Here is a 57084-nt window from a genome sequence, read left to right as displayed (position 1 = left end):
TTCGATATCCATCGGACGGCCGTAGTGCTTCTCGATGATCAGCGACTGGCGTGCGAGTTCCTGCACGTCATCGTCGCTGATGCAAAACCTGGTGCGCATCTCGGCCGGGGTGTCTTCGGTCTTGACCCGTTCGCCCGGGGCATCGGAATAAACCATGCGCAACTGCTTGGCACCGATATTGCGACGCAGGACAGCCGGCTTGCCGGCATTCAACGTGGGCTTGAACACATAGAACTCGTCCGGGTTGACCGCACCTTGCACGACCATCTCGCCGAGGCCGTACGAACCGGTGACGAACACCACGTCGCGGAAGCCAGACTCGGTGTCCAGCGTGAACAGCACGCCGGCGGCGCCGATATCCGAGCGCACCATCAGCTGCACGCCGGCGGACAGGAACACGTCCTCGTGCTTGAAGCCCTGGTGCACGCGGTAGGCGATGGCGCGGTCGTTGTACAGCGAGGCGAAGACTTCCTTCACCTTGTGCAGCACGTCGTCGATGCCGACCACGTTGAGGAAGGTTTCCTGCTGGCCGGCGAACGAGGCATCGGGCAGGTCTTCGGCGGTGGCCGAGGAGCGAACCGCCACGGCGATGTTGTCGGCGCCGGCGTCCTTGCACAGCTTGATGTAGGCCTCACGAATCGCCTGGTCCAGCTCGGCGGGCAGCGGGGTTTCGGTGACCCATTCGCGGATTTCCTTGCCGGCGCGGGTAAGTTCATCGACGTCGTCCACGTCGAGGCCGGAAAGGCGTTCCTGGATGCGCTTGGCCACGCCGCTCTTTTCCAAGTATTGCTGGAAGGCATCGGCGGTGGTGGCAAAACCACCCGGCACGGAGACGCCGAGCTTGGCGAGGTTGCCGATCATTTCGCCGAGCGACGCGTTCTTGCCGCCGACCTTGCCAAGGTCGGTCATGCGCAGTTGGTCCAGCCAGAGCACCAGGTTGTTCAAGGGAGTCTCCTTAAAGAGCTCGATAGTGGTAAAGACGTCGGGCGGCGCTGGAATCAGGCCGCGCAAAGACTGGTATTGTCCGCTGTCGATGGTGCGTGGCACAAGAAGACCATTGCAAACCATCGCCGCTCCAACTGCATACCAGTCAGCTCGAGTCCAGAAAAGACAGGCGACGACGCATGCGCTAATGTTCGCCGAGGATATTTCAAAGGCTCTCGGGCAACCCATGCAGCGCACGGTATTTTTCATCTCCGATTCCACTGGTATTACGGCCGAGACGATCGGCAACAGCATTCTTGCCCAGTTCGAGGGGGTGAGCTTCATCAAGCACCGCTTGCCGTTCATCGACAACGTGCACAAGGCGGAGAATGCCGCGTTGCGCATCAAGACGCATTACGCGAAGAGCGGCGAGCGGCCGATCGTGGTCAACACGATGGCCGATCGCGCGCTGTGCGAGATCGTGGCCGGTACCGGTGCGTTGATGCTGGATGTGTTCGCGCCGTTCATCGGTCCGCTGGAGGACGAGCTGGGCGCCAAGCGTTCCGGTGCGGTGAACCGTTCGCACGGACTGGTCGATTTCGACAAGTACGAAGCGCGCATCAACGCAACCAACTATGCGCTGTCGCATGATGATGGCATCGACGTGAATTACGCCGAGTCGGATCTGATCCTGGTGGGTGTATCGCGCTCGGGCAAGACGCCAACCTGCCTCTACATGGCCTTGCATTACGGGGTCAGTGCCGCCAACTATCCGTTGACCGACGAGGATCTCGAAAAACTGGAACTGCCCGCGCGGCTGCGGCCCTGGAAGGATCGCCTGTATGGCCTGACCATCGACCCGGTACGGCTCGCACAGATCCGCGAACAGCGTCGACCGGGAAGCCGTTATGCCACGCTCAAGCAGTGCCGCTGGGAGCTGGAGCAGGCTGATCGGCTGATGCGCCAGGCAGGCATTCCGTCGCTCAACACCACGCACGTCTCGATCGAGGAGATCGCCAGCAAGATCTTCGATCGTTTCGGTATCGAACGAACCATGTTCTGACCTTTTCCGGAGTCTCCATTTCCGCATGAGTGCCGTACTCGACAATCGCCACAGCCTGCTGCCGGGACGCTTCGAGTTCCTGATGGGGTTGTATGCCGAAAATTATCATCGGCTCGTGCGACTGTTCGCACCGCAGACACTGGAAGCGGGCGATTACGTGTCGGATGTTTCCGATGGCTTGCCGGTGCACCTGGTGGTGCAGGAATGCCATCCGTACACGCTGGAACTGGAACTCACCTACGGCTTTGTCGATGCGCAGACGGGGCATCGGTCGCCCTCGGCACAGTTGCGCATGTATACCGACGCGCATGTGGCCGAAGCGATGCACTGCCATCCCGGACGCCACCTGTGGCAAGTGCTCGGCCCGTTTCCGCCGGCGCACACGGTGTTCCAGCACCGGCTGCAGATGAACGGGTTTCTCTCGCGCTGGCTGGAATACCTGGCGGGGCAGGGACATTCCGTCGCCACGCTGGCACCGATGCCCGGACGTGAGGGTCAGAAGACATCGTAGGGACGCCTGGCAGGCGCCCGCGAGCGGGCGCCAGCCCGATGGGTATCCATGCAAGCAACAAAAAACCCGCACAAGGCGGGTTTCCTGCTTACAGTGGCGGAGCGGACGGGACTCGAACCCGCGACCTCCGGCGTGACAGGCCAGCATTCTAACCAGCTGAACTACCGCTCCACATTGTATAACCAGCGTTGCGAGCCAACTTGGCGTCCCCACGGGGATTCGAACCCCGGTCGCCACCGTGAAAGGGTGGTGTCCTAGGCCTCTAGACGATGGGGACAATTCAAGTTGGTGGAGCCAGGCGGGATCGAACCGCCGACCTCCTGCATGCCATGCAGGCGCTCTCCCAGCTGAGCTATGGCCCCGCCGCTGGAAGCCCGAAAGAATAGGTGTGGTTCGCGATTCCGTCAAGCATTTTTTCCAGAAATTTTTCACCGAAGTGAAAATGGCGATGCGTTCGTTGCGAGCGCGCAGTGTGCCTGCGCAATGGTCGGGTACCGAAGCTCCGGGTCCTCGCTTCATCCGGCCGTTTGGTGGGCGACAAGATTCAGTCGATATCTCATCGTTCGCCCTGAGCGTCGGCCCGCAGGGCCGGAGTCGAAGGATGATCGCCGATGGGCGCTTCGACTCTGCTCGCTGGCAGCAAACTGCGCTCAGCACGAACGCACTTTCGCTGAGCTTCGTCGCTGATCAAGTTCAGCCGTGACGGGCGCGTCACGCAGTGCATGCACAGATGCAACACGCGCTAGGCGAAGACGCGTCGCAGGGCCTAAGCTGGTGAACCCGTCAGCGCGCCCAAGAGGAAGGCATGCACGATATCGGATTCATTCGCGACCTGGCCATCGTGATGCTGGTGGCGGGCACCACGACGGTCCTGTTGCACCGGCTGCGCCTGCCGGTACTGCCGGGCTACATCCTTGCGGGTGTACTGATCGGCCCGCATACGCCGGGCGTGCTGATCACGGATCCACGCACCATTGGCGACATCTCGAATCTCGGCGTGGTGCTGCTGATGTTCACGCTGGGCCTGGAGTTCAGCGTGCGCAAGTTGCGCGAGGTAGGTGCGGGCGTGCTGCTGGTGACGGTGGCCGAGGTCGGCTTCATGCTGTGGGTCGGCTACACGCTGGGCACGGCCTTTGGCTGGAGCACCCGCGATGCGCTGTTCCTGGGCGCGATCATGTCGTTGTCCTCGACGATGGTGGCCACGCGCACCCTGAGTGAGGGCGGGATGCGGCAATGGCCGTTCGCGCGGGTGGTGATCGGCATGCTGGTCGCGGAAGACATGCTGACCATCGTCATCCTGACTCTGCTGACCGCGGTGGCCATTGGCGGGGTGGTGGAAACCGGCGTGGCGTTCAGCCTGATCGGTCACCTGGGCCTGTTCGTGGTGGCCGGCATGCTGGTTGGCTTGCTGCTGCTGCCACGCTTGGTGGATTACGTGGCCGGGTTTGGCAATGACGAAATGCTGCTGGTCAGCGTGCTGGGCATCTGCTTCGGTGCCAGCCTGCTGGCGGCCTTGCTGGGTTTCAGCGTGGCGCTGGGGGCTTTCCTTGCCGGTGCGGTGGTGGCCGAGGCGCGCAACGCGACACGCGTGGTGCATATGGTGGAACCGTTGCGTGACATGTTTGCCGCGCTGTTCTTTGTGTCCATCGGGCTGAAGATCGACCCCGCCTTGCTGATGCAGTACGCGTTGCCGGCGTTGCTGGTGGCGGTGGTCGTCATGCTGGGCAAGACGCTGGCGTGCAGCGTGGGCTGTTTCTTCGTGGGCCATGACGCCCGCACCGCCTTGCGCGCAGGCCTGAGCATGGCGCAGATCGGCGAGTTCTCGTTCGTGATCGCCACGTTGGGTCTGTCGCTGAATGCGGTAAGCAAGTTCATCTACCCGATCGCGGTCGCCTCGTCGCTGATCTGCATGGTGGCGTCACCGTACCTGATGCGCTCGACGGATGCCCTGGCGAACGGAGGCCGCAAGGTGTTGCCGCAGTCGTTGCGCCTGCTGGTCACCAGCTATAGCGGCTGGCTGGAGAATTTGCGGCCGGTGGCGGAAAACGCGGCGATTGCGGCGATGTTCCGTCGCTTGCTGTGGCATATCGTGGTCAATGTGATCCTGGTGGTCACGCTGTTCACGATCGGCGCCTATGTCAATGCGCACGGCTGGGGCTGGTTTTCGAAGGTGGGGATCGATCGGGAAATGCGCCATTCGCTGATCTGGGCGGTGGCGCTGGTGCTGTCGCTGCCGTTCCTGATTGCCATTTACCGCAAAGCCGAGGCGCTGGGCATGCTGCTGGCTGAATTGGGTATTCGCGAGCGCTTTGCCGGAGGCTATACCCAGGCCATCCGCCAGGTGTTGGCGCGACTGATCCCGGTGGCGGCGCTGGTACTGCTGGCCCTGCTGGTGGGGGCGTTGGGCTCGACGATCCTGCCGCCACGCGGGGTGGCGCTGTCGGTGGGGGGCGTGGTGCTGGTGCTGGCGGTGATGCTGTGGCGTTCGCTGGTGAAGATGCATGCGCGCCTGCAGGCTGCACTGCGCGACACGCTGAACAAGCCGGAAGCCGATTCGCGTGACTGAAGTCTCATCCCGCAAGCGTCATGATTGAACCTTTCATGTGGCGGATTGTCGGACACAAAACGTCGTTGCCAAGACCGAACGGGACCCGCACAATGCGGGTTCTGCCCTCCAACGGGGAGGGGCGGCCGGCACGCCGGTATATCCATGACGAGGGAGTTCCGAATGAAGCATCTTTTGCGTCCCACGCTGACAATGGCCACGTTGGCCGTTGCGCTGGGCATGACGGCCAGCGTGCAAGCAGCCCAGACCACCAAGAGCAGCACGGTCGACAAGACCAAGGCCAGCTACGTGGTCGGCTGGGATCTGGCCAGCTCGTTGCCGCCGATCGTGCGCCAAGAGATCGATCCGGCCACTGTCGCTCGTGCGGTCCAGTCGGAGCTGTCCGGCCAGAAGCCGACCATGTCCGAGGCCGAGTACAAGTCGGTCAAGGAAGCGTTTGTCACCCAGCTGCGCGCCAAGGCCAAGGCCGAGTTCGACAAGGAAGCGGCCAAGAACAAGGCGGCCGGTGAGGCCTTCCTGGCCAAGAACCGCCACGCCGCTGGCGTGAAGGTCACGGCCTCGGGCCTGCAGTACAAGGTGCTGTCGCAGGGTTCCGGCGCTCGCCCGGGTCCGAACGACACGGTCAAGGTCAACTATGTCGGCAAGCTGGTCGACGGCACCGTGTTCGACGATTCGTCGAAGCATGGCAGCAGCGGCCCGGCGTCGATTCCGCTGGCCAACGTGATCCCGGGCTTCCGCGAAGGCCTGGAGCTGATGCAGACCGGTGGCCATTACCAGTTCTTCATCCCGTCGAACCTCGCCTACGGCTCCGAGCCGCGTAGCGAGATGCCGCCGAATGAAACGCTGATCTTCGACGTGACCCTGGTTAGCACCGGTCCCACCAAGGGTGGCGCTGCACCGGACGCCGGACAGAAGTAAGCGCGCGGCAGCCATGCTGCCAGCGTTGTGAACCGAAGGGGCGCGAAGCGATTCGCGCCCCTTCGCTTTGGTCGCGGGCCACGGGCTGCTGGCTCGGTTTTTTGCGCGATCCAGCACGCCGCGCCTGTTAGAATGTGCGGCTTCACACGAATACCTGGGCAACCGATGAACGTCACCATCTTCGGAACCGGTTATGTAGGCCTCGTCACCGGTGCCTGCCTGGCGGAAATGGGCAATCACGTGGTCTGCGTCGATATCGACGCGGGCAAGGTGGCGCGCCTGGAACAGGGCGACATCCCGATCTACGAGCCGGGCCTGGAGCCGATCGTCGCGCGCAACCACGCGAATGGCCAGTTGGCCTTCACCACTGATCCGGCGCCAGCCATCGCGCACGGGCAGGTGGTGTTCATCGCGGTCGGCACGCCGCCGGACGAAGATGGCAGCGCCGACCTGCAATATGTGTTGAGCGTGGCGAAGACCATCGGCCAGCACATGGATCGCTATACCGTGGTGGTGAACAAGTCGACCGTGCCGGTGGGCACCGCCGATCGCGTGCGCGAGGCGATTGCCGCCGAGCTGGCCGCGCGCGGCGCGACGATCGCATTCGACGTGGTCTCCAACCCCGAGTTCCTCAAGGAAGGCGACGCGGTGGCCGATTGCCTGCGCCCGGACCGCATCGTGGTGGGCAGTTCCAGCGCGCGCGCCGTCGACGTGCTGCGCAAGCTGTACGCACCGTTCAACCGCAACCACGATCGCATGGTGGTGATGGACGAGCGTTCGGCCGAGCTGACCAAGTACGCCGCCAACGCCATGTTGGCGACCAAGATCAGCTTCATGAACGAGATTGCCAACATCGCCGAACGCGTGGGCGCGGATGTGGAACTGGTGCGCCACGGTATCGGTGCGGATCCGCGCATCGGCTACCACTTCATCTACCCGGGCGCCGGCTACGGTGGCTCGTGCTTCCCCAAGGACGTGCAGGCGCTGGAGCGCACCGCGCGCGGCGTGGGTTACCAGGCGCGCCTGCTGGGGGCGGTGGAAGCGGTCAACCACGACCAGAAGACCAAGTTGTTCGAGCTGATCTCGCGCCACTTCGACGGCCAGCTCAAGGGCAAGACCATCGCGTTGTGGGGCCTGGCCTTCAAGCCGAATACCGACGACATGCGCGAAGCGCCCAGCCGGCGCCTGATCGAGGCGTTGTGGCAAGCCGGTGCAACGGTGCGTGCCTTTGATCCGGAAGCGCGCGAGGAAGCGCAGCGTATCTACGGTGAACGCGACGACCTGGTCTTGTGCGGGCAGCCCCATGACGCGCTGAAGGGCGCCGACGTGCTGGCCATCGTCACCGAGTGGAAGCTGTTCCGCAGCCCGGATTTCGCGGCGATTCGCGCCGCACTGAAAGAACCGGCGATCTTCGACGGACGCAATCTGTACGAGCCGTCGACCGTGGAAGAGGCCGGGCTGGCCTATTACGGCATCGGGCGCGGACGTTCGCTGGGCGTGAAACGCTGATGGACAATCTCGAACAGCGACTGACCGAGCTGGAAGTCCGACTCACTTTCATCGACGATACCGTGCTTGGGCTGGCCAACGCCGATGGCGAGCAGTCCATGCGCATCGCCACGCTGGAGCGGCTGGTGCACGACTTGCGCAGCGAGCTGGCCTCGTTGCGGCTGGGGCAGGGCCACGACCCGCACAGCGAACCACCGCCGCCGCATTATTGAACCGACTCTGGCATTACGCTCACACCGGATTCCGACCATGGCCGATTCCCTGCGCGATCAGCTGCTGAAAAGCGGCATCGTCAAACAGGTTCGCGAAGAAAAGCGCCCGAGCGCGCCCAACAGCGGGCGCACGCCTGCGTTCAAGAAGGGCTCGAAAGGGACGAAGGCGCGCGCTGCCTCCAGCGACGAGGTCGATCTGGCCAAGGCCTATGCGATCCGTGCCCGTACCGAAGCCAATGAACGCAAGCAGGCCGAACGCGAGGCCGCCGAACAGGCGCGCCTGAAGCGCGAGCGCAAGCAGAAGATCCAGCAGCTTTTGCAGGGCAAGGCCCTGAACAAGGCTGACGCCGAGCATGTCCGGCATTTCGAATACGGCGGCAAGATCCGTCGTGTCCACGTGGACCCCGCGCAGCTGGCCGCGCTCAATGCCGGCGAGCTGGGCATCGTGCAGCAGGCGGGACGCTATGTGCTGGTCGAGCGTGCGATTGCCGAGCAGGTACGCGACATCGATGCACACCTGCTCGCGTTGCTGGTGGAGCCAGGCGCCGGCGGCATCGGCGACGACGGCGTGCCTGACGACTTGATGTGGTAGCGCCTTGCACCCTCTCCCCGTTAAGGGAGAGGGTTGGGGTCAGGGACCCATCTGGCAGTGAGACTCGATAAAGCCGCAGCGGTTCCTCAGTCCGGCAATTCAAAACCGCTTTGCGCCAGTACCGGGTTGTCCCAGCCCGGCTTCGGCGTGAAGCGTTCGCCGTATTGCGCCGCCAGCGTTTCCAGGCGTGCCTTGAGCTTGGCCGCGCCTTCGCTGCGGATGTACTGGATCGGGCCACCGCGGAAGGGCGCGAAGCCGGTACCGAAGATCACCCCGGCATCGAGCAGGTCGGCATCGTCGACCACGCCGTTGGCCAGGCAGGCCACGGCTTCGTTGACCATCGACAGCACCATGCGGTCCTGCAGATCGGGCGAGGCGGCGTAGTCCGGATCGACCTCGGGTTTCTGCGGCTTGCCTTCGTGCCAGACGTACAGGCCCTGGCCATCCTTCTTGCCGCGCTTGCCGGCTTCCATTTTGTCTTCGAGGCCGGGTGGCAACTCCAGCCCAAGGAAGGGCGCCAGTTCCTTGCCGACCGAGGCGCACACGTCCAGCCCGACCGTGTCGGCCAGCTCGATCGGTCCCATCGGCATGCCGAATTTCGTGGCGACTTTGTCCAGCACCGGCCCGGGCACGCCTTCGTTGTACAGGCGCATGGCTTCGAGCAGGTAAGGCATCAGGATGCGATTGACCAGGAAGCCGGGCGTGCCCTTGACCGCCACCGGCAGTTTGCCGATGGCCTTGCAGAACGCCAGTGCGCGTTTCTCGATGGCCGGATCGAGCCGCTCGTGGCGCACCACCTCGACCAGCGGCATCTGCGCCACCGGGTTGAAAAAGTGCAGGCCGAGGAAACGTTGCGGCGCCGCCAGCTTGCCGCGCAGTTCATCCAGCGGAATGCTGGAGGTGTTGGTAGCGAGGATCTCGTCGGCCTGGAACTGAGGTTCGATGGTGGCGTAAAGCGCTTCCTTGGCTTCGGCGTTCTCGTAGATCGCCTCGATCGCCAGGTCGGCATCGGCCACGCCCTTGCCCTCGACATCGGCGCGCAGGCGGCGCGTGGCGGCCTCGATCTTTTCCGGCGTTTTCAGTTTTTTCTCGTAGAGCTTGCGGGCGCGGTCCAGCGCGGGCTGGACGTACTTCATCTCGCGATCCTGCAGGGTCACGTCGAAACCCTTCAGCGCCGCCCAGGCCGCGATATCGCCGCCCATGACGCCGGCACCGACCACATGCACGTGCTTGATGGCGGGGTCGATGCCGCCGCCGGCGCCTTTCAGACGCTCCTGCAGGAAGAAGATGCGGATCAGGTTCTGCGCGGTCGGCGTCTGCGCCAGCTTGGACACCGACAGCGCTTCCAGTTTCAGCCGTTGCCGGATGTCGCCGCCGCCGCGCTTCCACACGTCGATCAGCGCGAATGGGGCCGGGTAGTGTTCCTTGCGCACCTTGGCGGCCGTCTGCTTGAGCACCATCGGGGCGAGGATCTGCCGCGCCAGCCAGGTGTTCGTGGCCCAGGCCTTGGTCCGCCGCACGAACGGGCGCGTGATGGGGCGGCGCAACAGATGCTTCGCTTCGGTCAGCAGCTCGTCGAGCCGGGCGGTGCGATCGACCACGCCGAGCGTCAGTGCCCGCTTTGCCGACAATGGCTTGCCGGTGAGCATCACCGGCAGCGCGTCGGGGGCGCCGATCAGGCGTGGCAGGCGCGCGCTGCCGCCCCAGCCGGGATGGATGCCGAGCATGACTTCGGGCAGGCCGATTCGGGTTTTCTCGTCATCCGCGGCGATGCGTTGGCGACAGGCCAGGATCAGTTCGGTGCCGCCGCCCATGCAGGCGCCGTGCACGGCGGCCACGGTCGGGCAGGGCAGGCGTGCCAGCGATTCGTAGACGCGCTGGCCGTTCTGGATGTTCTCCAGCACGGTGCCGTGCTTCGCGTAACCCACGAACTCCTTGATGTCGGCCCCCACGGCGAAGCCGGAGGCCTTGGCGGAGTGGATGATCACCCCGGCCGGCCGCTCGATCGCCAGCCGCTCGACGATCTGGCCCAGCTCGTCCAGCACCTCGCGCGAAATGGCGTTGACGCTGCTGTTGGCGCGGTCGAGGGTCAGCGTGACGATGCCGCTGTCATCCAGGTTCGTTTTCCAATGGTTGAAGCGCAGTCCTTCGAACATGGGCTCAAGTTGGGTGGTGGATGGAAATTGCACCATACCGTCCCGTAGCGTGGATTGCGAGACGCTTCCGGGTTCATTGACAAAGGGCTTGCCGCCACTTGCCGATGCCTGCGTCACGAAGCGATCAACGTCCTATTGCGCTTCCTCCGCGAACGCGTAACTTAGACCGGGATGACTACCTTGATGGCCCCCGGTCCGGTCGCCGGCAGCGAGATATTCGAGCGCATCCTGGCCGTGCCAGGAGGTCTGGTTCTGCTCGACTGCGACGACAGTGCGGCTCTTGTCGAGCAGTTCCGCGCCATCGCCAGGCACAGCGGGCAGTCGATCTACCTGTGGGACCCGGAGGCGGGCATGGGCAACCTGCGCGAGGTGCATGCACGGGTGCCGGGCCTGCAGCGGCTGGGCAATGCCTTGCGCTACATGCAGCAGAGCAACCATTTCGGCATATATCTGCTGGCGAAATTCCCGCTGCCGATCTCCACCATGGATAACAACCTGCTGCGGCAACTGGCGCGTTCGCCGGCCGGGCACGTGCGACGGGTGGTGCTGCTGGATGCGGAGCCGGCCCTGGTAGCCGGCCTGGATGACGTGGCCGTGCGACTGGATGGTTCGTCACGCCCCGCCCAGCGCCCGCGCCTGCGCGACGGCCGCTGGCTGCCGTGAGCGACGAACTGTCCCGCGAGACTGGCGTGCTGGTGGTGGCGCCACAGCGCGATCTTCGCCGCGCCCTGTTCGATGCGCTCGATCATGAGGGGCATCCGCTGATCCATTCGGCCCGCGACCCCGCACATGCGGCGATCCTGCTGGAGGGGCGCGCGCCGCTGACCTTGATGGTGGTGGCGCTGGAAGGCGACGGACGCGCGGCACTGGCCAGTTGCGAGCAGTTGCGACGCATTCCTGCCTGCGCCGATGCGCTGCTGATCGTCGTGCTGGCCGATGGCGCCACGATTCGCCCCACGCAACTGCCGGCCGGCGTGGGCGACTGGCTGCATGCCGGCCAGATCGCCAGTGAACTGGGGCCGCGTTGGCAACGCCTGCGGCGTACCGCCTGGGCCGGGCCGGGGCGTGCGCCGGCCCCGGCCAGCGATGGCGATTACCGCTTCGTCTTCGATGAAGATGACAGCGAGTGGGTGATTGTCGATCCGTCCACCGAGCGTGTGCTGGAGGCGAGCCCGGCATGGGGGCGCCACAGCGGACTGGGCGATGGCGCGGTGCTCGATCGTACATTGACCGAACTGCTGGTGTTCGAAAGTGTGAGTGCGGAACAGCTGCTGCGCGAAAGCAACCGCCAGTGGTATCCCTGCGGGCGCCGTTCCGTCCAGGGGGCCGACAGCGGCGAGGTGAGCTCGCGACGCGTGCGGCATGCCGGGCGCGACGTGGCAGCACTCGCGTTCCGCAGCGACCGCGCCGGGGTCCGCCCGGGCGTGGCGCTGACCTTGCTGGCGCGACTGTTTGCCAGTGGCGGCAACGACGGCGACATGAGCGTGGCGGTGCAGTTGCTGGTCGATGACATGGGGCTGGATTACCTCGCCGTATGGTCGGGTCGGCCGGAAGACAGCGGGGCACCGGTGCAACTGGCGCAGCGCTGGCGCGGCGGCGAGCGTTCCTGGCCGGCGGCGCAGCTGCAGAGCTCGTTGCGCCTGGTCTTGGGTGGCAAGACCCTGGTGCACGCGGCGGATGCCCAGCGGCTGGCCACGGCCGATCCGCTGGTGGCCGACCTGGGCCTGTGCGGTTTCGTCGGCCTGCCGCTGCTCGATGAACGGCGCAACGTGCTCGGCGCCCTGCTGGCCGGCAGTCGGCAGCCGTTTGCGGAGCCGGAAATCGCCGAGCCAGTGCTGCGTTGCGCGGCGGCCCATTTCGCCCATGCGCTGGAATTGCGTCGCACGCGCGAGCAGGGCCGGGCCGAAGGCCTGCTCGATGCGCTCACCGGCTTGCCCAACCGCCTGCTGTTCAACGATCGGCTGGATACCATCATTCGCGAAGCCAACCGCACCGGCGAATGCTTCGCAGTACTGTTCGTCGACCTGGACCGTTTCAAGTCGATCAACGACAACCTGGGCCATGCCGTGGGCGACCAGGTACTGGTGGCCGTGACCCAGCGCCTGCGCAGCAGCGTGCGCGCGTCCGATACGGTGGCACGTTACGCCGGCGACGAATTCATCCTTGTCCTGCGCCACATCGTGAAGAACGACGACGTGCTGCGCGTGGCCGAAAAGATCGTCCAGCTGATGGAAAAGCCATTGCGGCTGGAGGACGAAACCGAACTGCAGGTCACCGCGTCCATCGGCATCAGCTTCTTCCCCGAGGATGCACCGGATGCAGAAACCCTGCTCAAGCATGCCGACGAGGCGATGTATGCCGCCAAGGGACAAGGCCGCAACAACTACCAGATCTACGACGTCAGCCCCGAGCAGGAGCAGCAGAACGCGGCATTGAAGCGCAGCCTGCGCCACGCCGAGGGCAACGGCGAGCTGCGGGTGTTCTACCAGCCACAGGTGAACGCGGACAGCGAAGACATCGTCGGGATGGAGGCGCTAGTGCGCTGGGAACATCCCGAACTGGGGGCGATCGGTCCCGGCTTCTTCATTCCGTTGGCCGAAGAAACCGGGCTGATCGTTTCCATCGGCGAATGGGTCTTGCGTACCGCCTGTCAGCAGGCGCGGGTCTGGGAGGACCGGCATGGTCTGCGCCTTCGCCTGGGCGTGAACCTGTCCGTGGTCCAGCTGACGCAGCCAGACCTGGTGGGCGTGGTGGAGCGGGTGCTGCAGGAAACCGGGCTCGATCCGACATTGCTTGAACTGGAAGTGACCGAAAGCATCAGCATCAAGGCCGTCCCCCACTTGATGGAAAACCTGCATGGCCTGCATCGGCTGGGGTGCCGCATTGCCATCGACGATTTCGGTACCGGCGCCGCTTCGCTGGATTACCTGCGCAAGCTGCCGGCCGATCGGATCAAGATCGACCAGAGCTTCGTGCGCAACATCGGCGTGGATCCGGACGACGAGGCCATCGTGCGCGCCACCATCGACATGGCGCACCGGCTCAACCGCGAGGTGGTGGCCGAAGGCGTGGAGATCGAGCAGCATCTGCAGTTCCTGCGCCAGAACGGCTGTGACGAGTTGCAGGGTTATCTGTTCTGCCGCCCGTTGCCCCAGGCCAGTTTCGATCGCCTGCTGGCCGAGCGCGAGAGCCTGCTGGCTGGCGTGGCCGGCCAGTCGGCCGCTTGAGTGGCCGCGGCACGCCCCCATCTCACGGAGTGGATCGGGCCTTGACGGCCGAAGCGGGGATCGCCGGGCGATGATGATCGGGCGCGAGCGCCGGAGAGTTGGCCGAGGATCGTATTCGTGCTGAACTTGCAGGCGTAATGTCTGTCTGAAGCACCTCAATCCATCCGGCAACATCCCCGGGGGCGGCGGCAGCAACGAAGGAGATGGCCCGGATGGGCGAAAACGAACTCGATAGTGCGCTGGTCGAGCGGGTACAGGGGGGCGACAAGCGCGCTTTCGACCTGCTGGTGCGCAAGTACCAGCACAAGGTCGTCGGCCTGATTTCCCGCTACGTGCACAACCACGCCGAATGCGAAGACGTGGCGCAGGAGGCTTTCGTGCGTGCATGGCGCGCCATTGGCTCGTTCCGCGGCGACAGCCAGTTCTACACCTGGATGTACAAGATCGCGGTGAATACCGCCAAGAACCATCTGGTGGCGCAGGGGCGGCGGCCACCCAGCGACGATATCGCCATCGAGGATGCGGTGTTCGTGCCGGGGGCCGACCGCATGCAGGACAACGCCACCCCCGAACGCGAGTTGATGCGGCAGGAAATTGAACAAACGGTGTTTTCCACTGTCCAAGCCCTGCCTGAGGAATTGCGGACAGCCATTACGCTGCGCGAGATGGATGGCCTCAGCTACGAGGAGATCGCCACCGCCATGGATTGCCCGATCGGAACGGTGCGTTCGCGTATCTTCCGGGCGCGTGAGGCGATTGATGAAAAGTTGCGGCCGCTGTTGTCGAACCGCGAGGACCGGACACCATGACTGAAATGCATCAGGAAAACCTTTCCGCCGGTATCGACGGCGAACTGTCGAAGGAGGAGCTCCGCTTCCTGCTGCGGCGGCTCGACCACGAAGCGGACTTGCTGGCCACGTGGACGCGTTACCACGCGGCGCGCGATGGCATGCGGCGTGAATTGCCCGTGCTGGCGTCGAGTGGCTTTGCGGCAAGGGTCATGCTGGCGATCGACGCCGAAGCGGCGGCCCCCACGCAAACCGTTGCCGCTGCGCAAGCCCAGGCCGGTGGTCGTCGCCGTCACTGGCTGCGCTGGTCGGCTGGCGGGGCGATCGCGGCCGGCGTTGCGGTGGCCGCACTGATGGTGGCCCAGCCCACCGCCGACAGCGACACCCGTTCCGCGACCGCGCAGGTGGCCAGTATGCCGTCGGCTGCACCGGCGCCACAGCAACAGATCGCCGCCGTGTCGACGCCTTCCCCGTCAACGCTGCAGGGCACCAATGCTCCGGCTACCGTGCCGCCGTGGCTGAGCGGCAATGCCGCTTCGCGACTGAGCGAGCGCGCCTCGATGACCCTGGGCAGCCCGGCCAATGATCCGATGCGCCCGTACCAGGTGCGCGGGTACCGTACGCTCAACAACGGCGATGGCAGTTATCTGCTGCTGATCGACCCGAGCCAGGTGGCCAACAGCCGCAATCCGCAAGCTGCTGCTGCCCAGTAATCCCGGTGGCCTTGAGCGATGCTCCGGCCATCTCCGTCTTCATCAGTTCCGCCCCGGTCGGCCCATCGCATGGGCCGCCTCCCCGGGGTGTGCCCGAAAATCCCAAGGAGGAAACCATGAATCGATCCGTTTGGCGCAACCTGGTTTGTTGCGCACTGGCCATGGGCTTTGTCGTTACGGGCAGTGTGCAGGCGCAAGGCGCGGCTGCCGCTGCCGCGCTGCCTGATTTCACTGGCATCGTGAAGGAAAATGCGCCTGCGGTGGTGCATGTCGAAGCCAAGTACAACGGCAAACATGCCAGTGCCATGCAGATGCAGGGGCCGGGCTCCGGACCCCAGGGCCCCGGTTCGAACGATCCGCAGTGGATCCTGCGGCACTTCTTCGGCATGCCGATGATGCCTTCGCCCGAAGAACAGGCGCATACCTCGCTGGGTTCGGGTTTCATCATTTCCAGTGACGGCTACATTCTCACCAACAACCATGTGGTCGCGCATGCCGACCAGGTCACCGTGCGCTTGCAGGATCGTCGCATCCTCACCGCCAAGGTGGTCGGCACCGACCCCACCTACGACATCGCATTGCTCAAGGTGAATGCCGGCGGCCCGCTGCCGACCGTGCACATTGGCGATTCGCACACGCTCAAACCCGGCCAGTGGGTGCTGGCGATCGGCTCGCCGTTCGGTTTCGATTACACCGTGACCCAGGGCATCGTCAGTGCGGTGGGCCGCAACCTCGGCGCAGGGGACCAGCAGGACACGGCGTTCATCCAGACCGACGTGCCGATCAACCGGGGCAACTCCGGCGGTCCGCTGTTCAACCTGCAAGGCCAGGTGGTCGGCATCAACTCGCAGATCTATTCCAACACCGGTGGCTATCTCGGCGTGTCGTTCTCGATCCCGATCGACACGGCCATGAACGCGGTGCAGCAGCTCAAGACCAAGGGCTACGTGACCCGTGGCATGTTGGGTGTGGCCGTGCGTCCAGTGGACGACAATGTGGTCAAGGCGTTCAAGCTGGAGAGTGCCAATGGTGCTCTTGTGGCTGAGGTGACCCCGGACAGCGGTGCGGACAAGGCCGGCATCCAGCCGGGCGACATCATCATCGGCTTCAACGGCCATGCCATCGACCAGGGCGCGGACCTGCCGCCGCTGGTGGCGATGACCAAGCCGGGCACCAAGGTGCCGGTGGAAGTGCTGCGCAACGGCAAGAAGCTCACCCTGCATGCCACTGTCGGCACGATGCCGCGCGACAAGAACGCCCAGATGGGCCATGTCGGTGCGGCAGCCAGCAGCGGCGCCGCGGCGTTGGGCCTGGTGGTGAAGTCGCTGGACCATGACTCGCGCCAGCAGCTCGGGTTGAAGTCCGGCGAGGGCGTGGTGGTGTCTGACATCACCGGTGAGGTCGCTGCACAGGCTGGCCTGCAGGCCGGTGACGTGATCCTGATGGTGAACCAGCAGAAGATCGGCAGCGTGGAGGCTTTCCGCAAGGCCACGGACCATGTGAAGGCGGGCGATACCGTGCTGTTGCTGGTACGTCGCGGCGATCAGACCAACTTCATCAGCCTGAGCGTGCCTTCCGGCAAGTCGGGAGACTGAATCTGGCGCCGTCCTCCGTGGCCCGTCCGGGCGGGCTGGCCACTTGCCATCCGGTCGCGCATGCCGCGGCCAGATGGCTTTTCCATGCGATAATGCCGGGTTCATATCGCCACCCCGGTGATACGCTGCCGGCAACCTTGCGCGGTGGCGCAAGCAGACAGCGTGCTCCATGGAACTGATTCGCAATTTCTCCATCATCGCCCACATCGATCATGGCAAGTCGACGCTTGCCGATCGCATCATCCATTTGTGTGGCGGCCTGGCCACCCGCGAGATGGAAGCGCAGGTGCTGGACAACAATCCGATCGAGCGCGAGCGCGGCATCACCATCAAGGCGCAGTCGGTGTCGCTTCCGTATACCGCGCGCGACGGCAAGACCTATCAGTTGAACTTCATCGATACCCCGGGTCACGTGGACTTTTCCTATGAAGTGAGCCGCTCGCTGGCTGCCTGCGAAGGTGCGTTGCTGGTGGTGGATGCGGCACAGGGTGTGGAGGCGCAGTCGGTGGCGAATTGCTACACCGCCGTCGAGATGGGCCTGGAAGTGGTGCCGGTGTTGAACAAGATCGACCTGCCCACGGCCGACGTCGAGAAGGTCAAGGGCGAGATCGAAGCCGTGATCGGCATCGACGCCACCGACGCGGTGGCGATCAGTGCCAAGACCGGCCTCAACGTGGTCGAGGTGCTGGAGGCGATCGTGGCCCGCATTCCGCCGCCGAAGCCGCGCGACACCGACAAGCTGCAGGCGCTGATCATCGATTCCTGGTTCGACAACTACCTCGGCGTGGTGTCGCTGGTGCGGGTGATGCAGGGCGAGATCAAGCCCGGCGACAAGCTGCTGGTGATGTCGACCGGACGCACCCATCAGGTCGATGACGTCGGCGTATTCACGCCCAAGCGCAAGAAGCTGGAGAAGCTTGGCGCCGGCGAAGTGGGCTGGATCAATGCCTCGATCAAGGATGTGCATGGCGCACCGGTCGGCGACACGCTGACCCACGCCGGCAAGCCGGCTGAACATGCGTTGCCCGGCTTCCAGACCATGCAGCCGCGCGTGTTCGCCGGTCTGTTCCCGGTGTCGTCCGACGACTTTCCGGCGATGCGCGAGGCGCTGGACAAACTGCGTCTCAACGATGCCGCGCTGTTCTTCGAGCCGGAATCGTCCGAAGCGATGGGCTTCGGCTTTCGCTGCGGCTTCCTCGGCATGCTGCACATGGAAATCGTGCAGGAGCGGTTGGAGCGCGAATACAACCTGAACCTGATCACCACCGCACCGACGGTCGTCTACGAGGTGCTGAAGACCGACGGCTCGATCCTGATGCTGGACAATCCAGCCAAGTTACCGCCTTCGCCACAAGTCAGCGAGATTCGCGAGCCGATCATCGTGGCCAGCATCCTCACGCCGGAGGCCTATATCGGCAACATCGTCACCTTGTGCCAGGAAAAGCGCGGCGTGCAGCGTTCGATCCAGTACCTGGCGACCCAGGTGCAGATCACCTACGAATTGCCGCTGGCCGAGGTGGTGCTCGATTTCTTCGACCGGCTGAAGTCGGTCTCGCGCGGTTACGCCTCGATGGATTATCACTTCGAGCGTTTCGACGCCGGTCCGTTCGTGCGTACCGACGTGTTGATCAACGGCGATCGCGTGGACGCGCTCAGCCTGATCGTGCATCGTTCGCATGCCGATCGCCGTGGCCGCGACCTGGTCGAGCGGATGAAGGACCTGATCCCGCGCCAGCAGTTCGACGTGGCGATCCAGGCGGCGGTTGGCGCGCAGGTGATTGCGCGCTCCACCGTGAAGGCCCTGCGCAAGAATGTGTTGGCCAAGTGCTATGGCGGCGACGTCAGCCGCAAGAAGAAACTTCTGGAAAAACAGAAGGAAGGCAAGAAGCGCATGAAGCAGGTCGGCCGGGTGGAAATTCCACAGGAAGCCTTCCTCGCCGTCCTGAAAGTAGACAAGTAGACGCGGCACTGAAGGAGTAGGGCATGGAGTACGATTTTTCGGCGATCCTGCTGGGTCTCACCATCCTGTTCGGTGTGATCTGGGGGCTGGATCGTCTGTTCCTGTACAAGAAGCGCCAGGCGAAGCTTGCCGCTGCCGGCAAGGAATATCGCGATCCGGTGCCGGTGGATTGGTCGCGCTCGCTGTTCCCGGTGGTGCTGATCGTGCTGTTGCTGCGCACCTTCGTGGCCGAGCCGTTCCGCATTCCGTCCGGTTCGATGATGCCGACGCTGGACGTGGGCGATTTCATCCTCGTCAACAAGTTCGCCTACGGCTTGCGCCTGCCGGTGTCCAACACCAAGGTCGTCAGCATCGGTGAACCGAAGCGGGGTGACGTGGTGGTGTTCCGCTGGCCCGGCTACACCTGCCACGAGGCGGACGGCAAGGTGGTGCATGGCGGTGACCCGGAATGCACCACACCGGTGCCGCGGCAGAACTGGATCAAGCGCGTGATCGGCCTGCCGGGCGATACCATCCAGGTCCACGACAGCCAGATCATCATCAACGGCAAGCCAGTCATCGCCGACGAGGTGGGCCCGTTCAAGGGCAATCCCGCGCGTACCGATGACAACCTGCTGATGTCCTACAACGCGACCATCTGGAACGAACACCTGGGCAATGTGACCCACCTGATTGCGCGCATGCCGGAGCGTGGCCCGACGCCGCCGATTCCGAATTCGCGTGTGCCGTCGGTGGTGCCGCAGGGCTGCTACCTGGTGATGGGCGACGATCGCGAGAACAGCGAAGACAGCCGTTACTGGGGCTGCATGCCGGAAACGGCACTGGCGGGCAAGGCGTTCCTGATCTGGATGAGCTGGAAGGGCTGGGGCACGGGTGGCGTAGGCTTCCACCGGATCGGCAAGCTGATCCACTGAAGTGTCGCGGCATGGCCCGGATATGTCATTCCGTGACCGTGCGGACTGGCGGCCGGGCCGCTGTCGCGGCACAGTACGCAGCGACAATGGCCAATCGGCCTGTGGATACACGTACGAGCCGCATCGACGGCATGGCGAGGGGACTATGAAATCGAAGCAAGCGGGGATCACCCTGATCGGGTTTCTGATCGTGCTGATCGTGGTGGGTTTTTTCGGCTTCATGGCGATGAAGCTGGTGCCGGCGTACAGCGAGTACATGGGCGTGGTGAAGGCCATGAACCAGGAAGCCACCAATGGCGTGGATGGCAAGACGCTGGACAGCATCCGGCGCGACCTGTCCTACAAGTTCAGCATGCAATACGTGGACGATGGCACCATCACGCCCAGCGACATCACCATCACCCACGTCAACGGCGGCAACCAGCTGAACATCGCCTACGACAAGCAGATGCCATTCATCTACAACATCGATTTCCTTGTCCATTTCGAGAAAAGCGTGCCGCTGCAAGGCACCATTGCCCAGTGATTCCGTGCAACTGACTTACCGCTTCCGTGATCCCGCGCTGGCCGAGCTGGCGCTGACCCATCGCAGCATGGGCAAGCCCAACAACGAGCGTCTGGAATTCCTGGGCGATGCGTTGTTGGGCGCGTTCGTGGCCGAAATGCTCTATGAAGTTCATCCGAAGGCCAGTGAGGGCGAGTTGTCGCGGTTGCGCGCGCAATTGGTCAATGGCCAGGCTCTGGCGGTGATTGCGCGCGAGCTGGAACTGGGTGATCGGCTCAAGCTGGGCTCGGGTGAGCTCAAGAGCGGCGGCTTCCGGCGCGACTCGATCCTGGCCGATGCCTTCGAGGCCATGCTCGCGGCCATTCATCTCGATGGCGGACTGGAGGCCTGTCGCAATACCGTGCGCGAAATCTTCACCGATCGCATCGCCGCCTTGCCGCGCTCCTCCAAGGACGCCAAGACACGCCTGCAGGAATGGCTGCAAGGCCATGGCTTGCCGCTGCCGCATTACGAGCTGAAAGACAGCTACGGCGAGGATCATGCGCGCACCTTCGACGTCAGTTGCGCCGTATCCGAGCCGCAGGACATCGTCGCCGAGGGCAGCGGCAACAGCCGCCGGGCGGCCGAGCAGGAAGCGGCCGAGGTGGTATTGGCGCGCCTGCTCGACAGCTCGGACAAGGGCTGAATTCCGGCCCTGAGCTTAATTTCGGCGATATCGCCGCCCATCGGGCGCTGGCGCCCGTAGGCGCATGGCGCCATGCTTGTCATCCGTTTCGAGAGCACACTTTCCCCATGAACGACGAACTGGAAGCCGGTTTCGCCGGCGAATTGCCGCACGAGGATTACCGTTGCGGGCTGGTCGCGCTGGCTGGCCGGCCCAACGTGGGCAAGTCGACCTTGCTCAATGCCTTGATCGGTTTCCGCCTGTCCATCGTCAGCCCGCGGCCGCAGACCACGCGCCATCGCATCCTGGGCATTGCCAACAGCGACGCAGGGCAGATCATGTACGTGGATACGCCTGGCCTGCACCGAGGCGCCAAGCGGGCGATGAATCGCAGCCTCAACCGGGCCGTGCGTTCGGCGATCAGCGAGGTGGAGCTGGCCGTGCAGGTGATCGAGGCCGGACGCTGGACCGACGAAGACGAGGCGCTCTACGCTGCGTTGGCCGAGCAGAAGCTGCCGCGCCTGCTGGTGATCAACAAGGTCGACCTGAGCAAGGACAAGACCGCGCTGCTGCCGTTCGTAGCCGAGCTGGGCAGCACCCACCATTTCGACGCGATCCACTATGTCAGCGCGCTCAAGCGCAAGGGGCTGGAGCAACTGCAGCGCGACATCCTCAGCCGCCTGCCGGTGCGTCCGCCGGTATTCGGCGAGGACGAAATCACCGATCGCAGCGAGCGCTTCCTGGCCGCCGAAATGGTGCGCGAGCAGTTGATGCTGCGGCTCGACCAGGAATTGCCGTACGCCACCACGGTCGAGATCGAGCAGTTCAACGACCGTCCCGACGGGGTGGCCGAGATCCATGCGGTGATCTGGGTTGAACGTGATGGCCAGAAAGCCATCGTGATCGGGCAGGGCGGTGCCCAGCTCAAGGCCGTCGGCAGTGCCGCGCGCCGACACATGGAGCGCATGTTCGAGCGCAAGGTGTTCCTCAAGCTGTGGGTGAAAGTGCGCGAGGGCTGGGTGGATGACGAGGCCATGCTGAAGAAACTCGGCTATACGGATTAGAGCGAGGAGTGAGTGGATAGGAGTGAGAAGTGAGAGAAAAGCCTTGGTAACCGTGGCTTTCCCGCTTTTCTCTCACTTCTCACTCTTCCCGCCTTACTCCTGATTCCCCCATGCGCATCGACCAGCAACCCGCCTACGTCCTGCACGCGCGGCCCTACCGGGAGACCTCGTTGCTGCTGGAGTGCCTGACCCGCGACCACGGACGGCTTGGGGTGGTTGCTCGCGGGGTGCGCAGCGAGCGCGGTCGGCTGCTGCGTTCGCAGCTTGAGCCGTTCCAGCCGCTGGCGCTGGACCTGTTGATGCGCGGTGAACTGGCCACCTTGCGGGCTGCCGACACGCTGGCCAACGGGCTTCGCCTGCAGGGCGATGCGGCCATGGCCGGGCTCTATCTCAATGAACTGGTGGTGCGCCTCACCGAGCGGCAGGACCCTTCGCCCACGCTGTTCGATGCCTACGCCCGGACGCTGGCGCGACTGGGTAGTGACGATCCGCTGGCGTGGACGCTGCGGCGCTTCGAGCGCGATCTGCTCGATGCCCTGGGTTATGCCTTGCAGCTGGAATTCGAGGCGGATTCCGGCGAGCCGGTTGCTGCGGAAGGCCTTTACCGTTACGACGTGGAGCAGGGGCCGGTGCGGTTGCAGGGCACCAACGTGCGTGCGGTACGCGGTGCGGACCTGCTTGGCCTGGCGCAGGATCGTGCTCCCGATGCCGCAGGCCTTGCCGTCCTGCGCGACATGATGCGCGAGGTGATCCGCTTCCATCTCGGCGGCGGCGAGTTGCGCGCGTGGCGGGTGCTGTCGATGGCGCTGACGTCGCGCGGCCGGCAACGGTAGCGGTGTGATGCCGGGTCAGTTGCGCACCGGTCCCAGTGCGTGCAAGGTGGCTTGCAGCGTGTCGCGGAAGGGCTCCAGCGGAATCGGGGCATCGGCCGGAGCGTCACGCAGCCATTGCTGCAGGGTAACCGTGCATTCGGCCAACGCCGCCGCGCCGCAAAAGCCGCAGGACGAGCGCAGGCGATGCAGGCGTTCGGCCAGGGCCACGCGGTCGTTGCAGAGTGGTGCCAGCTCGCGCTCCAGATTGGTCAGTTCGTCGTGCAGCAGGCCGCGCAATGCCTGCATGGTGCGCGCGTCGCCGGTGCTGTTCAGGGCGGCGGCATCGTCAAGCAACGGGGCGCCACCTTCGCAACGGCTCAAGGCCAGCACACGACGCAGTGCCTTCAGATCGCAAGGCTTGATCAGGATTTCACCGAAGCCGGCCCGCAGCAGGCCGCGGCGATCGAGCGATCCCGATTCCGCGCTGCTGGCCACTGCCGGACTGGCATGCGAGGCGGCATCGGGGCTGGCCCGCAAGGCGTCGAGTACCTCCCGCGCACCGGCGCCGGGCATGCGGCAATCCAGCAGCAGCAGGTCGAAATGCTTGCGTCGAGCCAGTTCCAGCGCGGCCGGGCCGTCGTCGCAGGTCTCCACCTCGGCGCCCAGGTGGCGCAGGCCATCGCCAAGGAAACGCCGGCTGGCCGGATCGTCGTCAGCCACCAGCACCCGGAGTGCGGGAGCGTCGGGAGCCGGGCAGGAAACGGGGTTCGGCATGACGAATTCCTTGTCGTTCATCAGACTTTGGCAGAATGGCGCGACATGAGTTCCATATCAAGCCGCCTGTTGCTGTTCCTTTGTGTCCTGTGCGCCGCGTCATGGGTTGCGCCCGCGCGGGCCGACATCGTGCTGGCCGCCAAGCGGATCACGGTGGCCGGTGTCGATTTGCAGAACGTGCAGGCGCGCGTAACGCCCGGTACCCCGGCGGGTACCCTGCAGCTGACCTTGCAGGCCGACAAGGCGGATATCCCTGGGCTCGGCTGGCGGCGCGTGGGTCTTGATCTCGATGGCACGCTGCAACGTGATCCGCAGTTGCGCTGGATGTTCGACGGTTCGACCAAGGTGACCGGTGCGCCGGGGCGGGCACTCGACCATGCGCTGCTCGCGCTGGTGATGGATACCACCTCCAACACGCTGCAGATCGATCTGGAACAGGGCAAGACGCAGGTGAATGCCGCGTTGCCGCTGGACCAGACCACCCACGCGCAGATCAGCCTGAAGCAGTTGCCGGCGGCCTGGCTGCAGGGCTTGCTCGGATCGGTGTGGTCAGGCCATGTCACCGGCGGCCGGCTGGATGCGGAGCTGGCGCTCGACGTGCGCGACCACGGGATCCAGTCCTCGGGCGATTTCACCCTGGCCGGGATCGGTTTCGACACGCCGGCCGGCACCTTGGCCGGGCAAGGGCTGGCGGGCCGCGGACGACTCGGTATCGATACCACCGGCGGTGCCGCGCGCATCGATTTCGACGGCAACCTGCACGATGGGCAGTTGCTGCTGGGCACGATTTTCGCGAAGTTGCCCGCCCATCCGGTGCAATTGGCGCTGACCGCCGAAGCCGATCACGGCGCCGTGGCGTTGAGTCGTCTGCGGGTCAATGATCCCGGGGCCATGCAGATCGACGGCAGCCTGGCCTTCGATGCCCGCGGCCATCTGCAGAAGCTTCACCTGACTCGCTTCCATGCCGCATTCCCGGTGGCCTATCAGCGTTACGGCCAGGCCTGGCTGAACACGCTGGGTTTGCAGAACCTGCACATCGATGGCCAGATCGACGGGCATCTGGACCTGGCGGCAGACGGCTTGCGCAGCTTTGCCTTCCGTACCGATGGGCTGGACATGGCAGATGGCGCCGGGCGCCTTGGCGTCGGGAACCTGCGTGGCGGGCTGGACTGGTCGGCACAGGGTGAACGTCCCGCCACCACGCTGGCCTGGGACAACCTCAAGGTGTACCACCTCGCCAATGGCGCTGCCGTGTCGCACTGGCAAAGCCGCGGCGGCAGCCTTGCCTTGCAACAGCCGCTGACGATGTCGGTACTGGGTGGCCAGTTGCGGCTGGGGTCGCTGGATTGGCGCCCGGCCGCAGCCAAGGGCCAGCGGCTGTCGACCTCGCTGGCCGTGACCGGAGTGGACATGGCGGCCTTCAGCAAGGCCATGGGCTGGCCGCAGTTCCCGGGCACGCTTGCTGGCGCGATACCCTCGCTGCATTGGGTGGATGACCGCATCGAGCTGGATGGCGGCTTGTCGGTCAGCGTGTTTGGCGGCTTCATCGACATCACGGGGATGACGCTGCAGCAGCCGTTTGGCGTCAATCCGGTGCTGACCGGCAATGTCTCGCTGAAGCAGCTTGACCTTGCCGCATTCACCAGCGTGTTCGATTTCGGCAGCATCACCGGGCGCATGGATGGCCATATCAACAACCTGCGGCTGGTCGACTGGACGCCGGTGGCGTTCCAGGCCTCGCTGCTGGCCGGCGGTGGTGGCCGCATCAGCCAGCGCGCGGTAAACAACCTCACCACGGTCGGTGGCGGCGGCATTGCCGGTGGCCTGCAGGGCGCCGTGCTGAAGCTGTTCAAGAACTTTTCCTACAAGCGCATCGGCCTGAATTGCACGCTGCAGGCGAATGTGTGCCAGATGGGTGGTCTCGACAGCAGTCCGGACGGCTACACTATCGTCGAAGGCAGCGGCTTGCCGCATCTGGAAGTGATCGGCCACCAGACCCGCGTGGACTGGCCGACCCTGGTGCGGCGCCTGAAGGCCGCTGTCGAAGGATCGGGGCCGGAAATTCGTTGAGTCCGGCCATGCCTGCCGTTTCCCCACCGGAGCCACCCATGCGCAAGATTGTTTACGGATTGCTGACTACGCTGTTCATCGCCCTGGTGGGTTGCGTCACGATCAACGTGTATTTCCCTGCCGCCGCCGCGCAGAAAGCGGCCGACCAGTTCATCGGCAACGTGCTCAATGGCAGCGGAGCCGCCGCGCAGCCGACACCGAAGCACGACACGGACAATGCGCCGGCCAAGGGCAGCGATCCCTCGGCCATGCTGCTGGACCTGCTGGTACCCGCCGCGCAAGCCGCCGCGACCCCGGACCTGCGCGTGCAGACGGCCACCACCGAAGCCTTGCGCCAGCGCATGCGCACCCGCTTCGAGAATAGCCTCGAGGCCATGCTGGACAGTGGTGCAGTCGGTTTCACCAACGACGGCCTCGTCGCGCTGCATGACGCCAGCAAGATTCCGCTGGCCCAGCGTGCCCAGCTCAACGCGACCATCGCCGACGAAAATCGCGACCGCAACGCGCTGTACCGCGAGATCGCCAACGCCAACAACCATCCGGAGTGGGAAGCGCAGATTCGCGCCACCTTCGCCAAGGGCTGGATTAGCCACGCCCGCGCCGGCTGGTATTATCAGGACGCCTCCGGCGCCTGGAAGCGCAAGTAAGCGCGCCGCGCCCTGGATTTTTCGCCCGATTGACGCGCCCGGGTCCAGCGACTCGGGCGCGCTTGTCCAGGAGTCTGTCGGACTCGGGTTGGCCGGGCTGCAAATCGGGCGATGTGGTCCATAAATCGGGCGATGTGGTCCATCTTTCCGCCGAATCTGGTCCCATGGAATCCCTATGGGCGGCGAATCGTCGAAAACCTGTCCACACACTGCCCGATTTTTGCCTCGACCACCCAAGCCCGACAGACTCCGAGAGCCCATGCCAGCAGCCATCGAAGCCACCATCACCGACCTCACTCACGACGGCAAGGGCGTCACGCGCATCGACGGCAAGGCGGTGTTCGTCAGTGGCGCCCTGCTGGATGAGCGGGTGCTTCTGCGCATCAGCAAGCGGCATCGCCACTACGACGAAGCCGAGGTGGTCGAACTGCTGCAGCGCTCGCCGCATCGCGTCGAGCCGAAATGTCCGCACTTCGGCCTGTGTGGCGGTTGTACCTTGCAACACCTGGATGCCGAGGTGCAGATCGGCATGAAGCAGCGAGTGCTGGCCGACAACTTCACGCGCATCGGCAAGGTGACGCCGGCAAGCTGGTTGCCGCCACTGACCGACGAACCGTGGGGCTATCGCCGCAAGGGACGCCTGTCGGTACGCGCGGTGCCAAAGAAGGGGCGGGTGCTGGTCGGTTTTCGCGAAGAGGCCAACCCCCGTCTCGTTGCCGATATCCGGCGCTGCGAAGTGGTGCATCCCGTGCTCGGCGAACGGATCGCGCTGCTGGCCGAATTGATCGACGGCATGGATGCGGTGGCCGATATCCCGCAGATCGAATTTGCCGCCGGCGACGACACCATCGCGCTGGTGTTCCGTCACATGAATCCGCTCAGCGAACGCGACCAGGCCGCGTTGGTTGCCTTTGGCCGGCAGCACGGCTTTGCCATCTACCTGCAGCCGGGCGGGCACAGCAGCGTGCACCCGCTGTGGCCGGAGCACCCGCGACTGGCGTTCAAGCTGCCGGCCGGCGGAGGAGCCGATGATGTGGAGCTGGAATTCCAGCCGCTGGATTTCGTCCAGGTCAACGCCGGCATGAATCGGCGCATGCTGGCACGCGCCATGGATCTGCTCGACCCGCAGCCGTCCGATCACGTGCTCGACCTGTTCTGTGGACTGGGCAACTTCACCTTGCCGATGGCCCGGCGCGTGGCCGAAGTGGCTGGCGTGGAAGGCGAACACGGACTGGTCGAGCGCGCCGCCGAAAACGCACGCCGCAACGGCATCGCCAACGCGCACTTCCATGTCGCGAACCTGATCGAGGACCAGCGCGGTGCCGAATGGGCCCGTCAACCCTGGGACAAATTACTGCTCGATCCGCCGCGTGCCGGCGCCGACAAGCTGCTCGACTACCTGCCGCACAAGGCCACGAAGCGCATCGTCTACGTCTCCTGCCATCCGGCATCGCTGGCGCGCGACGCGGGCATCCTGGTGCAGCGGCACGGGTTCAGGTTGACGTCGGCCGGGGTGATGGACATGTTCCCGCATACGGCGCATGTGGAATCGATTGCGCTGTTCGAACGGTGAAAAAGCGAGAAGTGAGGGTGGAGAAGTGAGCAGCGAGAGAAAGCAGGCGCGCCGGACGGACGCCGCCCACTTCATTCGATTTGGCGACAGCGCGGATCGTGCACCGGTTTTCGCTCACGGCGCATTCCTCTTTGCTCACTCCTGATCCCCATGCCCATCGAAATCGAACGAAAATTCCTGTTGAACGGCGACGGCTGGCGCGGGCAGGTCACGCGCAGCGAACGCATGGCGCAGGGCTATCTGGTCGGCGCAGCGGCATTGCAGGCCGGGCATGCTCGCGCTTCAGTGCGGGTGCGTCGCAGCGGCGTGCAGGCCTGGCTCAATATCAAGGCCGCGCGGCTGGGCATCGAGCGGGCGGAGTACGAGGTGGCGTTGCCGCCAGATGAAGCCGACGAGATGCTGGCCACCTTGTGCGATGGCGTGCTGGAGAAGATCCGCCATTACGTCACGCTCGATGGCATGCTTTTCGAGATCGACGAATTCCTGGGCGCCAATGCCGGCCTGGTGGTGGCCGAGATCGAGCTGCCGACGGCCGATGCCTCTTTCCCGCGCCCGATTTGGCTGGGTCGCGAGGTGAGTGCGCTGGCGCGCTATTACAACGTCAACCTGATCGTGCATCCCTACGCCGAATGGTCGGTGGCCGAGCGCGATGCTGCCGAGGGAGAATCTGCCTGATGTTGCTGATTGGTCTGGCTGGAACCGACATTGCCGAAACCGAACGTGCCTGGCTGACCGCGCCCGGCGTGGCCGGCGTGATCCTGTTTGCGCGCAATTTCACCAGCCGCGATCAACTGATCGCGCTCACCGAATCTATCCGCACGGTCGGAGGCGAGCACCTGTTGGTTGCGGTGGATCAGGAAGGCGGACCGGTGCAGCGCTTCCGCGATGGCTTCACCCGCTTGCCGGCACTGTCGAAGATCGGCGCGGCATACGATCGCGATCCCGAGGACGCGATCCGGCTGGCCGAGGAACACGCCTGGGTGATGTCCAGCGAACTGCGCGCCAGCGGCGTGGATTTCAGCTTCGCACCGGTGGTGGATCTGGCCCGCGGCAATGCCGCCATCGGTCCGCGCGCTTTTCACGCTGATCCGGCCGTGGCCGGCGAACTGGCCACTGCCTATGTGCGTGGCATGCACCTGGGCGGCATGGCGGCGGTGCTCAAGCATTTCCCGGGACACGGCTCCGTGGCCGCCGACACGCACAAGGCGCAGGCGATCGACCCGCGCTCGCTGGACGAGATCCGCGCGGCCGACCTGCGCCCGTTTGTCGAGGCGCTGGATGCACACGCCGAGGCGGTGATGATGGCGCACGTCGTCTATCCTGCCGTCGATGCGCAACCAGCCGGCTATTCCCGCGTGTGGATCGACGACATCCTGCGCGGCGAACTGGGTTTCGCCGGGCTGGTGATCAGCGACGATATCAGCATGGCCGCAGCCGGCGTGGCTGGCAGCGTGACCGGCCGCGTGCAGGGGCACCTGGCCGCTGGCTGCGACCTGGTGCTGGCCTGCTTCCCGAACGTGGTGGCTGAAGCCATTGCCGCGCTGCCGGCACTGCCGCCTGCCACCGCCGAACGCATGTCCGCCTTGCGCGGCGCCCTTGGCGCCAGCTGGGACGGATTGCTCGACAACCCGCAACGCGACCGTTTCGTCGCCCGCATCACGGCGCTCGACGCCGAGGACCACGCATGACCACTCCGACTCCTTCCCTATCGGATGCGCTGAGCCAATCCGACGTCTTGTTTGAACGCGCCGAGATCGAATCCGTGATTGCCGACCTGGGGCGCCGCATTGACGCTGAATTGAACGGCGAACGCGCCGTGTTCCTGACCGTGATGAATGGTGCATTGATGTTTGCCGGCCAGTTGGCGTTGTCGATTCGCACCGACCTGGAATTCGACTACGTGCATGCCACCCGCTATCGCGGCGAGACCAGCGGCAGCGAGCTGCACTGGTTGCGCGAACCGGTGGCGGAGATGACGGGGCGCACCGTGTTGCTGGTGGACGACATCCTCGACGAAGGCCACACGCTGAAAGCCGTGCGCGACCATTGCCTGGGCCAGGGGGCGAAACGCGTGCTGATCGCCAGCCTGTGCTGCAAGCGACACGATCGCCTGGTGGAAGGCATCGCCGCGGATTTCAACGGTGTCGAGCTGCCTGATCGCTACGTGTTCGGCTACGGCATGGACTACCACGAGCAGGGCCGCAACCTGCCAGCGATCTACGCACTGAAGGAAACCATGTAGAAGCCCGCTAGCGGGCGATGCTTTTCGCCGCGTAACGAATAGCATCGTGCGCAGAGTGCGCTCCCACATTTTCGATTACCCCGCAAGCGGATCACGACGATGCCCCAGCCCAAGCCGACCTCCATCGACCTCGCCGTCATCGGCGGTAGCGGCCTGTACAACTTTCCGGGCCTGCAGCATGCCGAGCGCCACACGGTGGACACGCCTTACGGTGCCGCCTCGGGCGATATCGTGGTGGGCGATTTCGCCGGCAAGCGCGTGGCCTTCCTGGCGCGTCATGGCGAAAGCCACAACCTGCCGCCACATCGGGTCAACTACCGCGCAAACCTGTGGGCGTTGCACAAGCTTGGCGCGCAACGGGTCATCGGCGTCAACGCGGTAGGTGGCATCCGGGCCGACATGGGGCCGCGTGTCATTGTGGTGCCCGACCAGGTCATCGATTACACCCACGGTCGCTACACCAGTTTCTGCGACGCCGACGGCGCCGAGGTCAAGCACATCGACTTCAGCGAGCCGTATACCGAGTCGTTGCGGCGCGACGTGTTGGCGGCGGCGGGCAGGGCGAACGTGGCGGTCATCAATGGCGGCTGCTACGGCGCCACTCAGGGGCCGCGGCTGGAAACCCGCGCAGAGATTGCGCGGATGAAGCGCGACGGTTGCGATCTGGTCGGCATGACCGGCATGCCCGAGGCGGCACTCGCGCGGGAACTCGAACTTGCTTACGCGTGCCTTGCGCTGGTGGCGAATTTCGCTGCCGGTTGCGGTGACGAAGCGGAAATCAGCATCGAGGAAATCTTTGCGCATCTGGCCGCGGCCACCGCGAATGTGCCGCCGATCATCGAGGCATTGCTCAAAAATTGAGCATGATAGCGGGGCCTCGCGCACATCAAGCCGTTCAACATATTGCGCTTTGACTGCAAACATGTTGATACTTCTCCTTGTGTCGGCGGCGAGGGGCCGGGGGGTTCAGTTGGTTCTCGCAAAGGCTTTGGCACATCCTGTCCATGAGTCAGAGGTTCCCGCAATGCGTTTCGGTACGGTCAAATGGTTCAACGATGCGAAGGGTTTCGGTTTCATCGCGCCCGAGGATGGTGGTGAGGACGTGTTTGTCCACTTCTCCGCGATCAATTCCAAGGGCTTCCGTAGCCTGCAGGAAGGCCAGCGCGTGAAGTTCGAAGTCACTCCGGGCCCGAAAGGTGCCCAGGCTTCCGGCGTCGAAATCGCCGCCTGAGTTTTGCCGGCCGTCCTTCGCGTCGGCCACATGCAGTACGAAAGCCCCGCGCCCACGGCGTGGGGCTTTTTTGCTTCATGGGATTTCGGACTATCCATAGGCCACTCCGGAAGATCATTGCCGATCTTTCCGGGACGCGAGTTCTCGCCGGGCAAGCAGGCTCGCCCGACGAGAAAACCGCGTGCATGATGGCGACTTGCCATGCGGGAGACGAAAGATGAGGTATGACGGGTCACTGCCGGAGGCAGCTTTGCGTGGTGCGTCGGCGCGGGCGTTGATGATGCAACGCGACGTTCATTGCAAGGCGTCCGCGGCCCATGCGTAATGCATTGCTCGAGGTGGCTGCCAACTCGGTGGCTTCGGCCTGCGCGGCACAGGACGGTGGTGCCGGGCGCGTGGAATTGTGTTCTGCGCTGGAACTCGGCGGCCTCACGCCATCGCACGCCACCATCGCGCTGGTGCGCGAGCGCTTGCGCATTCCGCTCTACGTGCTGATTCGCCCGCGCGCCGGCGACTTCCTCTACAACGATCGCGACATCGAAGTGATGCAGCGCGATATCGAAACCTGCGCGGCGCTCGGCTGCGATGGCGTGGTGCTGGGCGTGCTCGATGCCGAGGGTCAGGTGGACATGCTGCGTTGTCGTGCCCTGATCGGCGCAGCCGGACGCATGGGCATCACTTTCCACCGCGCCTTCGACCTCGCCCGCGACTCGCATCGCGCGCTGGAAGATGTTATGGCCCTCGGCTGTGAGCGGGTGCTCACCTCCGGCGGGCAATCCAGCGCGATGGAAGGCGCCGGCCTGATCCGCGAGCTGATGACCCAGTCCGCCGGACGTCTTTCGGTGATGCCGGGGGCCGGCGTGCATGCGGACAACATCGTCGGGTTGGCTGCCGCCACCGGTGCCCGTGAATTCCATGCTTCCGCCAGGCAGCAGCGTCCCTCCGGCATGCGGTATCACGTCCCGAGGCTGGCCGACATGCAGACGGGCGAATGGCGCAGCGACGAGGAACAGGTGCGTGCGTTGGTGACGGCGCTACAGACGCTGGCCCGGGAACCGGGGCGATAGAAGTCGCACGGCCTGCCACAACGCCGCGTTTTGCCTCCCTACCGCAGCGCATGGACCGCCGCCTTGGTTACTATGGCGCACTGCGAATCTCCAGCGGAGCGATCCAAGTGATTATCAAACCCAAAGTGCGCGGCTTCATCTGTGTCACGGCCCATCCCGAGGGCTGCGAGCGCAATGTGCTCGACCAGATTGCGATCACCAAGGCCGCCGGCCATTCCGGTCAGGGCCCCAAGCGCGTGCTGGTGATCGGTGCGTCCACCGGCTACGGCCTGGCCTCGCGGATTACCGCGGCCTTCGGCTACGGCGCGGCCACGCTCGGCGTGTTTTTCGAAAAGCCCAGCAGCCCGGAGAAGACCGGTACCGCCGGCTGGTACAACGCCGCCGCGTTCGACAAGGCCGCCAAAGAGGCCGGCCTGTACAGCAAGTCGATCAACGGCGACGCGTTCGCCCACGAGACCCGTGCCAAGGCCATCGAAATCATCAAGAACGAAATGGGCGGCCCGATCGACCTGGTGGTCTACTCGCTGGCTTCACCCGTGCGCAAGCTGCCGGACAGCGGCGAAGTGGTGCGTTCGGCACTGAAGACCATTGGCGAAAAATTCACCAACACCTCGGTCGACACCAACAAGGACACCGTGATCGAGGCCAGCATCGAGCCGGCCACCGAGCAGGAGATCAAGGACACCGTCACCGTCATGGGCGGCGAAGACTGGGCGCTGTGGATCGACGCGTTGAGCGATGCCGGCGTGCTCGCCGACCACGCCAAAACCATCGCCTACAGCTACATCGGCACCGAGATCACCTGGCCGATGTACTGGCACGGCACCCTAGGCCAGGCCAAGCAGCACCTGGACAACACGGCGAAGCAACTGCGCAGCCGCCACCCCGGCCTTGAAGCCTACGTCGGCGTAATGAAGTCGGTAGTCACCCAGGCCAGCGCCGCGATCCCGGTGATCCCGCTGTACGTGTCCATCGTCTTCAAGGTCATGAAGGAACTGGGTACCCACGAAAACCCGATCGAGCAGGCCAACCGCCTGTTCCACGACCGCCTGTATCGGGCCGATGGCGCTCCCGCAGATACCGACGACGAAGGTCGCCTGCGCCTGGACGACTGGGAGCTGCGCGATGAAGTGCAGAACACCTGCAAAACCCTGTGGCCCACGGTCACCACCGAAAACCTGCGTCAGATCACCGACTACGCCGGCTACAAGCACGAGTTCCTGAAGTTGTTCGGCTTCGATCGGGCGGATGTGGACTACGACGCGGAAGTCGAATCGGACCGGCGGTTTGATTGCGTGGAGCTTTGAAAGTCGTTCGATGAGGCGATGGGTCGGATGACGACTTCATCGCCTGCGGACATGTGCGATGAGGCTCGGCGATGTGCCGCGCATGGTGTTGCCCACTCACGCGTTCATCGTCCATCCCGTGGCGCGTGCCCGGTCCATTGCCGGTAACTGCGCGTCAATGCGCTGTGCTCGGAGTAGCCGAGCAACTGGGCGATGTCGGCTACCGAAAGGCGCGGGTCGCGCAGGTAGATTTCGGCCATCTGGCGGCGCACGGTTTCCAGTTCGGCACGGAAGCGCGTGCCGGATTGTTGCAGGCGGCGTTGCGCCGTGCGGGGCGTGAGGCCGAGCCGCTGGGCCACGCGGGGCAGGGTGGGTTCGCCGTCATGCAGCAGTGCGCCGGTGGCCGTGCGGACCTGCATGACGAAGGGTTCGTCGTGTGCCGGCCACCGCGCGAGCAACTGTTCGGCCTGCCGTTCCATCAGGGCTGACAGTTCCGCGTTCGCCGAACGCAGGGGCTGGGCCAGGGTCGCGAGGTCGAAGCGCACGCGGGTCACGGGTGCGGTGAATTCGACCGGGCAGCCATAGGCCGCGCGATACGCGGCAGTGTCGCGTGGTGCCGGATTGACGAATTGCACGCATTGCGGCACCACCGGGCCGGCGGCGATGGCGCGGCAGTAGCAGATCAACACCGTGATGGATGTTTCGTCGACCAGCGGGCCGGGTTGGCCGTAATCGATGCCCCAGACCAGATCCACATACTCGGCCTCGGCCAGTTGCAGCATGGGCGTCTGGTCGTACACCAGCCGCTGGTAGCGCTGCAGCTTTTGCAGCGCGGCACCCAGCGTGGGCATCGACTGCAACAGGAATCCCAGTGTGCCGAGGTGTTGCGGCTGGATCGTCTGGCCCACGCGCAGACCCAGCAGCGGATCGCCCAGTCGCTGCGATGCGCGTTGCAGCAGCGTCACCCAGTGCGCCATGGGAATGCCGGCGGCCGGCTCGGGCGATTCGTCGGGCCGGGCTTCGCCCAGCACGTCCTGGCCATCGAGCCCGAGCGCATGCAGGTAGTCGTGCAGCAGGCGGACGAACGCGGGCGAAACACTTGGGCCGGGCATCGATTTGGCCACGATCAGGCTCCGCGGGGGTGAACGTGCAGCTTGGCGTGGTGGCGCAAATTGTCAAGACGAGGTGCGTGGCGTCTGACAGGATCGTGACAGGCCATGCCACGGCGCTGACGGCGCGAGGGGTTCCAACGATGCCAACTCCCTACGATGTACTGATCCGGCGCGGCACCGTGTTCGACGGCACCGGCGCACCACCGCGCATCGCGGACATCGGCGTGCGCGACGGCCACATTGTCGCCATCAGCGAAACCCCGCTGGCCGAAGCGGATGCGACGAAAGTGATGGATGCCAATGGCCTGTGGGTCACGCCGGGCTTCATCGACATCCACACCCATTACGACGCCGAGCTGCTGCTGGAACCGGGCCTGCAGGAATCGGTGCGCCACGGCGTCACCACCTGTTTCGTCGGCAGTTGCTCGATCAGCATGATCTACAGCGACGCCGAGGATGCCTCGGATATTTTCACCCGCGTGGAGTCGATCCCGCGCGAGTACGTCTTGCCGGCGCTACGCGAAAAGAAGACCTGGAACGACGCAGCCAGTTACGTGGCACACCTGCAAAGCCTGCCGCTGGGGCCGAACATCGCCAGCTACATGGGTCACTCGGACCTGCGCGTGGCGGCGATGGGGCTGGGCCGCTCGGTCGACCCGAAGCAGGTGCCGACCGAGGCCGAACTGCAGCTCATGGAGAAGCACCTCAACGAGGGCATCGACCACGGTCTGCTTGGCATGTCGGGCATGACCAATCCCTGGGACAAGGTCGATGGTGACCGCTACCGTTCCTCCGCCTTGCCGTCGGTGTATGCGCGCTGGAGCGAGTACCGGCGCCTGCACAAGCTGTTGCGTCGGCGCGGCGCGATCCTGCAATCCGCGCCCAATCTAAACAATCCGATCAACGCGGTGTTCTACCTGTTCACTTCGGCCAGCCTGGCCGTGCGCCGGCGGCTGAAGACCACGCTGATCACCCTGATGGACGTCAAGGCGAAGCCGAAGATCGACATCGTGATGGGCGCGGTCACGCGTTTCTTCAACGCCTGCCTGGGTGCCTCGTTCCGCTGGCAGGCGTTGCCGCAGCCATTCCAGGTGTATGCCGACGGCATCGACTTCGTGATCTTCGAGGAGTTTCCCGCCGGCGAGGCGGCGCTGCATCTGAAGCGCGAATTCGACCGCCAGAAGTTGTTTGCCAGCCCTGACTACCGCACGAAATTCAAGGCGGATTACAAAAAAAAGTGGGGCGGACGCGTGTGGCATCGCGACTTCGGCGACGCGCATGTGATCGATTGCCCGGACAAGTCACTGGTGGGCAAGACCATCCGGCAGATCGCCGACGAACGCGGCGAGCACGAGGTGGACACCTTCCTCGACCTGGTGATCGATCACGGCCCCAGGCTGCGTTGGTCGACCTTGATCGGCAACCACAATCCGAAACGGGTGGCGGTCAACCTCAACCAGCCTTACGCGATCATGGGCTTCTCTGATGCCGGCGCGCACCTGCGCAACATGGCGTTCTACAACTTCGGCCTGGCGCTGCTGCAGCTGACGGTGCAGGACGCCCCGGTGATGACGCCCGAGAAGGCGGTGTGGCGACTGACCGGCGAGATCGCCGACTGGTACGACCTGCATACCGGCAAGCTCGCACCCGGGGCCCAGGCCGATATCGTGCTGCTGGATCCCGTTGCGTTGAAACGCACGCGGCTGGATCGTTATGCCGAGGCCCCGTTCGAAGCCATGGGCGGGCTGCAACGCGTGGTCAACCGCAACGACGGGGTGATCCGCTGCACGCTGATCCGGGGCCAGCTGGCGTTCGAGAACGACACGCCGTCACCGCTGCTCGGAAGGCAGGCCATGGGGCGTTTCCTGGCCCGCCGCTCATAAGGACGGAGTCTGGCATTCTCTGCGTGGTATCCGGGGCAGGACCTCTTCCCGCCGGCATGCTCCGGAGCCGCGCGTCACTCTTCGCGCAGATGTTTCACATGGCGCCAGACATACAAGCCGAAGGCGATCAGGAGCATGGCCAGGATCACCGCATCGAAGCGGTGGAACCAGTTGCCCAGGGTGTCCCAGTGCTGCCCCAGCTTTTCGCCGATCCAGGCCAGTAACGCGCACCAGATGAGCGAGCCCAGGAAGGTGTAGAGGCAGAACCGCCAGATCGGCATGCGTGCCACACCGGCGGGAAAGGAGATGAAGGTGCGCACCACGGGCAAAAGCCGTCCCACGAAAATGATGATGCCGCCATGTTCGCGAAACCAGCGGTCGGCCAGGTCCAGGTCCCTGCGCGAAACCAGCAGATACCTGCCGTAGCGCTCCACCAGTTTTCGACCACCCCACGCGCCGACTGCATAGGCCAGCAGCGAGCCGAGCACGCAGCCGACAGCGCCGGCCAGTGCTACGATCCACAACACTAGGGTGCCCTTGAAAACGAGGTAGCCGGAGAACGGCATGATCACTTCCGACGGCAACGGAATGCAGGCGCTCTCGATTCCCATCAACAGCGCGATGCCGAGATAACCGCTGCGCGTGATCAGGCCGATGATGCTCGCGGCGAGCAGGCTGAACAGTTTCGCGACCATGGGCTTCCGGCAGTTCGAGGGAAAGCCGCGATGTTAGCGCAGGCCGACCTGTGCCAGTGACCCGCGGAGCCCATGGTGTCGACGGGAACGCCGCATGCGTGGCCATCCACGACATCATCGGTTTCCGCGATATGCCACGGGCGAGGGCGGTCTTGCTGCGGGCTGCGCAACAGCGCGCCAGGCGGTCGGCGGAACGGAGGCAGGCTTGGCCTGCATCCGTTCCATGCCGTGACTCAGGCGACCTTGCTGCCAGGCTTGGCGGCCGTGTCGGTCATGTAACCGAACAGGTTCTTCGGGTCGGCCATGTCCGGGATCAGGCCGGCGTCGCGGCCCATGCCCATTTCGCGGGCGTAGTCGCGCATCATGCGCAGCGAGGCATAGTCTTCCAGCGCAAAGCCGACCGAGTCGAACAGGGTCACTTCCGAGGCCTCGCGGCGCCCGGCCATTTCACCGGCCAGCACGCGCCACAGTTCGCACACGCGGAAGTCGGCCGGCATCTGCTGCAGCTCGCCCTCGATGCGGCTCTGCGGCTCGAATTCGACGAACACGCGGGCACGCTCCAGTACCCCGGCGGCCATCTCGGTCTTGCCCGGGCAGTCGCCGCCCACCGCGTTGAAATGCACGCCCGGGGCGATCATGTCGGCGGTGATGATGGTGGCATTGGTCTTGTCGGCGGTGACCGTGGTGACGATGTCCGCGCCGCGAACGGCGTCGGCCGCATCGGTGCAACGCACCACGCGCAGCTTCGGCGCCGACAGTGCCAGATTGGCGACCAGCTTGTCGGTGGCGGCCAGGTCGACGTCGAACAGACGTACTTCCTCGATGCCCATCAGGTGATGGAAGGCGTTGGCCTGGAATTCGCTCTGCGCGCCATTGCCGATCAACGCCATCACCTTTGAATCCGCACGCGCCAGCAGGCGCGCTGCCATCACCGAGGTGCCGGCGGTGCGGATCGCCGTGGTCAGGGTCAGTTCGCTGATCACCGCCGGGTAACCGGTCGGCACGTCGGCCAGCACGCCGAACGCGACCACGGTCGACAAGCCCTTGGCCGGATTGCCCGGGTGGCCGTTGACGTATTTGAAGCTGTATTCGCGGTCGTCGCAAATCGGCATCAGCTCGATCACGCCCACCGGCGAATGCGAGGCCAGGCGCGGCGTTTTCTCGAAGGCCTGCCAGCGGCGGTAATCGGCCTCAAGGTATTCCACCATGCGCGACAACACGGCCGGCAAGCCATGAGTGGCGACGATACGGGCGATGTCGGAGGTGGTGAGCAAGGTGGTCCGGGGCATGGAAATCTCCTGGCAGGTCGGCGGGATAGCCGTACCCGCCCCATTCTCCGGATGGCAGTGACAGCGCGATATGGCACAATTGACCGCATATCACCAGTTTTCTGCCTTTATGACAGGAGTGACTGACGGAATGACCGATGGATGATCTCGACCACCTATTGATCGCCAAGCTTCGCCACGATGCCCGTGCTTCGGTGGCCGACCTGGCCAAGCACCTGCAGGTCTCTCGGGGCACGGTCGGCAATCGGCTGGCCCGGCTCGAACGCGATGGCGTCATCACCGGCTATACCGTGCGCCTGCGCCCGGACAGCGCACCGGACGACATCCACGCATGGGCCTGCATCGCCGTGGAAGGCAACCAGCATGCGGTGATTCGCGCCCTGCTGGGCGAACCCGGCGTGGCCGAACTGCATGACACCAACGGCCGCTGGGACCTGCTCGCCGGTTTGCAGGTGGCATCGCTGACCGAGCTGTCCAGCGTGCTCGAACGCATTCGCGGCATTCCGGGCATCACCGCCACGGAAACCAGCGTGCATCTGAAGACGTTTCGCGGCTGATAGCAGCTGGAATCTGGCGAGAGCAGGGGCGGCAAGGATGCCATCCGGCCGCCACCATCACGTCGAACGACAGCCCAGTTTCGCCATGCACGCCATGCATGCCTGCCTGATGGCCATCACGTGCCGCGTGGCTGGCCGCTACTAAAGCAGGCTTTCCACCGGCAGCAGCTTGAGCATTTGCACTTCCACCCGGCGCGTGGTGGTGACGCCGGGATCATGGTCGTAGGTCACTGGCTTGCCGTGTTCGGTGGCTTGCCATTGCATCGTGCCGCCGTGCGCGGAGCCATCGGCCTTCAGCGTCACGTGGTAGGCGTATTGGGGTTGCGTGGCGGTGTCGAAGAACGTGGTCACGGCTTCGGCCAGCGCCGGGCTGTCGACGATGATGCCCATCTCGGTATTGAGCAGCTTCGACCGGGCGTCCATGTTCATCGAACCGATGAACACTTTTTGCCGATCCACCACGATGGCCTTGGCATGCAGGCTGACACCGGAGGAGGTACCACCGACGGTGGGGGGCTGCGGCGCACCGGTGGCCGGCTGCAGTTCATACAGTTGCACGCCGTGTTCCAGCAGCGGTCGGCGATAGCGCGAATAGCCCGCATAGACGATCGGTTCGTCGTCGGAGGCAAGCGAATTGGTCAGTACCTTGATGGTCACGCCGCGTTGGGCGAGCGCGTCGAGATAGGCCGTGCCGCGATCGCCGGGGATGAAATAGGGCGAGATCAGCAGCAACTCGTGTTGGGTGGCGTCGGTCATCGCCTTGATGTCCGGACCTATGCGCAGTTCGGGCTGGTCCGAGCTGGCCTCGATCTTGGCCGGCTGGTCGGCCACCAGCGTGGCCGGCCCCCAGAACCACTTGCCCGGGCGATCGGCGGAAGGGCCATTCGGCAGCTCGCTCAGCGTCGCTTGCGCGTAATCCGATTGCGCGAACTTGCGCGCGTCATGCGCCAGCTCCACGCGCAGCTTCGCCAGATCGTAGTGGTCGGCATGCTTGCCGGCGAACGCCTTCACCGGATACGCCGCGGCGCAGTTCCAGTATTCGTCGAACGCATGTTCGGCCTGTTGCACCACCGGACCGATCGCGATCAGGTCGAGGTCGCGGAAGTTGGTGTTCTCGCCGGCATCGAAATACGCGTCGCCGATATTGCGGCCGCCGATGATGGCCACGTTCGCGTCGGCAATGAACGACTTGTTGTGCATGCGGCGGTTGAGCCGGTGCATGTCCAGCATGAACTGGGCGGCCTTGGACAGCAGTGACGGCTTCTTCGTGGCAAACGGGTTGAACAGGCGCACTTCGATGTTCGGATGGGTGTCCAGCGCGTCGAACAGGTCAATCGACTTGCTGGCGTTGATGTCGTCTACCAGCAGACGCACGCGTACGCCGCGATCCGCCGCGGCCAGCAGCCGTTGCGCCATCAGCCGCCCGGTCGCGTCGTTGTCGAAGATGTAGTACTGCAGGTCCAGCGAATGCTTGGCATGGTCGGCCAGCGACACGCGGCTCATCAGTGCATTGGTGCTGCGCATGAGCAGGCGAAAGCCGGACTCGCCCTGGTGCTGATCCGCTTCGGCATGCACGTAGCGCGCCGCCGGCGTGCCCTGCGTTGGCGGCAAGGCTTTCGATGGTTGCTTGACTACCGGGGCCGGCGGCGAGCAAGCGGCCAGTGCCAGTGTCAGCAAGGCCAGTCCAGTCATGGTGATGAGATACCGCATGTCTACGTCCCCTTTGCGCCGCGTTTTCGGGTCAGCTTGCGACGGCTGACCGCTATCGTCGGCGTACTCTGCAAAGCCGATCGTGAATTTCACGCGACAGTAATGGGGGACGGTTCAGATGGATTGGGCGCGCTGTCGGGCCCTCGCTTCGCGCGGCCCGGGTCAACCCGGTCCGAACAGGATGTCGCGAATCCGCTGTCGCAGCGTGTCCAGCGAGAACGGCTTGATCAGCACGTGCATGTCCGATTCCAGTTGGCCGCTGCCGACCGTGGAATGCTCGGCATAGCCGGTCATGAACAGGATCTTGAGGCCGGGGCGCGTGATGCGTGCCTGGTCGGCCATCTCGCGGCCGTTCATCGAACCGGGCAGCCCGACATCGCTGACCAGCAGGTCGATCGGTACATCGGATTGCAGGATGGCCAGGCCGGCATCGCCGTCGTCGGCCTGCAACACGGTGTAGCCGGTGTCGGCCAGGATTTCGCAGACCAGTTCGCGGATCGACGGTTCGTCTTCGACCACCAGGATCGTTTCGCTCTGTCGTACGGGCTGCGGTGGCCGGGCTGGCTGCACGGTCGGTTTGTCGGGCGCGCCTGCCTGGTGGCTTGGCAGGTAGATGCAGAACGTGGAGCCGGCGCCGGGTTCGGAGTGGATGCGCACCTGGCCGCCAGATTGGCGGGCGAAGCCGTAAATCATCGACAGCCCGAGACCGGTGCCCTGGCCGATCGGCTTGGTGGTGAAAAAGGGATCGAAGGCGCGGGCGATCACGTCCGGCGTCATGCCGGTGCCGGTGTCGGTGACGCACAGCGAGACATACGGGCCCGGCTCGAGTTCGCAGGTGGCGGCACTGCGTTCGCCCAGCACGTGGTTGGCGGTTTCGATGGTCAGGTGGCCGCCCTCGGGCATCGCGTCGCGTGCGTTGATGCACAGATTGAGCAGGGCGCTTTCCAGTTGTGGCGGGTCGACCAGGGTCGACCACAGGTCGGTAGCGCGGATCACTTTCAGATGGATCGATGGGCCGATGGTGCGGCGGATCAGGTCTTCCATGCCGGCGACCAATCGGTTGATGTTGGTCGGGCGGGGGTCAAGCGTCTGTTGCCGTGAAAAGGCGAGCAGGCGCTGAGTCAGCGACGCGGCGCGGCGCAGCGCGGTCTCGCTGAGCTCCAGGTAGCGCGGTACCTCTTCGGGCTTGCCCTGGTCGAGCTTTGCGCGCGCCGCTTCCATCGCGCCCATGATGCCGCCGAGCAGGTTGTTGAAGTCGTGGGCGATACCGCCGGTGAGCTGGCCTACCGCCTCCATCTTCTGTGCCTGGCGCAGCGCAGCCTCGGCGCGCGCCAGTGATTCGGTGGCTTCCTTCTCGGCGGTGATGTCGCGCGCGCTGCAGTAGATCTTGTCATCCTCGGGGATGGCCACCCATGACAGCCAGCGGTAGCCCCCGGCGGCGTGGCGGTAGCGATTCTCGAAGCGCAGCGCCGGCTCGCCCAGTTCGATGGCCCGGGCGAACGCCACCCGGGTGCGGGCCAGGTCATCGGGATGCAGGAAGTCGAAGAACGAGGTGCGGACGATGGTCTCTTCCGACCACCCCAAGATGGCCTGCCAGGCGGGGTTGGACAGCTCGAAGATGCCCTCCGCATTGAGCACGCCCATGATGTCGGTGCTCAACTGCCACGTACGTGCACGGCCGTGCATGCGATGCGCGACCTGGAGCTCGAGGTCGGCATTCAGCGCCCGCAGCCTGGCCTCGCTGGCGCGCAAGGCATTTTCGGCCCGGGTGCGTTCGGTGGCATCGGTTCCCTCGACGAAGATCCCGATGACTTCGCCCCGGGAGTCCTTGATCGGCTGATAGACGAAATCGAGGTAGAACTGGCGGACTGGCGCATCGGGCGCCGGCTGCATGGCGAAAGGCGTCGCCGTGGCCGTATAGGGCATGCCGCTTTCGTAGACCACGTCCAGCAGGTCGACAAAGCCCTGTGCGGCGGCATCGGGCAGGGCATCGGCCACGGTTCGCCCCAGGACCTCGCGCTCGCCGACCAGGCGGATGTAGCCGGGGTTGGCCAGTTCGAACACATGCTCGGGTCCGCGCAGCATGGCCATGAACGACGGGGCCTGCTCGAACAGTTCGGCCATGCTCTGGCGTTCTTCCATCGCCCGCATCGAAACCAGCACCTGTTCGGTGGTTTCGGTGCACACCACCAGTACGCCGCCGACACCGCCGGGTGCCGATCTGTCATCGATCGGACCGTAGCTGTAGGTCCAGTAGGTGTCTTCGTCGCGACCATCGCGACGCATGACGAGGTGCTGGTTCTCGTGCCAGGTGGCATTGCCACCGGACATGACTTGCGCGATCTGCGGTCCGATCTCGTCCCATATTTCGGGCCACACCTGTTGCGCGGGCAGGCCGAGCGACGAGGGATGACGCTCGTCGGTGAGCGTCTGTCGGTAGGCATCGTTGTAGAACCAGATGCCGTCCTTGCCCCAGAACACGCACAACTGGTGGCGCGAGTTGAGAATCAGTCGAATGGCGGTGCGCAATGCCTGCGGCCAGCCATCCGGGTTGCCCAGTGGATGCACGGTCCAGTCATGCGAGCGTATCAACGCCCCCATTTCGCCGCCGCCGGCGAGAAACGACACATCCACCATGAATCAGGCCCCCGTTCGCTTGGGCAACCGCAGCACCGGTCGCACCGCGTGGCCTGCAGGCTACCATTGCCGTCGGGTCGCGTGGGCGAATCACGGGGGTTCAGGCAAGACCGGCATGCCTCGCGCAGGAGCTGCCTGGAGCGAAAAGAACCCGGCGCCATGACTCGCGCCGGGCTTTCGGAATACCTGCGGAATGCACCCGTCAATCGTGCGATTTGGCGACCACGCTGCCGTCATCCGGATCCACCAGCAGGTCGACATCGTGGCCGTGGGCGTTCTTGGCCTCGGCGCTCCAAAGGCCGTGCTTGTAGTCCACGTCGTGGACATTCTGGTAACCGGCGGCGGCCAGCTTGGCGCTGACTTCATCCTGGTTGAGTTTCGACGGAGCGTCGTCGACATAGACCTTGCCGTTGACCGGGCCCACGCGCAGGTCGACCCACTGCTTGTTGCCGCCGCGGGCCTTGCTCTGCCACACGCCATCCTTGAACTTCAGGCCCTTGACCTCCTTGAAGCCGGCATTGGCGATCGCCGTCTTGATGCGTGCTTCGCTCAGCGCGCCCTCGGGTCGACGCGAGGTCCAGTTGGAAACCGTGGTGGTGGTTCGCGTGGTGGTCGTCGCCGTATGCGTGGCGGGCGGCGTGTCCTGTGCAAAGGCAAGGCTGCAGACCGACAGGCCAATCAACAGGGGAAGCGTACGCTTGATCATCGGAAACTCCTTGCGACATGGAAGGCAGGGCCGTGCTGTTTGCACGGGCCCAGCCCCTGTGAGCCCGCGCCATGGCGGCGTGGGCCGGTGTGCCGTGGATGGAATCACCGTGTTTTGCACGATGGCGTGAACGCGCGCGTGATGCTTCGGTGAAAGAACGGCGCCAGCGAGCCGCGCCGCTCGATGCGCAGGGCCATTTGCCGGCCTTGCCGGGAAAAATGAACGAAAGCGGTATCGTCACTCGCCGCGCGTGGCCGCGTTCGCGACATGAGTCAGCGCCGCGATGAAATTCTCCGCCTGCGGACTGCCGGCGTTGCGCAGGCGGACGGTGCCAAGCTCGATCTGGGCCGGCTTGCCGCGCAATTGTCGATAGCGGACACCAGCACGCTGCAGGTTACGCACGGAGGAGGGCACCAGCGCCACGCCCATGCCGCTGGAGACCAGCCCGATCACGGTCTGCATCTGCCGCGCATGCTGGGTGATCTGCGGGGCGAAGCCGGAGGCGTGGCAGTGACGGATGGTGAGGTCGTACAGACCCGAGGCGATCTCGCGCGGCGGCACGATGAAGCTGGCTCGCGACAGCGTGCGCAGATCCAGCGGGCCGTCGCCTTTCGCTGCGGGGTGGGTCGACGGCGCGGCCAGCACCAGTTCCTCGCGCATGATGCCCTTGAACGCCAGGTCCGGTTCGTCGACCGGAGCCAGGGCGATGCCCAGGTCGAGCCGCGCCGCGCGCAGCTCGCGGATTTGCGCATCGGTGGTCAGTTCGTGCAGCTGCACTTCAACCATCGGGAACGCGGCGCGGAAGTTTTTCAGTGCCGGCGGCAGAATGCTGTAGTCCGCAATCGAGACGAAGCCGACCGAAAGCATGCCGATGTCGCCGCGATCGGTCTGCTGCGTCTTGACCCGGGCGTGCTCCATCCGCGCCAGCATGGCCTGTGCTTCCTCGTAGAACACCGTGCCCGCCGCGGTCAGCAACACGCCGCGGTTGCTGCGTTCGAGCAATTGCACGCCCAGCTCGTTTTCGAGGTTGCGGATCTGGATCGACAGCGGCGGCTGCGAAATGTGCAGGCGCTCGGCGGCGCGCGAGAAACCGCCTTCCTCGACGATGGCCACGAAGTAGCGTAGCTGCCTGAATTCCACTATTCGCGTTTCATATGGCTGGACTATCTGTATTGTATTGGACGCTATGGTGAGCGTCCAACCAGAATGGTTTCAGCCACCAGCCAATATCCTCAGGGAAACCTTATGCCAGTCCATCGCTCCCGTACCAGCACCTCCGGCCGCAACATGGCCGGCGCCCGCGCGCTGTGGCGCGCCACCGGCATGAAGGATGGCGATTTCAAGAAGCCGATCATCGCGGTGGCCAACTCCTTTACCCAGTTCGTGCCCGGTCATGTGCACCTGAAGGACATGGGGCAACTGGTGATCGAGGAGATCGAGCGCGCCGGTGGCGTCGGCAAGGAGTTCAACACCATCGCGGTGGACGACGGCATTGCCATGGGCCACGACGGCATGCTCTACAGCCTGCCATCGCGCGACATCATCGCCGACAGCGTGGAGTACATGTGCAACGCGCATTGTGCCGACGCGCTGGTGTGCATTTCCAATTGCGACAAGATCACCCCCGGCATGCTCATGGCTGCGTTGCGCCTGAACATTCCGGTGGTGTTCGTGTCGGGTGGTCCGATGGAAGCGGGCAAGACCCGGCTGGCCGGCAAGGAGGTTGCGCTCGACCTGATCGACGCGATGGTGGCCGCCGCGGACGACAACGTGCCCGACGCCGAGGTGCAGGAAATCGAGCGCTCCGCCTGTCCCACCTGCGGCTCGTGCTCGGGCATGTTCACCGCCAACTCGATGAACTGCCTGACCGAGGCGCTGGGTTTGTCGCTGCCGGGCAATGGTTCGCTGGTGGCCACGCACGCGGATCGCGAACAGTTGTTCCGCCAGGCGGGCCGCACCGTGGTCGAACTGGCGCGACGCTTCTACGAAGAAGACGATGCGCGGGCACTGCCGCGCAACATCGCCAGCAAGGCCGCGTTCGAGAACGCCATCTCGCTGGATATCGCCATGGGCGGTTCGACCAATACCGTGCTGCACCTGTTGGCAGCCGCGCAGGAAGGCGAGATCGATTTCACCATGAGCGACATCGACCGCCTGTCGCGCAAGGTGCCCAACCTGTGCAAGGTGGCGCCATCGAGCAGTTATCACCTGGAGGACGTGCATCGCGCCGGTGGCGTGATGGCGATCCTGGGCGAGCTGGATCGTGCCGGCCTGTTGGATACCTCGGTGCCCGTGGTCCACAGCCCCTCGCTGGCCGAGGCGCTGGACCAGTGGGACGTGGCGCGCACGAAAGATCCCGCCGTGCACGAGTTCTACCGTGCCGGCCCGGCCGGCGTGCGTACCCAGGTCGCGTTTTCGCAGGGTTGCCGCTACGACACGCTGGATACCGATCGTGAGGCCGGCTGCATCCGCACGCGCGAGCACGCCTACAGCCAGGACGGTGGCCTGGCCGTGCTCTACGGCAACCTCGCCGAGCGCGGCTGCATCGTGAAGACCGCCGGCGTCGACAAGAGCATTCTCACCTTCAGCGGTCCGGCCGTGGTGCTCGAAAGCCAGGATGCCGCCGTGGCGGCCATCCTCAGCGGCATGGTCAAGCCCGGCGATGTCGTCCTCATCCGCTACGAAGGTCCGCGCGGTGGCCCTGGCATGCAGGAGATGCTGTACCCCACCAGCTATCTGAAATCCAAGGGCCTGGGCAAGGTCTGCGCGCTGATCACCGATGGCCGTTTCTCCGGCGGCACGGCTGGCCTGTCGATCGGCCACGTATCGCCCGAGGCGGCCGAGGGCGGCAATATCGGCCTGGTGCAGACCGGCGACACCATCGTCATCGACATCCCCAACCGCATCGTGCGTTTCGAGGTCAGCGATGAAGAACTGGAGCGCCGACGCAGCGCCCAGGCGGCCGCGGGCTGGAAGCCGAAATCACCGCGCAAGCGCAAGGTCAGCTCCGCGCTGAAGGCCTACGCCAAGCTGGTGACCAGTGCCGACAAGGGCGCGGTGCGCGACGTCAGCATGCTCGACGACTGAGCGTCGGCCATCCGTGACGGGCATCGGCTGTTGACGATGCCTGCCACGGATGGTTCAACACGGTAGGCGGACTCAGCTTTCGCCCATGCCCTCGGACGGCTCCGCTGCACTGCCGGCGCGCACCTTGTCCTCGATCTGCTGGCCGATCTTCGCGTCCACGCTTTTCCAGTATTCGAAGGCGCGTTCCAGCACCGGGCTGCGCACGCCACCGAGCAAACTGCCGGCGACCTGGTCGACGAACTGGGCGCGCTGGGCATCGTTCCATATCTCGCGCACCAACGTGCCGGCCTGACCGAAGTCGTCGTCTTCCGCATGCAGCGTGTAGGCGCTGCGCACCATCTCGCCATCGGTTTCCCAGCCATCGGCGACCGGGCCGGTGTCATCGGACCAGGGGCGCCCGCCACTGTTGGGCGCGTATACCGGCGCACTGCCGCTGTGGTGATACGCCATCTGGCCGTCGAACAGGTAGCTGTTCACCGGCACCTTGGGCTGGTTCACCGGCAACTGGTGGAAGTTGGCGCCGATGCGATGGCGCTGCGCGTCAGCATAGGCGAATGCACGACCCAGCAGCATCTTGTCAGGCGACAGGCCGATGCCCGGCACGGTGTTGCCCGGCGAGAACGCGGCCTGCTCGATCTGCGCGAAGAAATTCTCCGGGTTGCGGTTCAAGGTCATCGTGCCGACCTTGATCAACGGGTAATCCTTGTGCGACCAGGTCTTGGTCAGGTCGAACGGATTGAAGCGATAGTCCTTCGCCTCGGCGTACGGCATCACCTGTACCGACAAATCCCACACGGGGTAATCGCCACGCTTGATCGCGTTGAACAGGTCGGCGCGATGGAAGTCGGCATTCTCACCGGCCATCGTGGCGGCTTCGGCGTTGTTGAAGAAGGCCATGCCCTGGCGGGTATGGAAGTGGTACTTCACCCAGAACTTCTCGCCGGCGGCGTTGATCCACATGTAGGTATGCGAGCCGTAGCCGTTCATGTGACGCCAGGTGCGCGGCAGGCCACGTTCGCCCATCACGTAGGTGACCTGATGCGCGGTTTCCGGATTGGACGTCCAGAAGTCCCATTGCATGTGATTGTCGCGCAGACCCGAGTCCGGCAGCCGCTTCTGGCTGCGGATGAAATGCGGGAACTTGATCGGATCGCGCAGGAAGAACACCGGCGTGTTGTTGCCGACCAGGTCGTAGTTGCCCTCGTCGGTATAGAACTTCAGCGAGAAGCCGCGCACATCGCGCCAGGTGTCCGGGCTGCCCATCTCGCCGGCGACGGTGGAGAAGCGCGCCAGCATGTCGGTGCTCACACCTTGCTGGAACAGTGCGGCCTTGGTGTAACGGGAAACATCCTCGGTGACCTTCAGCACGCCGAATGCGCCGGCGCCCTTGGCGTGCGGCTGGCGCTCGGGCACCTTCTCGCGGTTGAAGTGCGCCAATTGCTCCAGTAGATGCGTGTCGTGCAGCAGGATCGGGCCATTGGCGCCGACGGTCAGCGAATTGCGGTCACTGACGGCGGGGGCGCCGGCACCGGTGGTGGATGCGCCTGCAGGCTTGCTCGTGGAATCGGACATGGCGTAGTTCCTTTTGGCGAATGGGGAGGGGAGTGGCTTTGTTCATCGAGTGTGCCTGCGACGGCACAGGCAGGCCATTCGGTTTTTTCAATCGACGCGATAGGCGTTTTCTTGGATGGAACAGTCGGTGTTGCAGGACGATCTGACGAGCACCCATGGCGCGAAGCGCTCCGTCACCTGAGTCCCGAGTCATACCAACATGCGCGTTAAAATGACGACTTCGCCATTGCCAGGTACACGCCAGCATGTATTCGAAGATCAGTCGCTGCCTGTTGGCCGCCGTGTTGTGCGTATCCATCGCCGTGCCCTCGATGGCCGGCGAGGCGACGCCGACAAGTACCCCGACGATCGGTCAGCAGCGCGAGGCCGTGCTGTTCTGGACCCAGGCGCAGCGCGAATCCCGCTTTCGGCAGATGAATGCGCGGTTCCCCAGCGATCGCGTCGCGCATGCCTCGCACGTCCACGCGCTACCGCAAGGCAAGCCGCTGTCACTGGGTGGGAAGGGCGATCCGGCGTGGCTGGCTGACTACATGGCCAGGTACCACGTGGCCGGCGTGATGGTGCTGCAGCATGGCCGCGTGCGCCTGCAACGCTACGCGCTGGGGTTCGGGCCGACGCAGCGCTGGACCTCGTTCTCGGTGGCCAAGTCGGTCACGTCCACCTTGCTCGGCATCGCCTTGCAGCAGGGTTACATCCACAGCATGCAGGACACATTGGGCACGTATATCCCGGAACTGCGCGGTACCGCCTACGCCGATGTCACCGTGCAACAGTTGCTGACCATGACCTCGGGCGTGCGCTGGAACGAGGATTACGCCGATGCCAAGTCCGATGTGGCGCAGATGTACATGGGCGCTTGTGCCAATGGCCGCGCACACGTGCTGTCGTACCTGATGAAGATGCCGCGGCAATGGCCGGCCGGTACGCACTGGAACTACAACACCGCCGAAACCGATCTGCTCGGCATCCTGGTGCAGCGTGCCACGCATCGTTCGCTGGCAGCTTACCTTTCGCAAACGGTGTGGAAGCCCTACGGCATGGCTTCCGATGCGTTCTGGATCAAGGACGAATGCGATGGCAGCGATACCGGCGGCAGCGGGCTGTCGGCCACGCTGGGTGATTACGCGCGACTGGGGCAATTCATGCTCGGCGGCGGGCGCATCGACGGCAAGCAAGTGGTGGCCAGCGCGTGGCTGCACGGCGCCATTCGCCATCAGGAAAACGTCGATTCGCCGGATCGCGGTTACGGCTACCTGTGGTGGACCGACAAGGACGGCAGCTACGCCGCCATCGGCATCTTCGGCCAGATGGTCTACGTCGATCCCGCGCGTGACTTGGTGATCGCCCAGGTCGCGGCATGGCCGCATGCCACCTCCGATGCACTGGTCGCCGCACGGCGCGACTTCGTGGCTACCGTCAAGCGTGCAGTGGATGCGCAACCGGTACGGTCGGCGCATTGAGGGCTACTCGAAGTCTTTCCGTAACATCCGGATTCCTTGTGGGAGCGCACCTTGTGCGCGAAGGATTTTGGGTTGGGTGACGCGCGCAGGTTTTCGAGGTGCTCCGTGGCGCGTGGGCGCCAGGCGTCAGGCTTGCTGCCGCAGCGCTTCCACCAACAATGAGAACGCTGGCGAAGGTTGCCGCCGACTCGGGTAGTAGAGGTGGTAGCCGGGGAAGGGTGGGCACCAGTCGGCGAGTACGCGCTGCAGTTTGCCGCTGGCGAGGTCGGCCTTGACGATGCCCTCGGGCACGCAAGCCAGACCGAAGCCGTCGCGTGCGGCGGCAAGGATGTGACGGGTGTTGTTGAAGGTCAGCCGGCCTTCAACCCGCACGTTCAGCGGGTGGCCGTGCTTTTCGAACTCCCACGCGTACAGGCCGCCACGGGTGAGGAAACGCAGGTTGATGCAGTCATGACGGGTGAGGTCGCGCGGCGTTTTCGGCTTGGGGTGTGACGCCAGATAATCCGGTGAGCCGACCACGGCCATGCGCATCGGCGGCCCGATGGGTACGGCGATCATGTCGTTGGCCACCTGTTCGCCGAGGCGGATGCCGGCGTCGAAACGATCGGCCACGATATCGGTGAGGCTGGAATCGCTGATCACTTCGACGCGGATGTCCGGGTAATCCGGCAGCAGTTTCTGCAGCACTGGCCACAGGATGGCGCTGGCGGCGTGTTCGCCGGTGGTGATGCGAATGGTGCCGCTGGGCTTGTCGCGCAGTTCGCTCAGATGGGCGAGGGCTGCATCGATGTCCTCGAAGTTCGGTGTCAGCTCGCGGAACAGGCGCTCGCCCGCTTCGGTGGGCGCGACATTGCGCGTGGTTCGAGTGAGCAGGCGCAGGCCGAGCCGGGCTTCAAGCCCGCGAATGGTATGGCTGAGCGCCGACTGGGAGACACCGAGTTGCGCCGCGGCGCGGGTGAAACTGCGTTCGCGCGCCACGGCGAGGAAGGCCAGCAGGTCGTTGTAGTTCTCGCGTGGCATGCGTTGCGTCTCGTGTGACCTGATTGGCATCAATCCCCTGCGCGGATTTCCGTTCGCGCCGAGCGTGGCCCTTCGACTTCAGCGCTTCGCGCCTACGCTCAGGGTGAACGGAGTGGGGTGACCGCGGGCCGGTGCCGGCCAGGTGCATTGATGAGTTCAGATCATAAGAGCATTCGGATTATCCCGTCTAATAAAGCGGGAGCCAGCGGCGCACACTGTGGGCAGTCCGATTCCTGGTCCTGCCGCAAGGCAGTTCATGGTCATCAGCTCCCGGAGAAAAGCATGCAAACACGCAAACTCGGCAACAGCGGACTCGAAGTCTCGGCCCTCGGCTTCGGCTGCATGGGGCTGAACCACGCCTATGGCACGCCCCTGCCGAAGCAGGAGGCGATTGCCTTGCTGCGGCAGGCGGTCGAGGCCGGCGTGACGTTCTTCGATACTGCCGAGGTCTATGGGCCGTTCACGAATGAGGAACTGGTTGGCGAGGCGCTGGCGCCGCTGCGCGATCGCGTGGTGATCGCCACCAAGTTCGGCTTCAAGGTCGGCATGTCTTCCGCGGGAATGGACAGCCGTCCCGAGCACATCCGTGAAGTGGCGGAAGCCTCGCTCAAGCGACTGAAAACCGATCGCATCGATCTGTTCTATCAACACCGCGTCGATCCGAACGTGCCGATGGAAGACGTCGCCGGTACGGTCAGGGACCTGATCGCCGAAGGCAAGGTGAAGCACTTCGGTTTGTCCGAAGCCGGCGCGGCGTCGATCCGTCGCGCGCACGCGGTGCAACCAGTCACCGCGCTGCAGAGCGAATACTCCATGTGGTGGCGCGAGCCGGAGAATGCGGTGCTGCCGGTTTGCGAAGAACTGGGCATCGGCTTCGTGCCGTTCAGCCCGCTCGGCAGGGGATTCCTGACCGGCAAGATGGATGCGTCCACCCCGCTTGCCAAGGATGATTTTCGCAGCAACATACCCCGCTTTTCGGCGCAGGCACGCCAGGCCAACCAGGCGCTGGTCGACCTGCTGGGTCGCATCGGCGCCGGCAAAAACGCCGCGCCGGCGCAGATCGCCCTGGCCTGGCTGCTGGCGCAGAAGCCGTGGATCGTGCCGATTCCCGGTACGACCAAGCTGCATCGGCTGCAGGAAAACATCGGTGCGGCAGACCTCTCGCTCGATGTCGACGAGCTGCGTCATATCGAAGACGCGCTGGCCGGTATCACGGTGCAGGGTGACCGCTATCCGGCGCATCTTGCAGCCAATGTGGACAAGTGATGCCGCGCATGCAGGTGGCATCATCGGCGGCCATTCCCATCCCCACGGCAGGCATGGCGCCATGCCTATCGCGGCGTTGACCCATATCGCGGCCTACGCGCAAAGTCCCTGAATGGGTGGAGGCGGCGGCCGATGAGGCATATCGTGTCGCTCCGGCACCCTGGTTTCCCCCACCCATCCCCGAGGAGCATTGCATGACCACCAAAGCCTATGGCGCACACGCCGCCGACAAGCCGCTGCAAGCCATCGACATCGAGCGCCGCGCACCCGGCTCGCAGGATGTGCAGATCGACATCGCATACTGCGGTGTCTGTCATTCCGATCTGCACACCGTGCGTTCCGAATGGTCCGGCACGCTGTATCCGTGCGTACCCGGCCACGAGATCGTGGGCCATGTCAGCGCCGTGGGCAGCGACGTGACCGGCTTCAAGGTCGGCGACACCGTGGGTATCGGCTGCATGGTCGGCAGCTGCCAGCACTGCGCGTCCTGCGAGGAAGGCCTGGAGCAATACTGCGAAAACGGCATGGTCGGCACCTACAACGGCCGCACCAAGGACGCGCCGGGACACACGCTGGGCGGCTATTCCCAGCGCATCGTGGTCGACCGGAAATTCGTGCTGAAGATCCACCATCCGGAAGATCAGCTCGCGGCGGTCGCGCCGCTGTTGTGCGCGGGCATCACCACGTATTCGCCGCTGCGCCGCTGGAATGTTGGTCCGGGCAAGAAAGTGGGTGTGGTCGGCATCGGCGGGCTCGGCCACATGGGCGTGAAGCTTGCGCACGCGATGGGTGCACACGTGGTTGCCTTCACCACCTCGGAGAACAAGCGTCAGGCGGCACTGGATCTTGGCGCGGACGAGGTGGTGGTGTCGCGCAACGCCGCCGAGATGAAGGCGCACGCAAGCAGCTTCGATCTCATCCTCAACACCGTCGCCGCCAGCCACTCGCTGGATGCGTATACCGCACTGCTCAAACGCGATGGCACGCTGGTGCTGGTAGGCGTGCCGGAGCATCCGCATCCGACGCCGAACATCGGCAACTTGATCTTCAAGCGCCGCGCCATCGCCGGTTCGATGATCGGCGGCATCGCCGAAACCCAGGAAATGCTGGATTTCTGTGCGGAGAAGGGCATCGTCTCGGATATCGAGATGATCCCGGTGCAGAAGATCAACGACGCGTACGAACGCATGCTCAAGGGCGACGTGAAATACCGCTTCGTCATCGACAGCAGCACGCTGGCTGGCTGAGTCTCGCCTGCGTCCCATGTAGGAGCACGCTCGCGGGCGATGCTCTTTGCCTTCAACGGGCGCCAGAGCAAGAGCATCGCCCGCGAGCGGGCTCCTACTGGTGTTGGGTTACGGCATCGCTGAAACTCCGGGCTTTCCATGCGGCGGGCTCGCGGGTTATCGCTCCGAGCATCCCGGCCCGATCAGTCGAGCGGCCAGGGCACCGAGCCTGCAAGGCGTTCCGCCTCGGAAGTCTCGACAGGGTCCGGCTCGACCGCGTGCTTTCGCTCAATGCGGTCATCGCCGCTGCGCCACCACGGCGTTGCCGGTCGCCGTTCCGCCGGCTCCACCGCTTGGCCGAGATGGGGCAGCAGCAAATGCGCGTATCGCGGATCAGCTTGCGACAGCAGGGTTTCCACCGGTTCGTCCCAGGCGTGCGTGGACAGCGCGAACGTGCCCCAGTGCACTGGCATCAGCACGCCACCGCCGAGCATCGCGTGCGCCTTCAACGCATTTTCCGGACCCAGGTGGATGTCGCCCCACGAGGGATGGAACGCGCCAACCTCCAGCATCACCAGGTCGAACGGACCCAGCCGATCGCGGATGGCTTCGTATTCGTTGGTAAGGCCGGTGTCACCGCTGAAGAACACGCTGTGGCGTTCACCCTGCATCACCAGTGACGACCACAGTGTCTGGTTGCGATCCTTCAGGCCGCGTCCGGAGAAGTGCTGCGACGGCGCGGCGGTGATGTCCAGGCCGGTGCCCGGCACGCGGTGGGTCTGCCACCAGGTCAATTCGGTGATGCGCGTCGGGGCAATGCCCCAGGCTTCCAGATGGGCACCCACGCCGAGCGAGGTGATGAAGGGAACCTCCGATTTCGCCAGCGCGCGGATGGTCGGATAGTCCAGGTGATCGTAGTGGTCATGCGAAATCACCACCGCATCGATGTGCGGCAGGTCGCGCAGGTTCACCGGTACCGGCTGGAAGCGCTTCGGGCCGAGCAGGGTGAATGGCGAGGCGCGCTGGCCCCACACCGGGTCGGTCAGCACGCGCCAGCCATCGATCTCCAGCAATACGGTGGAATGGCCCAGCCAGGTCGCGCGCAATCCGCTGGTCGGCCGTTTCAGCCATGTCGCCCGGGGATCATCGGCAGGCAGTGGCGCTGGCGGGGTGCGATCCGCGCCACCAAAGACAAAGTCACGGATGGTCGGCCGCGGCGCGGACGCATCGCGCAAACCGGGCAACACCGGATGGATATTGCGCAGCCGTTCGCCATCCCACAGCGGCAGATCGTGCAGACGTTCGAGACGTTCGCCCTGGGCGGGCTTGCCGAAAGATCGCATGGCGTGATTCCTGTGACGGGTGCAGCACATCCGAGGAATGCGTACGGCGCAGGCACAAATCAAGGGCCAGGGATTATCCGCGCCAGTTCGCGTGCCCTTCCCAGAACGCCACCGCACGCCGATACGCCTTGCGGTCCAGTGGCACGCCCGAGCCACCTTCGGCCACACCCAGCGCATTGCGCAGCATGGTGATCGGCACCATCGGGATTTCCTCCGGCGCCATCGTGTACAGGCAGCCGACCACGCCCCAGTCGGCATCGATCGGCGCGCCTTCCTTCGCCAGTTGCTCGCGGCTGTACAGAATCGGCAGCAGATAGTTGGCCACCGGCGGCTCGATACCCTCGAACCAGCGCACCAGCACCGGCAGCTCCTCGCGGCTGCGCGCTTCGTACGCCGAGCGCAACAGGTGGCGGTTGGTCTCGGTGATCGGCGTGGCGGTGCAGCGCGTACTGGTCCAGTTGCGATGCACATGCAGCTTGCAGAATGGGGCGTAGCCGTCCAGCACCTTCAGCGGCGCCTCGGCGTTGAGGCGCCGCTCGAATGCCTCGGCGCTGCAATCCTGGATGGCACTGCGGCGGCGATCGCGCGGGAACAGGCGGGCACGGGCGAAAGGGGTGAGGGTGATGGACATGGCGGGCAATGGAGTGGGGGAAGCAAGTGGGGGTGGCACTTCAAGGATGTTGCGGATTTATCTTTAGTGCGTCCGCTTTGTCTGTTTGCACAAGCCTGTTCGCGTGGTATTTAACGCAGGGGTGGTTGTAGCCGAGTCGCCACCGCATACGTTGGGCCTTTCATGGGCGCGAACAGTTTGATCCTCACCACCGAGCAAACAGATCCATCGGGGGCGGTGAGGTCCGTGACGTTCATGAGATGGAGGGCTTGGCTTCCTGGCTTCTCAAGTGAGTTGGCATCAAGGCTCCCGATCCACTCCTTTGCTCGATTGCTCACCTCAAGCACAACCGGCAACACCGGACTTTCAACGAGTGGGAACCAGCCTTTCTCCGCAATGTGGTAGCAGTGCGCGATCTTGCCCAACATTCGCACGAAAGCCCACACGTCCATGGGATCTTCGAATCGGATGCCTACGGCTGAATGGTCACGCAGGCTCTTGCTGGGATCCCCGATGTGCAGCGTGTCGAAGGCCATGATTTCCAGACTTTCCGGGTTCTCGCCACGAGAGTGACCACCCAGGCAGAGCGGCGGAATGAAGACGGGTAGGTGCACCACCTGAAGGCTGTCGACGATGGGTAGTTCTTTTTCCAAGATCGATTCATCGGCTTTGATCAGGGTTGCCGGCAGCGAAGTGGGCCGTGCACGTTTCTTATGTCGAGATGCCAGGCCCAAAGCCAACCGCCCGTGTTCCAGGAAGCCTCTTAGCACTCGCCGTTCTACCTCAGACGTGATTTTCGCGCAGGCCTTGCAGCTTGCCTCCGGCAAGACAAAGTTTCCGTTGAGTCCGCGCGGGAGGATGTGCTCCTTGCTCAATGGGCCATTACTCGTCCCGCAATAGACGCACCTGCCCACTGCTGGATAGCTGACTGTTGGGGCAAGGGGAAGCTTCGCGGTCATGTCGTTTCTTTACTTTGGTCGCTCTAGCAGGCTGTTGAGAAACTCTCGCCCGAGCCGACTGTCATAGGCTCGATCAATCGCAAGGCTTCCCCTCGATGCGCAGTCCTGACGTCCAACAGCTTGGCATGTTCTCGTACGTTTCAGTCGAGGATCGCGTGCCGACCGATCACCCGATCCGTAAGCTACGCGTGCTGGTGGACACCATTCTGGGCGAGTTGGATGGCCTGCTCGGCGAACGCTACGCCGAAGGCGGCCGGCCATCCATTCCGCCGGAGCGCATCCTGCGCGCTTCGCTTCTGCAGGTGGTCTACAGCGTGCGCAGCGAGCGGTTGCTGATGGAACAGATGAACTACAACCTGCTGTTCCGCT

At 64.6% G+C, this 57084-nt stretch carries 51 protein-coding genes and 3 tRNA genes (1 of these 54 only partly in view); 36 read left to right on the top strand and 18 right to left on the bottom strand.

Going from position 1 to position 57084, the window contains the following annotated elements; genetic code table 11:
* A protein-coding gene (gene ppsA / locus BMY90_RS14190; protein WP_092704863.1) for a phosphoenolpyruvate synthase crosses the window boundary here: on the bottom strand, positions 1–945 show its 5' portion. The gene continues 1446 nt to the left of window position 1, outside the view; 945 of the gene's 2391 nt are visible here — the first part of the coding sequence; its start codon is at positions 943–945; the stop codon falls past the left edge of the window.
* A gap of 226 nt (positions 946–1171) precedes the next feature.
* Here ppsA and ppsR point away from each other — a divergent pair, with 226 nt between their 5' ends.
* Both ppsR and BMY90_RS14180 read left to right on the top strand, forming a co-directional pair.
* On the top strand, positions 1172–1987 hold the full coding sequence (ppsR, locus tag BMY90_RS14185) for a posphoenolpyruvate synthetase regulatory kinase/phosphorylase PpsR (protein WP_008213854.1): 816 nt from the start codon (positions 1172–1174) through the stop codon (positions 1985–1987).
* Between the two features lie 25 nt (positions 1988–2012).
* Positions 2013–2498 carry a DUF1249 domain-containing protein gene (locus BMY90_RS14180; RefSeq protein ID WP_008213855.1) on the top strand — a complete coding sequence of 162 codons (486 nt, stop codon included), beginning with the start codon at positions 2013–2015 and terminating at the stop codon, positions 2496–2498.
* A 94-nt stretch (positions 2499–2592) separates the two neighbouring features.
* Here the strand turns inward: BMY90_RS14180 and BMY90_RS14175 are convergent.
* The 3 genes from BMY90_RS14175 to BMY90_RS14165 all read right to left on the bottom strand — a co-directional run bounded on the left by BMY90_RS14175 (position 2593) and on the right by BMY90_RS14165 (position 2860).
* Positions 2593–2669 (bottom strand) — tRNA-Asp (locus BMY90_RS14175).
* A gap of 30 nt (positions 2670–2699) precedes the next feature.
* Positions 2700–2775 (bottom strand) — tRNA-Glu (locus BMY90_RS14170).
* Positions 2776–2784: 9 nt separating this feature from the next.
* A tRNA-Ala gene (locus tag BMY90_RS14165) sits at positions 2785–2860 on the bottom strand.
* A gap of 26 nt (positions 2861–2886) precedes the next feature.
* Between BMY90_RS14165 and BMY90_RS17070 the strand changes: the two genes are divergently transcribed.
* From BMY90_RS17070 to BMY90_RS14140, 6 genes are all read left to right on the top strand, one after another.
* Complete coding sequence (locus BMY90_RS17070) at positions 2887–3201, top strand: hypothetical protein (protein ID WP_139201758.1); 315 nt, start codon at positions 2887–2889, stop codon at positions 3199–3201.
* A gap of 102 nt (positions 3202–3303) precedes the next feature.
* Positions 3304–5064, top strand: a complete 1761-nt coding sequence (locus BMY90_RS14160; RefSeq protein WP_092704861.1) for a cation:proton antiporter — start codon at positions 3304–3306, stop codon at positions 5062–5064.
* A 162-nt stretch (positions 5065–5226) separates the two neighbouring features.
* Positions 5227–5982 carry an FKBP-type peptidyl-prolyl cis-trans isomerase gene (locus tag BMY90_RS14155; RefSeq protein WP_092704859.1) on the top strand — a complete coding sequence of 252 codons (756 nt, stop codon included), beginning with the start codon at positions 5227–5229 and terminating at the stop codon, positions 5980–5982.
* Between the two features lie 165 nt (positions 5983–6147).
* Positions 6148–7491: a UDP-glucose dehydrogenase family protein gene (locus tag BMY90_RS14150; protein ID WP_092704857.1), complete on the top strand. Its 1344-nt coding sequence runs from the start codon at positions 6148–6150 to the stop codon at positions 7489–7491.
* Positions 7491–7703, top strand: a complete 213-nt coding sequence (locus BMY90_RS14145; protein WP_008213859.1) for a SlyX family protein — start codon at positions 7491–7493, stop codon at positions 7701–7703. The genes BMY90_RS14150 and BMY90_RS14145 overlap by 1 nt, the downstream gene beginning before the upstream one ends.
* 37 nt (positions 7704–7740) lie before the next feature.
* The gene (locus BMY90_RS14140; protein ID WP_092704855.1) at positions 7741–8295 is read left to right on the top strand and encodes a DUF2058 domain-containing protein; all 555 of its coding nucleotides are present in this window, start codon (positions 7741–7743) and stop codon (positions 8293–8295) included.
* 86 nt (positions 8296–8381) lie between these two features.
* Here the strand turns inward: BMY90_RS14140 and BMY90_RS14135 are convergent, their stop codons facing one another.
* Positions 8382–10451, bottom strand: coding sequence for a 3-hydroxyacyl-CoA dehydrogenase NAD-binding domain-containing protein (locus BMY90_RS14135; RefSeq protein ID WP_092704853.1), 2070 nt, complete (start codon positions 10449–10451; stop codon positions 8382–8384).
* A gap of 183 nt (positions 10452–10634) precedes the next feature.
* Between BMY90_RS14135 and BMY90_RS14130 the strand changes: the two genes are divergently transcribed.
* The 11 genes from BMY90_RS14130 (at position 10635) to recO (ending at position 22714) form a co-directional block, all read left to right on the top strand.
* Positions 10635–11114, top strand: coding sequence for a hypothetical protein (locus tag BMY90_RS14130; RefSeq protein WP_008213194.1), 480 nt, complete (start codon positions 10635–10637; stop codon positions 11112–11114).
* Positions 11111–13678, top strand: coding sequence for a putative bifunctional diguanylate cyclase/phosphodiesterase (locus BMY90_RS14125; RefSeq protein WP_245735050.1), 2568 nt, complete (start codon positions 11111–11113; stop codon positions 13676–13678). Before BMY90_RS14130 ends, BMY90_RS14125 begins: the two co-directional genes overlap by 4 nt.
* A 212-nt stretch (positions 13679–13890) precedes the next feature.
* Positions 13891–14487 (top strand): RNA polymerase sigma factor RpoE, encoded by a 597-nt coding sequence (rpoE, locus tag BMY90_RS14120; protein WP_175481583.1) that lies wholly within the window; start codon positions 13891–13893, stop codon positions 14485–14487.
* Positions 14484–15179, top strand: a complete 696-nt coding sequence (locus tag BMY90_RS14115; protein WP_092704849.1) for a sigma-E factor negative regulatory protein — start codon at positions 14484–14486, stop codon at positions 15177–15179. The genes rpoE and BMY90_RS14115 overlap by 4 nt, the downstream gene beginning before the upstream one ends.
* A 116-nt stretch (positions 15180–15295) precedes the next feature.
* Positions 15296–16774: a Do family serine endopeptidase gene (locus BMY90_RS14110; protein ID WP_092704901.1), complete on the top strand. Its 1479-nt coding sequence runs from the start codon at positions 15296–15298 to the stop codon at positions 16772–16774.
* Positions 16775–16943: 169 nt separating this feature from the next.
* Positions 16944–18734: a translation elongation factor 4 gene (gene lepA, locus BMY90_RS14105; protein ID WP_092704846.1), complete on the top strand. Its 1791-nt coding sequence runs from the start codon at positions 16944–16946 to the stop codon at positions 18732–18734.
* A gap of 23 nt (positions 18735–18757) precedes the next feature.
* Positions 18758–19648: a signal peptidase I gene (gene lepB / locus BMY90_RS14100; RefSeq protein ID WP_092704843.1), complete on the top strand. Its 891-nt coding sequence runs from the start codon at positions 18758–18760 to the stop codon at positions 19646–19648.
* A 145-nt stretch (positions 19649–19793) separates the two neighbouring features.
* Positions 19794–20174: a DUF4845 domain-containing protein gene (locus tag BMY90_RS14095; protein WP_092704841.1), complete on the top strand. Its 381-nt coding sequence runs from the start codon at positions 19794–19796 to the stop codon at positions 20172–20174.
* Between the two features lie 4 nt (positions 20175–20178).
* Positions 20179–20838: a ribonuclease III gene (gene rnc / locus BMY90_RS14090; RefSeq protein ID WP_092704899.1), complete on the top strand. Its 660-nt coding sequence runs from the start codon at positions 20179–20181 to the stop codon at positions 20836–20838.
* A gap of 107 nt (positions 20839–20945) precedes the next feature.
* Positions 20946–21881 carry a GTPase Era gene (gene era / locus BMY90_RS14085; protein WP_008215674.1) on the top strand — a complete coding sequence of 312 codons (936 nt, stop codon included), beginning with the start codon at positions 20946–20948 and terminating at the stop codon, positions 21879–21881.
* 110 nt (positions 21882–21991) lie between these two features.
* Positions 21992–22714: a DNA repair protein RecO gene (gene recO / locus BMY90_RS14080; protein ID WP_092704839.1), complete on the top strand. Its 723-nt coding sequence runs from the start codon at positions 21992–21994 to the stop codon at positions 22712–22714.
* A gap of 15 nt (positions 22715–22729) precedes the next feature.
* Here recO and BMY90_RS14075 read toward each other — a convergent pair whose 3' ends face one another.
* Positions 22730–23467 carry a response regulator gene (locus BMY90_RS14075; RefSeq protein WP_237711924.1) on the bottom strand — a complete coding sequence of 246 codons (738 nt, stop codon included), beginning with the start codon at positions 23465–23467 and terminating at the stop codon, positions 22730–22732.
* Positions 23468–23512: 45 nt separating this feature from the next.
* Between BMY90_RS14075 and BMY90_RS14070 the strand changes: the two genes are divergently transcribed.
* The 10 genes from BMY90_RS14070 (at position 23513) to fabV (ending at position 33604) form a co-directional block, all read left to right on the top strand.
* Positions 23513–25537, top strand: coding sequence for a translocation/assembly module TamB domain-containing protein (locus tag BMY90_RS14070; RefSeq protein WP_092704837.1), 2025 nt, complete (start codon positions 23513–23515; stop codon positions 25535–25537).
* Positions 25538–25575: 38 nt separating this feature from the next.
* Positions 25576–26184, top strand: a complete 609-nt coding sequence (locus BMY90_RS14065; protein ID WP_092704835.1) for a YdbL family probable chaperone protein — start codon at positions 25576–25578, stop codon at positions 26182–26184.
* A 259-nt stretch (positions 26185–26443) separates the two neighbouring features.
* Positions 26444–27757, top strand: a complete 1314-nt coding sequence (gene rlmD / locus BMY90_RS14060) for a 23S rRNA (uracil(1939)-C(5))-methyltransferase RlmD (RefSeq protein ID WP_092704833.1) — start codon at positions 26444–26446, stop codon at positions 27755–27757.
* Positions 27758–27907: 150 nt separating this feature from the next.
* A complete protein-coding gene (locus BMY90_RS14055) occupies positions 27908–28432 on the top strand; it encodes a CYTH domain-containing protein (RefSeq protein ID WP_092704831.1) in 525 nt (174 codons plus the stop codon).
* Positions 28432–29445, top strand: a complete 1014-nt coding sequence (gene nagZ, locus BMY90_RS14050) for a beta-N-acetylhexosaminidase (protein ID WP_092704829.1) — start codon at positions 28432–28434, stop codon at positions 29443–29445. Before BMY90_RS14055 ends, nagZ begins: the two co-directional genes overlap by 1 nt.
* On the top strand, positions 29442–29999 hold the full coding sequence (locus BMY90_RS14045; RefSeq protein WP_092704827.1) for a hypoxanthine-guanine phosphoribosyltransferase: 558 nt from the start codon (positions 29442–29444) through the stop codon (positions 29997–29999). The genes nagZ and BMY90_RS14045 overlap by 4 nt, the downstream gene beginning before the upstream one ends.
* 99 nt (positions 30000–30098) lie before the next feature.
* On the top strand, positions 30099–30860 hold the full coding sequence (locus BMY90_RS14040; RefSeq protein WP_092704825.1) for an S-methyl-5'-thioinosine phosphorylase: 762 nt from the start codon (positions 30099–30101) through the stop codon (positions 30858–30860).
* A gap of 163 nt (positions 30861–31023) precedes the next feature.
* Entirely contained in the window at positions 31024–31230 is a 207-nt protein-coding gene (locus BMY90_RS14035) for a cold-shock protein (RefSeq protein ID WP_008215655.1), read from the top strand.
* A 317-nt stretch (positions 31231–31547) separates the two neighbouring features.
* Positions 31548–32297: a copper homeostasis protein CutC gene (locus BMY90_RS14030; protein WP_092704824.1), complete on the top strand. Its 750-nt coding sequence runs from the start codon at positions 31548–31550 to the stop codon at positions 32295–32297.
* A gap of 107 nt (positions 32298–32404) precedes the next feature.
* Positions 32405–33604, top strand: a complete 1200-nt coding sequence (fabV, locus tag BMY90_RS14025) for an enoyl-ACP reductase FabV (protein WP_092704897.1) — start codon at positions 32405–32407, stop codon at positions 33602–33604.
* A gap of 104 nt (positions 33605–33708) precedes the next feature.
* Here the strand turns inward: fabV and BMY90_RS14020 are convergent, their stop codons facing one another.
* The gene (locus BMY90_RS14020; protein ID WP_139201757.1) at positions 33709–34707 is read right to left on the bottom strand and encodes an AraC family transcriptional regulator; all 999 of its coding nucleotides are present in this window, start codon (positions 34705–34707) and stop codon (positions 33709–33711) included.
* A 128-nt stretch (positions 34708–34835) separates the two neighbouring features.
* Here BMY90_RS14020 and BMY90_RS14015 point away from each other — a divergent pair, with 128 nt between their 5' ends.
* Positions 34836–36578 carry an N-acyl-D-amino-acid deacylase family protein gene (locus BMY90_RS14015; protein WP_092704820.1) on the top strand — a complete coding sequence of 581 codons (1743 nt, stop codon included), beginning with the start codon at positions 34836–34838 and terminating at the stop codon, positions 36576–36578.
* A gap of 74 nt (positions 36579–36652) precedes the next feature.
* On the opposite strand, the gene BMY90_RS14010 is transcribed toward BMY90_RS14015, so the two are convergent.
* Positions 36653–37273 carry a DedA family protein gene (locus tag BMY90_RS14010; protein WP_092704819.1) on the bottom strand — a complete coding sequence of 207 codons (621 nt, stop codon included), beginning with the start codon at positions 37271–37273 and terminating at the stop codon, positions 36653–36655.
* 233 nt (positions 37274–37506) lie between these two features.
* Positions 37507–38562, bottom strand: coding sequence for an ornithine cyclodeaminase (locus BMY90_RS14005; RefSeq protein ID WP_092704817.1), 1056 nt, complete (start codon positions 38560–38562; stop codon positions 37507–37509).
* 137 nt (positions 38563–38699) lie between these two features.
* Here BMY90_RS14005 and BMY90_RS14000 point away from each other — a divergent pair, with 137 nt between their 5' ends.
* The gene (locus BMY90_RS14000) at positions 38700–39119 is read left to right on the top strand and encodes an Lrp/AsnC family transcriptional regulator (RefSeq protein ID WP_092704816.1); all 420 of its coding nucleotides are present in this window, start codon (positions 38700–38702) and stop codon (positions 39117–39119) included.
* 141 nt (positions 39120–39260) lie between these two features.
* On the opposite strand, the gene BMY90_RS13995 is transcribed toward BMY90_RS14000, so the two are convergent.
* The 4 genes from BMY90_RS13995 to BMY90_RS13980 form a co-directional block, all read right to left on the bottom strand.
* Positions 39261–40829, bottom strand: coding sequence for a phospholipase D family protein (locus tag BMY90_RS13995; protein WP_092704895.1), 1569 nt, complete (start codon positions 40827–40829; stop codon positions 39261–39263).
* Positions 40830–40991: 162 nt separating this feature from the next.
* Positions 40992–43466: a hybrid sensor histidine kinase/response regulator gene (locus tag BMY90_RS13990; RefSeq protein ID WP_092704814.1), complete on the bottom strand. Its 2475-nt coding sequence runs from the start codon at positions 43464–43466 to the stop codon at positions 40992–40994.
* 202 nt (positions 43467–43668) lie between these two features.
* Positions 43669–44172, bottom strand: a complete 504-nt coding sequence (locus tag BMY90_RS13985) for a PepSY domain-containing protein (protein ID WP_092704812.1) — start codon at positions 44170–44172, stop codon at positions 43669–43671.
* Positions 44173–44409: 237 nt separating this feature from the next.
* On the bottom strand, positions 44410–45312 hold the full coding sequence (locus BMY90_RS13980) for a LysR family transcriptional regulator (protein ID WP_008215632.1): 903 nt from the start codon (positions 45310–45312) through the stop codon (positions 44410–44412).
* Between the two features lie 105 nt (positions 45313–45417).
* On the opposite strand from BMY90_RS13980, the gene ilvD reads away from it, so the two are divergent.
* The gene (gene ilvD / locus BMY90_RS13975) at positions 45418–47259 is read left to right on the top strand and encodes a dihydroxy-acid dehydratase (RefSeq protein WP_092704810.1); all 1842 of its coding nucleotides are present in this window, start codon (positions 45418–45420) and stop codon (positions 47257–47259) included.
* A 72-nt stretch (positions 47260–47331) separates the two neighbouring features.
* Here the strand turns inward: ilvD and BMY90_RS13970 are convergent, their stop codons facing one another.
* On the bottom strand, positions 47332–48831 hold the full coding sequence (locus BMY90_RS13970; protein ID WP_092704809.1) for a catalase: 1500 nt from the start codon (positions 48829–48831) through the stop codon (positions 47332–47334).
* A 245-nt stretch (positions 48832–49076) separates the two neighbouring features.
* Between BMY90_RS13970 and BMY90_RS13965 the strand changes: the two genes are divergently transcribed.
* Complete coding sequence (locus BMY90_RS13965) at positions 49077–50291, top strand: serine hydrolase domain-containing protein (RefSeq protein WP_092704807.1); 1215 nt, start codon at positions 49077–49079, stop codon at positions 50289–50291.
* A 126-nt stretch (positions 50292–50417) separates the two neighbouring features.
* Here the strand turns inward: BMY90_RS13965 and BMY90_RS13960 are convergent, their stop codons facing one another.
* Positions 50418–51311, bottom strand: coding sequence for a LysR family transcriptional regulator (locus BMY90_RS13960; protein WP_092704805.1), 894 nt, complete (start codon positions 51309–51311; stop codon positions 50418–50420).
* A 282-nt stretch (positions 51312–51593) separates the two neighbouring features.
* Between BMY90_RS13960 and BMY90_RS13955 the strand changes: the two genes are divergently transcribed.
* A complete protein-coding gene (locus BMY90_RS13955) occupies positions 51594–52577 on the top strand; it encodes an aldo/keto reductase (protein ID WP_092704803.1) in 984 nt (327 codons plus the stop codon).
* Between the two features lie 194 nt (positions 52578–52771).
* Positions 52772–53824, top strand: a complete 1053-nt coding sequence (locus BMY90_RS13950; protein WP_092704801.1) for an NAD(P)-dependent alcohol dehydrogenase — start codon at positions 52772–52774, stop codon at positions 53822–53824.
* 182 nt (positions 53825–54006) lie between these two features.
* On the opposite strand, the gene BMY90_RS13945 is transcribed toward BMY90_RS13950, so the two are convergent.
* From BMY90_RS13945 to BMY90_RS13935, 3 genes are all read right to left on the bottom strand, one after another.
* Positions 54007–55146 carry an MBL fold metallo-hydrolase gene (locus tag BMY90_RS13945; RefSeq protein WP_008214402.1) on the bottom strand — a complete coding sequence of 380 codons (1140 nt, stop codon included), beginning with the start codon at positions 55144–55146 and terminating at the stop codon, positions 54007–54009.
* Positions 55147–55219: 73 nt separating this feature from the next.
* Positions 55220–55777 (bottom strand): DUF3228 family protein, encoded by a 558-nt coding sequence (locus BMY90_RS13940; RefSeq protein WP_092704799.1) that lies wholly within the window; start codon positions 55775–55777, stop codon positions 55220–55222.
* A gap of 110 nt (positions 55778–55887) precedes the next feature.
* Entirely contained in the window at positions 55888–56715 is an 828-nt protein-coding gene (locus BMY90_RS13935; RefSeq protein ID WP_139201756.1) for an HNH endonuclease, read from the bottom strand.
* A gap of 95 nt (positions 56716–56810) precedes the next feature.
* Between BMY90_RS13935 and BMY90_RS13930 the strand changes: the two genes are divergently transcribed.
* Positions 56811–57084: transposase (locus tag BMY90_RS13930; RefSeq protein ID WP_245735049.1), on the top strand; the 274-nt coding region annotated here is incomplete at its 3' end.

Source organism: Rhodanobacter glycinis, from assembly GCF_900114325.1.
GTDB lineage: Bacteria > Pseudomonadota > Gammaproteobacteria > Xanthomonadales > Rhodanobacteraceae > Rhodanobacter_A > Rhodanobacter_A glycinis.
Note: the sequence above shows the minus strand (reverse complement) of the source record. Positions and strands in the feature narration are given on the sequence as shown.

Bases quoted from the DNA above. Each gene is read 5' to 3' on its own strand.
- ppsR (WP_008213854.1), top strand. From the start codon at position 1,172: ATGCAGCGCACGGTATTTTTCATCTCCGATTCCACTGGTATTACGGCC.
- BMY90_RS14180 (WP_008213855.1), top strand. From the start codon at position 2,013: ATGAGTGCCGTACTCGACAATCGCCACAGCCTGCTGCCGGGACGCTTC.
- BMY90_RS14160 (WP_092704861.1), top strand. From the start codon at position 3,304: ATGCACGATATCGGATTCATTCGCGACCTGGCCATCGTGATGCTGGTG.
- BMY90_RS14155 (WP_092704859.1), top strand. From the start codon at position 5,227: ATGAAGCATCTTTTGCGTCCCACGCTGACAATGGCCACGTTGGCCGTT.
- BMY90_RS14150 (WP_092704857.1), top strand. From the start codon at position 6,148: ATGAACGTCACCATCTTCGGAACCGGTTATGTAGGCCTCGTCACCGGT.
- BMY90_RS14145 (WP_008213859.1), top strand. From the start codon at position 7,491: ATGGACAATCTCGAACAGCGACTGACCGAGCTGGAAGTCCGACTCACT.
- BMY90_RS14140 (WP_092704855.1), top strand. From the start codon at position 7,741: ATGGCCGATTCCCTGCGCGATCAGCTGCTGAAAAGCGGCATCGTCAAA.
- BMY90_RS14135 (WP_092704853.1), bottom strand. From the start codon at position 10,451: ATGTTCGAAGGACTGCGCTTCAACCATTGGAAAACGAACCTGGATGAC.
- BMY90_RS14130 (WP_008213194.1), top strand. From the start codon at position 10,635: ATGGCCCCCGGTCCGGTCGCCGGCAGCGAGATATTCGAGCGCATCCTG.
- rpoE (WP_175481583.1), top strand. From the start codon at position 13,891: ATGGGCGAAAACGAACTCGATAGTGCGCTGGTCGAGCGGGTACAGGGG.
- BMY90_RS14115 (WP_092704849.1), top strand. From the start codon at position 14,484: ATGACTGAAATGCATCAGGAAAACCTTTCCGCCGGTATCGACGGCGAA.
- BMY90_RS14110 (WP_092704901.1), top strand. From the start codon at position 15,296: ATGAATCGATCCGTTTGGCGCAACCTGGTTTGTTGCGCACTGGCCATG.
- lepA (WP_092704846.1), top strand. From the start codon at position 16,944: ATGGAACTGATTCGCAATTTCTCCATCATCGCCCACATCGATCATGGC.
- lepB (WP_092704843.1), top strand. From the start codon at position 18,758: ATGGAGTACGATTTTTCGGCGATCCTGCTGGGTCTCACCATCCTGTTC.
- BMY90_RS14095 (WP_092704841.1), top strand. From the start codon at position 19,794: ATGAAATCGAAGCAAGCGGGGATCACCCTGATCGGGTTTCTGATCGTG.
- era (WP_008215674.1), top strand. From the start codon at position 20,946: ATGAACGACGAACTGGAAGCCGGTTTCGCCGGCGAATTGCCGCACGAG.
- recO (WP_092704839.1), top strand. From the start codon at position 21,992: ATGCGCATCGACCAGCAACCCGCCTACGTCCTGCACGCGCGGCCCTAC.
- BMY90_RS14075 (WP_237711924.1), bottom strand. From the start codon at position 23,467: ATGCCGAACCCCGTTTCCTGCCCGGCTCCCGACGCTCCCGCACTCCGG.
- BMY90_RS14070 (WP_092704837.1), top strand. From the start codon at position 23,513: ATGAGTTCCATATCAAGCCGCCTGTTGCTGTTCCTTTGTGTCCTGTGC.
- BMY90_RS14065 (WP_092704835.1), top strand. From the start codon at position 25,576: ATGCGCAAGATTGTTTACGGATTGCTGACTACGCTGTTCATCGCCCTG.
- rlmD (WP_092704833.1), top strand. From the start codon at position 26,444: ATGCCAGCAGCCATCGAAGCCACCATCACCGACCTCACTCACGACGGC.
- BMY90_RS14055 (WP_092704831.1), top strand. From the start codon at position 27,908: ATGCCCATCGAAATCGAACGAAAATTCCTGTTGAACGGCGACGGCTGG.
- nagZ (WP_092704829.1), top strand. From the start codon at position 28,432: ATGTTGCTGATTGGTCTGGCTGGAACCGACATTGCCGAAACCGAACGT.
- BMY90_RS14045 (WP_092704827.1), top strand. From the start codon at position 29,442: ATGACCACTCCGACTCCTTCCCTATCGGATGCGCTGAGCCAATCCGAC.
- BMY90_RS14040 (WP_092704825.1), top strand. From the start codon at position 30,099: ATGCCCCAGCCCAAGCCGACCTCCATCGACCTCGCCGTCATCGGCGGT.
- BMY90_RS14035 (WP_008215655.1), top strand. From the start codon at position 31,024: ATGCGTTTCGGTACGGTCAAATGGTTCAACGATGCGAAGGGTTTCGGT.
- BMY90_RS14030 (WP_092704824.1), top strand. From the start codon at position 31,548: ATGCGTAATGCATTGCTCGAGGTGGCTGCCAACTCGGTGGCTTCGGCC.
- BMY90_RS14015 (WP_092704820.1), top strand. From the start codon at position 34,836: ATGCCAACTCCCTACGATGTACTGATCCGGCGCGGCACCGTGTTCGAC.
- BMY90_RS14010 (WP_092704819.1), bottom strand. From the start codon at position 37,273: ATGGTCGCGAAACTGTTCAGCCTGCTCGCCGCGAGCATCATCGGCCTG.
- BMY90_RS14005 (WP_092704817.1), bottom strand. From the start codon at position 38,562: ATGCCCCGGACCACCTTGCTCACCACCTCCGACATCGCCCGTATCGTC.
- BMY90_RS14000 (WP_092704816.1), top strand. From the start codon at position 38,700: ATGGATGATCTCGACCACCTATTGATCGCCAAGCTTCGCCACGATGCC.
- BMY90_RS13995 (WP_092704895.1), bottom strand. From the start codon at position 40,829: ATGCGGTATCTCATCACCATGACTGGACTGGCCTTGCTGACACTGGCA.
- BMY90_RS13990 (WP_092704814.1), bottom strand. From the start codon at position 43,466: ATGGTGGATGTGTCGTTTCTCGCCGGCGGCGGCGAAATGGGGGCGTTG.
- BMY90_RS13985 (WP_092704812.1), bottom strand. From the start codon at position 44,172: ATGATCAAGCGTACGCTTCCCCTGTTGATTGGCCTGTCGGTCTGCAGC.
- ilvD (WP_092704810.1), top strand. From the start codon at position 45,418: ATGCCAGTCCATCGCTCCCGTACCAGCACCTCCGGCCGCAACATGGCC.
- BMY90_RS13970 (WP_092704809.1), bottom strand. From the start codon at position 48,831: ATGTCCGATTCCACGAGCAAGCCTGCAGGCGCATCCACCACCGGTGCC.
- BMY90_RS13965 (WP_092704807.1), top strand. From the start codon at position 49,077: ATGTATTCGAAGATCAGTCGCTGCCTGTTGGCCGCCGTGTTGTGCGTA.
- BMY90_RS13960 (WP_092704805.1), bottom strand. From the start codon at position 51,311: ATGCCACGCGAGAACTACAACGACCTGCTGGCCTTCCTCGCCGTGGCG.
- BMY90_RS13955 (WP_092704803.1), top strand. From the start codon at position 51,594: ATGCAAACACGCAAACTCGGCAACAGCGGACTCGAAGTCTCGGCCCTC.
- BMY90_RS13950 (WP_092704801.1), top strand. From the start codon at position 52,772: ATGACCACCAAAGCCTATGGCGCACACGCCGCCGACAAGCCGCTGCAA.
- BMY90_RS13945 (WP_008214402.1), bottom strand. From the start codon at position 55,146: ATGCGATCTTTCGGCAAGCCCGCCCAGGGCGAACGTCTCGAACGTCTG.
- BMY90_RS13940 (WP_092704799.1), bottom strand. From the start codon at position 55,777: ATGTCCATCACCCTCACCCCTTTCGCCCGTGCCCGCCTGTTCCCGCGC.
- BMY90_RS13935 (WP_139201756.1), bottom strand. From the start codon at position 56,715: ATGACCGCGAAGCTTCCCCTTGCCCCAACAGTCAGCTATCCAGCAGTG.